Here is a 57,671-nt window from a genome sequence, read left to right on the forward strand (position 1 = left end):
ATAAGTACTTTTTCCATAACCATGTTGTTTAGTACTTGTTTACCAGCTTGTGTCTTCATTTGATTGTAGAACTCGTCTTTTGTAATGTCACCAGCTTTAGATGTAACGATTTTGTCTGATGATGATCCTGTTCCACATGCTGATAATGCGATTACACTTGTTGCGGCTAAGGCAAGCATAGCTTTCTTCATTCAATAAACACTCCTACTATTATGTATTTTTAATTTATCCTACACCAATGAATTTTAGTTCATAAGAGCCCGATTAAGTCTCACTGATACTTTTGCTTTTTTGGTTGGTAAAGCGCGCTTAACAGGGCTTACCGAGGCTGAGGATAAAGTTAAGATGCGTGTCATTTATTTCATAGTATAAGCAATATGTACAAAATTTAATATATCATATTTCGACTCGATTTCATATTGATAAAGAAAATTTAACCAGTATGTGTCAGATTTTGAAGGTGTTCCGTATTGGGCGCATGCCGCATATATAGAAAAGAGGAGGGGATGGGGATGAATTCTCAACTTATTTTATTACTTGTACTGTTTATTTTATTGGTTATAGTAGGTATAATTTGCTTATAGAGGAAAAAAGTGAGGAAGGGGCTTCCTTCCTCACTTTCCATGAAATATAATTTCTATATAACTAGAAATTAATAAAATTGTTATACATACATTAATAACCCGAAAGACACCGGGTTGGCGGCTCGCAGCTATTTGTTTTCGTTCACACAGTGTATGTGTCATGAAATTCGTGTAAAATATAACAAGAAGTGCGAATGCGACAAAAACAACTGTTATAAGTGTCATGAGGCGAGACCTCCTTTTGGCTAAAATACATATACTTTATATATTGTATCATACGATATTTTGTTCGTGTTATAAAATTCAGAAATAGAAGACTTTGTGTTAGAAAGAGAGGGAGAAAATGGACGTTGTTAGAAGATTAGAACAAGCTGAATACTACGTAGACCTACTATTTAAAATGATTGATGAAGAAAAGTGTCCATTTTATTCTTTGATCATAAAGAAAAAAGCTCGTAAAAAAGATATTGAACGTATACTACATCTTTGTGAAATACTGAACGAGCAATATGTAGTGGAGAAAGCAGAAGGGCTTCTTTTGTTCGATGCGCTGTTAGATCAATTTGAAAAAGCGCTTCCACATCAGCTCGAAGTACACGAAACTGCGGAAGCGCTAGCAAAACAAGGTTTATTTAACCCGCTTATGAATGAATTCTTAAGCATGATTGCGAAAAAATAAATAGATTACTTCTTAACTAACTTCTGATCGGATTCTGTAAAGTTCTCTTCAATATCTTCTAACGATTTCTCAAAAATATCGATGAAGTCTTGTCCGTAAATGTTGCGCAAGATAGCGATAAGTTCGATATTTTCTGGGAACTTACCGTAAAAATTACGAAGTGCAAGAGCCCCATTAAACACTGAATTATTTTCAGGATCATACTCCTCCATTAAGCGAAGTAGTAATTCTTCCCCTTTGTCTGTAATCTCAATGTACGTATTTCGTTTATCATCTTCTTTTTTCGAGAATACAAGATAGCCGCGTTCTTCCAGCTTTTTCGAGAAGTTAAACGCCGTTGATACGTGCATAACTCCAAACTTAGCAATCTCAGAAATAGAAGCCCCTTTTAAATGATAAGCGATTGTTAAAATATGATGCTCATTAATGTTTAAATCGTAAGGCTTAATCCACATCTGCCAATCTTTCTCTACACATTTCCATAACGCTTTCGATAATTGAGCAATGCGTTGGCTGAAAATCATCGCTTCTTTTACCGAGTAATCTTTTTCTCCACTTTTCATTTACTCACCCACTTTAACATTCTTTTTCATTACTATCTATTATGCCAGTAAAATAAAAATTAATAAAGTCTTTTTGTGAGAATTGTGAAAATTTTTCGGAAAAATGACATTCTATACAAATCATGCATAACTATGGAAGCGTTTTATGAGTCGTGAATACATGTGTTGTCCTTACATGTTAAGTGATAACATATATTGTAAATGCATAAAAACACGGCATATCTGTGTGATATGCCGTGTTAAGGTCAATTTATATAAAAAATATTTGTTATATGCAAAAAACTAAGCAGGAATTTGTTTACGCTTTTTCCGGAACAGCTTCTTGTAGTTTCTCAATTGATTTTTGAATGTCCAAAATCTCTCTCTCAATATGGCGCTTGTTTTGAGAAATATCTTGCTTCCAGTTCGAAAGCGTGTCTTGCATATCGTCTTTTAATTCTTGAAACACTTCTTTACCTTCTGAAGCAGTTTCAACGATTTGACGTTTTAATAATTTTGTATCAGCTGTAATATCAGCTAAAGTCTTTTTAATATCAGTTCCTTTTTCTTTCAGCTTACCACGCATAGCTTTACCAGAAGAAGGAGTAGAGAAAAGAACAGCTAATCCAGCAACTGCTCCGCCGCAAATAACACCTGTAATAAAGGATTTAGCTTTTGACATAAAAGGAAACCTCCTTATTTTTTGTTCGTATTCATGATGTGAAGAAATATGCATATCTTTAAGACAAGGGAAAGAAAAGTGCACAGTCCCCGGCATCTTGAATGGAGAAACAAGCCGTGCAATATGTAATTACTTTAGGGAACTGGCTTGTTATGTATTACTTCTTATTATAGTGTCATTATTTCACACTATTTGCAATTATACTTGCGATGTTTTGTAAATTTTCCATTGTGTATTCATTTTGATGTGATTTCCAAACAGCACCGAAACCATCGTTTTCACCGTAGCGTGGAATTAAATGAAGGTGGAAGTGGAACACAGTTTGTCCAGCTTTTTCACCGTTATTGTTAAGTAGGTTAAAGCCAACTGGATTAAACTCTGCTTTAATCGCATTTGCGATTTTCGGAACGACAGAAAAAATGTGTGATGCGATTTCTGGCGTTAACGCAAAAATGTCTTGTTTGTGAACTTTTGGAATAACAAGAGTATGTCCTTTTGTTACTTGACTAATATCTAAAAATGCAAGCACATGTTCATCTTCGTATACTTTTGAGCAAGGGATTTGCCCGTCAATAATTTTACAAAAAATACAATTGTCCGCTGTATGGTTCATTGATCTCATCCTTTCAAGTAGCCTTAGCCGTATTTTACCATAATTATATAAGAGAACAAACACGAAAAACAGGAAGCTGACTCAGCTTCCTGTTTTCTGAAGAGGGATTGAAAAAGCATTATCGTAATTTACGTTTCGCAGACACCTCATTTATTTAAGAAATGCACGGTAAATCGGCTAAAGTTTCTGCCGTAGACACCCCATTTTCAAGTGAAATGAATTGCAATCTTTATAAAAGGAAATTGTTTATTTTTTAAAACAGTATATGCTCTTTCGGAGACACCCCGTTTCTAAAATGAAACAAATGATCTGGTTATGTGTAAATTTCTTTGTCCAACATGGACACCCCATTTCATGATGACTTCACTATGTTGTTGTACTCATCAATTGGTGGTTGCTTTTTCAATGTGTTCCTTCTTCACTAATTATGATGTCCGCTTTCGTAAAAATATATGCTAACAAATTTAAATTTTTTTTGAGAGCATCGATACTATGTAGTACAGCGCTATTTTTGGTAAGATGAATATAGAATGAATACTAATGAAGAAAGTGGTGTCGTATGAGCGAGTTATTGCGTGTAGAAAATGTTACAGGAGGATATACGAAACGACCTGTACTAAAAGATGTTTCGTTCTCTGTGAATAAAGGCGAACTTGTCGGCTTAATCGGTTTAAATGGAGCCGGGAAAAGTACGACAATTAAACATATTATCGGTTTAATGGAACCGAAAAAAGGAACTGTCACAATTAATGGGAAAACAATTCGTGATGATATGACAGCGTACCGTTCTAGTTTTTCGTTCATCCCAGAAACACCAGTATTATATGACGAGCTAACGTTAGAAGAACATTTGAAATTAACAGCGATGGCGTATGGTGTCGATGAACAACAATATGAAGAACGTGTAGGACAACTATTACAAGAATTTCGCATGAAAAATCGTTTAAAATGGTTTCCGTCTCATTTCTCAAAAGGGATGAAACAAAAAGTAATGATTATGAGTGCGTTTTTAGTGGAACCATCTCTGTACATCGTGGACGAACCTTTCGTTGGGCTTGATCCGTTAGCGATTCAATCCCTACTTCAAATGATGGATCAAATGAAAAAGAGCGGTGCAGGAATCTTAATGAGTACACATATTTTAGCGACGGCAGAGCGTTATTGTGATTCGTTTATTATTTTGCATCAAGGTGAAGTAAGAGCGAAGGGAACATTATCTGAACTGCAATCCGATTTTAATATGCCAGGTGCAACGCTAGATGATATTTATATTGCATTAACGAAGGAAGAAGATTATGAATAGCACAGCATTATGGAAAGAACGATTTCGTCACTTTCTAAAAGAAGTTCGTACATATAGTAAATACGTATTTAATGATCATTTGAAATTTATTTTCGTATTCATCATCGGCGCAGGGGCGTATTATTACCAGCAATGGTTACAAACGTTAACACCTTCGTTTCCGACAGCGCTCGTTATGGCAGTGTTGCTCGGTCTCGTATTAACGGCCGGATCCATTCAAACGTTATTAAAAGAAGCGGATCTCGTTTACTTACTGCCAGTTGAAGAAAAGTTAAAACCTTACTTTACAAAGGCATTTCTCTTTACGTTTATGATTCAGTTATACATAATCGCAATCGTAGCGGCAGCGCTTGCTCCGTTATACTTCCAGCAAATGAAGCAAACAGGAGCGGCTTACATATGGATTGTACTCGCGTTTGTCATTGTAAAAGCGTGGAACTTATTCGTAGCATGGGAAAAATCATTTTTAACAGATCAAAATATACAAAGAGCTGATTGGTTCATTCGTTTTATTTTAAACGGCTTATTTGTGTACTTCCTTGTAGAGCGTACTTCCGTTATTTTTGTTGGCGGAATCGTCCTTCTCATGATGTTATACCTCGTAGTACTGCATCAAATGGTGAAGGGAAAGCCGCTAAACTGGGAGTATTTAATTTCTGAAGAAGGTAAGAAAATGATGCTGTTGTACCGCATCGCGAATATGTTCATTGATGTACCAGCATTAAAAGAAAGAGTAGCACGTAGAAAATGGCTTGATTTCATTCTTTCGATGATTGGTGAAAAGCGTACATATTTATACTTATATACGAGAACGTTTTTACGATCTGGTAACTATTTCGGTTTATATGTGCGCCTGCTCGCTCTTGGAGGAGTTATTCTTTACTTCATTCCGTTCTTATATGGACGATTTATCGTAAGCCTTATTTTCCTATACTTAATCGGTTATCAGCTATTAACTTTATGGAAGCATCACCGCATGAAGATTTGGCTTGATTTGTATCCCGTCGGGGGAGAAGAGAAGAAGAAAGATTTTCTTGTATTATTAAATGCAATCCTTATTATCGGCAGCGTGATATTTACAGTTATATTCGCCCTTGCGACGAAAGATTTCATGATGACGGGAATTTTATTAGTCGTAAGCATAGTATTTAGTATCGGTTTCGTTTATCAATACGGGGCGAAACGTATTGAGCGTTTAAATTGAAGGGAATGAACCTATGATTACATACGAAGAGAAGGTTATAAAAGAATTGGAGCAGTGGAAAGCTACATTCATGAAAGATTCTTCTATGATGACACGGTTCTCTAAGAAAGTGCAGACGAAAGTACAACAGCTTATTCCGGCGAAAGTGCAAAAAGTATTAACGGAAACGATTCGGATGATGGTGCAAACGATTAGTGCTGGATCAAACTTTATAAAGCCGAAATTAAAAGAGACGAACTGGTCATTGCAAAGACGGGACGACGAAGTGCGTAAAAAAATGGATGAGTACAAAAAAATAGCAGCGGCAGAAGGAGCAGGGACGGGAGCTGGCGGTATTCTTCTTGGCCTTGCTGACTTTCCGCTTTTACTCGGCATTAAAATTAAATTTTTATTCGATGCAGCAACGTTGTACGGATTTGATACGAGCAACAAAGAAGAGCGCCTTTTTATCCTTCACGTTTTCCAACTTGCCTTTTCAAGTGACGACCATCGAAAAGAAATATGGAAAGCAATCGAAACGTGGGATACAGAAGAAGAAAATCATATGGACTGGGAAAAGTTCCAAACAGAGTACCGAGACTATATCGATTTAGCAAAAATGCTTCAGCTCGTACCAATAATCGGTGCCCCAGTCGGCGCATATGCGAACTATCAATTACTGCAAAGACTCGGAGAGGTGACGATGAATTGTTATCGTATGCGATTGCTGAATAGAAATTAAAAAGAAAGCACCCTACATGTGTAATGTAGGGTGCTTTTTGTTATTTTTATTCATATTTTTCATCTTTTTACCAATAATATACAAATAGAGTTACTTGAGATTACTTTACTGTATTTAGGGGTGCAAATATGAAAGTATCAATTTTTATCACTTGTGTGGCAGATGTTTTTTATCCAGAGGTCGGAAGTGATGTCGTCGAAATTCTTGAAGATTTAGGGTGTGAAGTTGATTTTCCTAAAAGCCAAACTTGCTGCGGCCAACCTGCTTATAATAGCGGGTATTTGAAAGAAACGAAAACAGCGGCAAAACATATGATTGAAACCTTTGCTAGTTCAGAATATGTTGTGGCACCATCGGGTTCGTGCGCGATGATGGTTCACGAGTTTTCTACCTTATTTTCTGACAGTGAAATGGAGTGGAAGAAAAAAGCGAATGAACTTGCGAAGAAAACGTATGAATTTACACAATTTCTCGTTGAAGTATTAGGGAAAGAAGACTTAGGTGCGGAGCTTCATAAAAAAGCTACGGTTCATACCTCTTGTCATATGAGCCGATTAATGGGAATTAAAGAACCACCGCAAAAATTATTAAAATGTGTCAAGGGACTGGAAGTAGTTTCGCTGCCGCATAATTATGATTGCTGCGGATTTGGAGGGACATTTTCAGTGAAGATGCCAGAAATCTCTGAACAAATGGTTGAGGAGAAAGTAAAGCATATTATGGAAACCGGTGCGGACTTATTAATTGGGATGGATTGTAGCTGCTTAATGAATATAAAAGGACGTTTAACACGAAATGGCTATCCAATTGATGTAAAACATATTGCTCAAGTATTAAATGAGGACCGAAAATAAGAGGGGGATATAAAGATGGGAATGAGAATTGGGAACGATCCCTTTCATAAGCGTACTGCAACCGGTATTGGCGATCAATTTATGCGACAGGCTGTTAGGAAAGCACAAGATGGTCTTAGGGGCAAGAAATTAAAAGCGACTGAGAGTCTTGGGAATTGGGAAGAATGGCGAGCTTTAGGAGAAGAAATTCGAAAGCATACATTAGAAAATCTTGATTATTATTTATATGAGCTAAGTGAAAAGATTGAGAAAAACGGTGGCTTTGTTTATTTTGCAAAGACGGCAGAAGACGCAAGGGAATACGTAAAAGAAATTGTAAAAAAGAAAAACGCGAAAAAAATTGTGAAATCAAAATCGATGGTAACGGAAGAAATTAGTTTGAATGAGGCGATTGAAGAAGCTGGAGCGGAAGTGCTAGAAACAGATCTTGCTGAATTTATTCTACAAGTGAACGACCACGATCCGCCGTCACATATTGTTGTTCCATGCCTTCACAAAGATAAAGAACATATTTGTGAAATATTTAAAACAAAGTTACATTACACTGGAACATCTGACCCTACGGAAATGGCGAGGTTTGTAAGAAGCTATTTACGTGATGATTTCTTTGCAGCAGATATAGGAGTGACTGGATGTAACTTTGCGGTTGCAGAGTCCGGGTCCATTTCTATCGTAGCAAATGAAGGAAATGCAAGGCTTACTACGACACTGCCGAAAACGCTAATTACAGTTATGGGGATGGAGCGTATTGTTCCGACATGGGAAGAGCTTGATGTGTTAGTAACACTTCTATGTCGAAGTTCTGTAGGACAAAAGTTAACGAGTTATATTACGGGATTAACGGAGCCTGGCGGGACAGATGGACCTGAGGAATTTCATCTAGTCATCGTGGATAATGGTCGTTCCGATATTGTAGGAACAGAATTTCAAAGTGTTCTGCAGTGTATTCGCTGCGCAGCATGTATTAATGTGTGTCCTGTATACAGACATATTGGCGGACATGCATATGGCTCTATTTATCCAGGACCAATTGGAGCTGTGTTAACACCGCTTTTAGGGGGATATGATGAATATAAGGATTTACCTTATGCATCTAGCCTTTGTGGTGCTTGTACAGAAGCGTGTCCAGTGAAAATCCCGTTACACGACTTATTAATTAAACATCGCAGCCGCATAGTAGAAGAAAAACGATCACCTGTAGCTTGGAACGCGGCGATGAAAGGTTTCGAAAAAGTAGTGAAGAGTCCTAGCTTATTTTCTTTTGCTGCGAAGAGCGCTCCGTATGCATTAAAACCTCTCGCGAAAGGTGATAAAATCGAGCGCGGCATTGGGCCGTTAAAAGCGTGGACGGATGCGAGAGATTTCCCAGTTCCGAAAAAACAACCGTTTCGAAAGTGGTTTGAAAAACACGTAAAGGAGAACGATGATGGCCATCCAAAATCGTGAGGAATTTTTACTCCAATTATCAGAAAAGCTTGGTAGAAAACGTCCTGAAGCAGTGGAAAAGCCGAAATGGTCTTTTGCCCCGCAGTGGACTGTTTTTGATGGACTTGCGCAAGACGAACTTGTATTACAATTAATAGAGCACTGCGAAGTCATTCATACAGAAGTAAAGCGAACAACGAAAGAAAATCTTGTTGAAACATTGGGGTCTTTACTAAAAGAATGGAATATTACATCTGCTATGTGTGCGAATGATGAGCGCTTTAATGAGTATGGCCTTACTCCATTTTTCAAAACTGAAGGTACAACACAGTTTCGTACGTGGGGATTAGATCATAAAGAAGAGGATATAAAATTTGCGAAAGCTGCTGACCTAGGCATTACGTTCAGCGATATGACTTTAGCAGAATCAGGAACCGTTGTGCTATTTAATGACGGCTTAAAGGGGAGGCATGTTAGTCTTCTTCCGGAGTCGTACATTGCAATCGTTCCTAAAAGTACGATCGTACCAAGATTAACTCAAGCTACAAAACGAATCCATGATCAAAATACATCAGGAAAAAAACTGCCCGCTTGTGTAAATTTCGTTTCTGGTCCATCAAATAGCGCGGATATTGAAATGAACCTTGTCGTAGGTGTACATGGGCCGATCCGAACAGCGTATATTATAGTGGATGATCAATAATGAAACACATAAAATAGAAAGCACTGGCCGCTAATACAGCCAGTGCTTTCTATTTTATGTACCCTTACTAGTGAAAGTTAAAGACCAAGTCCACTATAGCTGACTCCAACTACGATTAATACGATAAAGAGCACAATGAGTAATATATACCCGCTACTAACGCTCTTACCATCTTGTCCAGCTTCACCGCCGCCAGTGCCACCACTACCGCCTTTACCGCCAAGTCCCATAGGAATGTCCTCCTTATTGTTATATGTTGCTTTTACTTTATACTTTTCTGTATTTACCAATAAATTCCTTCCGCAGCGTTAACTAACTTGCAAATCATTTCGTTTCATTTTATAATTTATTTACCGACCGGTAAGTAAAAATAAGTGAGGTACAGTATGACAAAGAATTTACAAACATCGCAAAACATTGTCGAGGCATCATTTAAACTCATGGCAGAGCACGGCATTGAGAAGATGAGCCTTTCCATGATCGCGAAAGAGGTAGGTATTTCAAAACCGGCTATTTACTATCATTTTTCTTCTAAAGAAGCGTTAGTTGATTTTTTATTTGAAGAAATTTTTTCTGGGTATCATTTCGTGAGTTATTTCGATAAAGAACAATATACGAAAGAAAACTTTGCAGAAAAATTAATTGCCGATGGTTTACATATGCTCTCTGAGTATGAAGGACAAGAAGGAATACTACGCGTCATAAATGAATTCATCGTAACTGCATCGCGAAATGAAAAGTATCAGAAACGCTTATTTGAAATACAAGAAGATTTCTTAAATGGTTTCCACGATTTATTGAAGAAAGGTGTAGAACTTGACGTTGTGTCACAACATGCAACGGAAGAAAATGCTCATACGTTAGCGCTCGTAATCGATAATATGAGTAATTACATGCTCATGGGATTCGAGTTAAAGTATAAAGAAATTTGGATTCGAAATGTGAAAAACGTAATGAAGGAGGAATAAAAGTGAAAATGCAAAAAAACTGGTGGCTCGGTTTTCTTGGATTCATTGGGATTTATAAAATACCAGGTATGATTGAAGCTTTTCAAGCGGATGGAAGTTGGCTGAAGTTAATCGGTTTCATTTGGTTACTTTGGTTCGGATATTTTATTCCTGAGAAGAAAGATAATTGAATTACAATTTTCTGTAAAGTTATGTAAAATATAGATTGAGAGTATTCATATATTAGATTACTAGATTTGGAGTGGTTACATGGATCCATTGAAAAATGAAATTCACCCTGACATGGTCAAGGTGTGGAAAGTTCGTGCTGTAATTGAAGAAGGGATCGGTATTCTTGTCATTTTAGCTTATCTTTTCCTCATGATAAAGTTTGATTGGTGGGCGTGGATTTTGTATGTGATGGTTGGGTTAACAGTTGCGCTAGCACCATTTTCATACTTCGTATTCCCGAAACTGCGTCAGCGTTATTACAGCTACCAACTAAATGAAGAAGAACTTGAAATTCAGCACGGTCTTTTCGTCGTAAAGCGCGTATTAGTACCGATGATTCGTGTACAGCACGTTACGATTGAACAAGGGCCGATTATGAGAAAATATGGATTAGCACAATTACACATTTCAACAGCGGCAACTTCTCACAGCATCCCAGGCTTAACGATGTATGAAGCAGAAATGTTGAAAACGAAAATCGCAGAATTAGCGAAAGTGAGTGATGAGGATGTATAAGAGGCAGCATCCAATCACGATGTTATTAGAATTAAAAATAACAGATTTTATACCACTCATTATTTTCATGTTTAGTTTAAACGGAAAGTTCCCGTTTTGGTATTTAATTCCTGCTGGATTCGGTTTACTCACCGTCTTTTCAGCGTTTGAAAAGTGGTATTACACAACATATTGGGTTGAAAATAACGTATTACATGTGAAACAAGGGCTCTTTGTGAAGAAGGAGAGCTATTTAAATAAAGAACGTGTGCAAACGATTCATACAAGTTCTAACGTGTTATATCAAATGCTTGGCTTAAAGAAAATTCAAATCGAAACAGCTGGCGGAGGCGACGATGCAGAAGTAAGCTTAGCTGGAATTACAGTAGAAGAAGCAACAGAGCTTATTGCAATGCTAAATGAGCCAACTCCAGAAGTGAAAGCAGAAGAAACGTTAGGCGAAGCAACGGAAAATGCAGTAGAAAAAGAAATTGTAACAGAGGAAAAGCAAGCGACTGAATATAAATTAACTTGGAAAGAAATTTTGCTAGCGTCTGTTACATCTGGTCAGTTTGGACTATTATTCTCATTAATCTTTTTTGTGTATCACCAAGTAGATGAGTACATTCCGAAATGGATAGAGAATGGCGTAAAGTCTTATGTAATGGAACATGATATATATGGCTGGATTTTTATGATAGCTATTTTGCTCGTCCTTTCGTGGGTTATATCGACAATTGGTTACGCGTTAAAACATGGAGATTTCACAGTGAATCGAAGAAATGATGAAGTCCGCATTTCGCAAGGATTACTTGAAAAAAAAGAACTCGTACTAAAATTGCATCGTATTCAAGGTATTACGATAAAAGAAAGTATTTTACGTCAGCCATTCGGTTATTGTGCTGTGCAAGTAGAAGTCATTCAAAGTAAAGGACTGGGTGACGAGAAAGAAAAAGTTACACTGCATCCTATCATTCGAAAAGATCGCGTACAACAGTTACTCGCGCATTTACAATTACCATACGAACTGAATACAAACATTATTTCATTACCAAAAGCAGCATTACGCCGCTATCTCATTGATAGTTTCATCTTTTTCGCAATGCTAGCAATCCCGCTTATTGGAATAAGTATATACTCTGAAAAGCACTTTATCATGTGGGCATTAATTCCGCTCGCGATTCTCATCTTTACACTTGGATACGCAACATTTAAAACAAATGGTTATGGTGTAAACGGGGAGCAAATTACGCTTGTATATCGCAGCGTCGGCAAATATACAGGACTTGTTAGAAGAAGACACGTCCAATCAATGGAAAAGACACAATCATATTTCCAGCGCCGTGCAAATTTATGTACGTATAAGTTCTCTAACGCATCATCGAATTATAAATTAGAGCATACGAGAGTAGAAGATGCGGAGAGAATGCAGGATTGGTATAAGAAGAAATTAAGTGAGAATTAAATAGAATGGCTCGTCTTTTGCGGAAGGCGGGCTATTTTTTTATGTAAAAATAATGAATAATATATGTGGAAGGAAAAGCGAGGTGAATGAGAGTGAGCAAATTTTTAATACCGTATTCATTTTCTATATTAAGTTTCTTTATTTCAGCAACGGCACTTGATTTATTTGATAGGGTGGGAAGAAATGATGAGATGACTTCACCGAACATAATTGGTAAGATAATTCAATCTACTGCGCAAATGGGAGTCCTTACATTGTATTTCGGAGTACCTATTATTTTAGGCGGCTGTCTACTTGGTGAGCTATTGTTTAGATTTATCATTTTACGATTTAAACTAAGCTATATTATATCTTTATTATTATATTTACTTTTAGCTTTTACTATTGTTTTCGTAACGGTTGGAATTCCAACTACATATGAAGCTTCTAATATTTTTTTCATGGGAATAACTATGATTTGCGCTGTTACATTCTTTGTGGGCCGGAATATATGGGAGAAAAAAGAAATGAATAATGGAGTGACAGAATGAAATACACATGTCCATGCTGCGGGTATAAAACATTAGAAGAAGAACCACCAGGTACATATGAAATTTGTAATATATGTTATTGGGAAGATGATGAGGTTCAGTTTAACGATCCTGACTTTGAAGGCGGGGCAAATGAAGTTTCGTTAAGACAAGCACAGAAAAACTTCATTGCATTTGGTGCTTGCGAGGAAGCTTTTGTGAAATCAGTTAGAAAGCCGATTAGTGAAGATGTGAAGGATGCTAGTTGGAAGCAAGTTTGTTAAATAGCTTAAAATAAAAATGTTATTAATCAATGTAACAGGAGTAATAACATTTTTTTATGCAATGATGAAAGAATTAACGCCGTCTTATAAGATAAAACAGTAAAGATGATACAGTAATAGGAAGGCCAGTATTCAGAAAGGTTTCTAAAGTAAAGGATAGAAAATCTCTGTCGTTAAACCACATAAAGAATACATGATTGTAGGAAATACCTAACAATATAAATAAAGGAATCCCAATTTTTAATTCGTGACTTTTTTTATTTTTCTATAACAAAATTCACCAAATAAACAACCGATAAGAACAGGGATGCTTCCAAGAATTGAAAACATAATAATAGATACCCAAATCGGTCCCCAGGAGTCAGCATAATTTGGAACTAGTGTATACTGTAAAACGTTCACAATGATAGAAAAAACCAGTAAGCATATTAAATAACTAATAGAAAATTTTTTCAATGGAATCATCCTTATAAAATTTCACTTTATTTTTATGAAAATATAAACCTCTTTAAATTATAAATTAGACATATAAGGATAATCAATTTTATACATTTCGTGTTTATGGATATATTTTCAATGAATATAAAAGTATAGATGTATAGTCAACTTTGAGTATTTAATGTTATCATATTGAATGATATGGAAATTTTTAATAGAAGAAGCAACGAACAATTCAAAGGTAATGAAGCTTTTGTTGTATAAAGAAAATATTTATTATTACTCAGCGATATTAAAAATAAGATACATATTTATATAAATTTAGTAGAAATGGGGGTTTTAAAAAGGAATGAGTATAAGTATAACAAGGAAAAAGATTTTAGCAGCCGCTTCTCAAATTGTGCAATGTAAAGGGGTTGCTAAGTTAACTTTAGAAGCGGTAGCAAAAGAGGCGGGGATAAGTAAAGGTGGATTGTTGTATCACTTTTCAACTAAAGAAGCTTTAATAGAGGGCATGATACTCAAAGGGACGGAGGAGTATCAAGACGCTATTCACAATAAGGTTGCGGAAGACTTAGAGAAGAAAGGAAGGTGGGTACGTTCTTTTGTAGAGGAAAGATTAAGTAATGAGAGAAGAGTAGAAGAGCTGGGTAGTAGTATGATGGCAGCATTAATGTTAAAACCTGAATTACTTGAACCGTTACAACAATCATTTCAGCAACTGCAAAATAAAATAGAAAATGATGAGATAGATTCAGTTTGTGCCACAATTATTAGATTAGCGGCAGATGGATTATGGTATTCGGAATATTTAGGGGTTGGAAGACTAAGCCCCGAATTAAGAGAAAAAGTAATTCAAGCTCTTATTTGTAATTCATATAAATAGAATATACGAACTATATAATGTAAAATAATTCACCATTGCTTATTTAATGCACTGGTGAATTATTTTTTTTATTAGAAAAATAGAACAATTTTATAGAGTATTGAATTATAACCGTCCAGACGGTATAGTAATATTTGGATTAAGAGGAAAATGAAACAAAAAAAGAATAAAAAATATTTTTAGCACACTATTCGAAAGGATAGGCCGCAAAGCTTAGAGTCTACGGTAATACATATTGGTTACTAAGATCGTCTGGTTGCACATTTTTGATGCAACCAGACGGTCTTTTTTTGTTATATAAATATAAAAATTTAGGAGGGAACTATGCAAATGAAAAGTACTAAAAGGCACATTTCAATGGTTTCATTAGTTTTTCTAGTATTATTTTCAGTGCTGAATGTGTGGGCTCCAGTTATTCAAGCTGCTGTGATGAAAAGTCCAGTGGACGAAATTAATATTTCCCGTACTGATGGCACGACATCTGAACCGTATCAAGCCTCAGATGGAATGAAAGTAGAAGTGAAGTGGTCAGCTAAAGAAAAAATAAAAAGTGGAGATCAATTCACAATTGATATGCCAAAAGAGTTTCGAAAAGACCTTATGAATATGAGTTTTCCTTTAAAAGATGCTGAAGGAAAAACAGTTGGTACATGTGAGATGAAAAAGGGTCTATTGACGTGTACTATGGGTGATTACGTAGAAGGAAAGAATAACATTAAAGGTTCTTTATTCGTAGAATTCTACTTTGGTCTAGAAGCATATGATGGTGTTAAAGAAATTCCATTAGAATTTAACGTTGATGGTCAAATCGTAAATAAAGAAGTAAATGTAAGTAATACGACAGAGAGACCGAAGCCACAGCCCAATACAGATAATCTATTGAAATGGGGTTCTTATAATCAAGAAAATCCGTCCATTGCTGATTGGCTTGTATATGTAAATGCAACTGGAACAGAAATGCAAGATCTTAAATTAACAGATACATTAGGACCGGGGCATGAGTTAATTACCGACAGTGTAGTATTAGAAGAGGCTGTATTTGAAGATGGTTATGCACCAACAAATGTTAAGCCAGCAGATTTATCTAACATTAAAATAAATGCAACAAAGGCTGGATTTACAATTGAATTTCCAGACAGTTCAAAAGGCTATATTTTAAGATATAAAACAAAGGTGACAAATCCCGCTGCAAAGCCTCATAAAAATACAGTGAAATTAGAAGGGAAAAATATTAAAACTGAAGAAAAAGTAGGACAAGTATTTGTAAGTGGTGGGGGAGGATCCGGTTCAGGTGACGATAATCCACCTAGCATTGAAAAAAATATAGTTGATGAGAATGGCAAGCTTGTAGAGAATGAGCAGTTAACACAAATGGATCAAGTTATTCAATACCAAGTTGGTACACATATACCGAACGATCCTCCTAAATACACATCTATGGTAATTAGTGATGATTTAGAAGATGTTTTAGAAGTATTAGAGGCAAAAGTGTATGATCAAAATGGCCAAGATATTACTTCTAAAGGAACGTTAAATATAGATAAACAAAGAAGTGAAGTAACATTTACGTTTGGTGAGAGTTTTGACTATAAGTCATATGAAGACCAGATAATTAATCTCAGTATCAAGGCGAAAATCAAAAATAATGCAGACTTATCTTCTTACGTAGATAAGAAGATTCCTAATAAAGCGGAATTACATTTTGATGATAAAACATTAACATCAAAAGAAGTAACTATTACGCCGCCTGAAGCTCCAAAAGATGGTACAGTATCGCTTCATAAAACAGATTCTGAGAATCCAAATAAAGGGTTAAAAGGTGCCGAATTTGAAGTTCGAAATAGTGCAAATGAAGTTGTTGCAAAACTGAAAACGGACGAAAAAGGCTTTTCAGTACCTCAAACTTTAGCTCCTGGGACGTATAAAGTTTATGAAACAGTAGCACCAGAAGGATATCAAAAATTAACAAGCCCAGTAGAGGTTACACTTCAAGCTGGAGAAACAAAAACAATTGAAATTAAAAATACTATGCAAAAGGGTCAAATTGAAGTAAAGAAAATTGATTCGGAAAATGGTGAAAAACCATTAGCAAATGCAGAGTTTGATATAGTAAAAGACGGTGTAGTAGTCGAACATATTGTTACAGATAAAGATGGTAAGGCAATCTCTAAACCGTTAGCACCAGGGAAATATATTTTAAAAGAAACGAAAGCACCTGAAGGCTATCAATTAAAAGAAACAGAGTTCGAAGTAAATGTAACAGGGGACGGCATATTCCCAATACAAGTGGAAAATGCAATGGTTGACAAAGGTAATATAGAAATCACAAAAGTGGACAAAGAAAACGGGGCAGTATTAGCGGGTGTCGAATTTGAAGTCCAAGATGAGAAAGATGAAGTAGTAAGAAAAGTAGTAACAGATAAAGATGGAAAAGCAAACGTTTCAGATCTATCAGTAGGAAAGTACAAATTAGTAGAGACGAAAAGCTTACCGGGTTATAAAAAGCTAACAGAACCAGTACCATTTGAAATAAAAAAAGGTATGACAAAAGCTTTAGCAATAAAAGTAGAAAATGAGCAGTTAGACAAAGGCTCAGTAGAAATTACAAAAATAGATAAAGATAGTCAAAAAGTATTAGAAGGCGTAGTCTTCGAAGTGCAAGATGAGCAAGGCAAAGTAGTAACAGAAGTAAAAACAGATAAAGATGGTAAAGCAAAAATCTCTGATTTATCAGTAGGGAAGTACAAATTAGTAGAGACGAAAAGTTTACCAGGCTACAAAAAGCTAACAGATCCAGTATTATTCGAAATTACAAAAGGTATGACAACAGTCCTATCATTGAAAGTAGAAAATGAACAGTTAGATAAAGGTTCAGTAGAAATTACAAAAGTAGATAAAGACAGCAAAAAAGCATTAAAAGGCGTAGTCTTTGAAGTGCAAGATGAAGTTGGAACAGTAGTAAAGGAAGTAACGACAGATAAAGAAGGAAAAGCAACCGTTTCAGATCTATCAGTAGGAAAGTACAAATTAGTAGAGACGAAAAGCTTACCAGGTTATAAGAAATTAATAGAGCCGATATCGTTTGAAATTACAAAAGGCATGACCGAAGTCTTATCATTAAAAATAGAAAATGAAATGGTAGATACGGGGAATGTAGAGATAACAAAGGTAGACAAAGATAATAAAGCACCGTTAGCGGGAGTAACGTTCGTTGTCCAAGACGAGAAAGGTAACGAAGTTAAAAAAGTAACAACAGATAAAGATGGAAAAGCAAATGTTTCAGATTTACCTGTAGGCAAGTATGGATTGGTAGAGGTAGAAAGTTTACCAGGTTACAAAAAACTAACAGAACCCGTATCATTTGAAATAAAAAAAGGTATGACCGAGATTCTATCATTAAAAGTAGAAAATGAAATGATGGATACAGGGAATGTAGAGATAACAAAAATAGATAAAGATAGTAAAGCACCGTTAAAAGATGTTGTATTTGAAGTACGTGATTCAAAAGGAAAAGTAGTAACGAAAGTAACAACAGATAAAGATGGAAAAGCAAACGTTTCAGATTTATCTATTGGGAAGTATGAGTTGGTGGAGGTAGAAACACCAGCAGGATACAAACCACTTGAAAAACCAATTTCATTCGAAATTGAAAAGGGTAGAGTAACAGCGTTAAAGCTAACAGTCGAAAATGAATTAGTGGATACAGGAAATGTAGAAATTACAAAAGTAGACAAAGAAAATAAAGATGTTTTAGCTGATGCAGTATTTGACATTCAAGATGAAGCCGGACAAGTAGTGGCTAAAATGACGACAGATAAAAAAGGACAAGCACAAGTTACTAATTTATCAGTTGGAGCATATAAGTTAGTAGAAGTGAAAGCACCAAAAGGATATAAGCAATTAGTAGATCCAATTACTTTCCAAATTGAAAAAGGTATGACAAAATCTCTTGCTTTAACAGTCAAAAATGAAATGTTAGACAAGGGTAATGTAGAAATCACAAAAGTAGATAAAGACAGTCAGAAAGCATTAGAAGGCGTAGTCTTCGAAGTGCAAGATGAAAAAGGCAAAGTAGTAACGAAAGTAACAACAGATAAAGAAGGAAAAGCAAACATTTCAGATCTATCTGTAGGAAGTTACAAATTAGTAGAGGTAGAAAGTTTACCAGGTTATAAAAAGCTAGAAAAACCAGTATTATTTGAAATCAAAAAGGGTATGACAGAAGTTTTATCACTAAAAGTAGAGAATGAACAGTTAGATAAAGGTTCAGTAGAAATTACAAAAGTAGATAAAGACAGTCAGAAAGCATTAGAAGGCGTGGTCTTCGAAGTGCAAGATGAAAAAGGCAAAGTAGTAACGAAAGTAACAACAGATAAAGAAGGAAAAGCAAACATTTCAGATCTATCTGTAGGAAGTTACAAATTAGTAGAGGTAGAAAGTTTACCAGGTTATAAAAAGCTAGAAAAACCAGTATTATTTGAAATCAAAAAGGGTATGACAGAAGTTTTATCACTAAAAGTAGAGAATGAACAGTTAGATAAAGGTTCAGTAGAAATTACAAAAGTAGATAAAGACAGTCAGAAAGCATTAGAAGGCGTGGTCTTCGAAGTGCAAGATGAAAAAGGCAAAGTAGTAACGAAAGTAACAACAGATAAAGAAGGAAAAGCAAACATTTCAGACCTATCTGTAGGGAGTTACAAATTAGTAGAGGTAGAAAGTTTACCAGGTTATAAAAAGCTAGAAAAACCAGTATTATTTGAAATCAAAAAGGGTATGACAGAAGTTTTATCGTTGAAAGTAGAAAACGAACTAGTAGATAAAGGTTTAGTAGAGATTACAAAAGTGGACAAAGACAGTCAGAAGACATTGGCAGGTGTAGTCTTTGAAATCCAAGATGAAGCAGGCAAAGTAGTAACGAAAGTAACGACAGATAAAGAAGGAAAAGCGAAAGTTTCAGATCTATCAGTAGGAAAATACAAATTAGTAGAGACGGAAAGCTTACCAGGCTACAAAAAACTAATAGAGCCAGTATCATTCGAAATCAAAAAAGGTATGACAGAAGTTTTATTATTAAAAGTAGAGAATGAACAGTTAGATAAAGGTTCAGTAGAAATCACAAAAGTAGATAAAGACAGTCAGAAAGCATTAGAAGGCGTGGTCTTCGAAGTGCAAGATGAAAAAGGAAAAGTAGTAACGAAAGTAACAACAGATAAAGAAGGAAAAGCGAAAGTTTCAGATCTATCAGTAGGAAAATACAAATTAGTAGAGACGGAAAGCTTACCAGGCTACAAAAAACTAACAGAGCCAGTATCATTCGAAATCAAAAAAGGTATGACAGAAGTTTTATCACTAAAAGTAGAGAATGAACAGTTAGATAAAGGTTCAGTAGAAATTACAAAAGTAGATAAAGACAGTCAGAAAGTATTAGAAGGCGTAGTCTTCGAAGTGCAAGATGAAAAAGGCAAAGTAGTAACGAAAGTAACAACAGATAAAGAAGGAAAAGCGAAAGTTTCAGATCTATCAGTAGGAAAATACAAATTAGTAGAGACGGAAAGCTTACCAGGCTACAAAAAACTAACAGAGCCAGTATCATTCGAAATCAAAAAAGGTATGACAGAAGTTTTATCACTAAAAGTAGAGAATGAACAGTTAGACAAAGGTTCATTAGAAATTACAAAAATGGCTGCTGAAAGTAAGAATGTATTATCAGGGGCAGTGTTTGAAGTTCATGACGAAAAAGGCAAAGTAGTAACGAAAGTAACAACAGATAAAGAAGGAAAAGCGAAAGTCTCAGACTTATCTGTAGGTCACTACACACTTGTAGAAGTAGAAGCACCAAAGGGTTATGAAAAATTAACTAATCCAATTCCATTTGAAATTACAAAAGGAATGATAAGTCCAGTTCAATTAGAAGTATTAAACAAATTGACTTCTTTAGCACCACCAGGCCCAGAGAAACCAGAAACAACGGATCCAGAGAAACCAGAAACAACGGATCCAGAGAAACCAGAAACAACGGATCCAGAGAAACCAGAAACAACGGATCCAGAGAAACCAGAAACAACGGATCCAGAGAAACCAGAAACAACGGATCCAGAGAAACCAGAAACAACGGATCCAGAGAAACCAGAAACAACGGATCCAGAGAAACCAGAAACAACGGATCCAGAGAAACCAGAAACAACGGATCCAGAGAAGCCTGGAACAACGGGTCCAGAGAAGCCTGGAACAACGGATTCAGAGGAACCTGGAACAATGAATCCAGAGAAGCTTGAAAAAGAATTACCGAAGACAGGACAGAAAATGCCTGTGGAACCATATATGGGAGCACTTCTTATCATGATGAGTTTTGGATTGCTCGTATTAGGTAGAAAACAGCAGAGATAATAAAAGTGAAAAGGTATCCTCAAAGTATCGGAGGATACCTTTTTTATTTGACATAAAAAAGGTATTTAGCAAAAGAACTCGATACAAATAAAAACAAAAAGGAGACAAAGTTCGTCCTATTTTCTTAATGCGGTTATATCAAAAAAGTTAGCTATATATTTAATGTGAAAGTAAAAGGTTAAAGGCCTTCGTAATGTTTGGATGAAAAAAGAGTTATCTTTGTAATTAATTTGAGTACTTAAGGAAAGAAGTCTATTTCCTTAAGTACTCAAAGGATGATAGTCCAATAGCAGGTGGGAGATGGAACTCGTTTTAGCATTGTATTAGCACCTTAAAATGTAGATAGGGGAAAATAATGTAAAAAAACTATTGTATATTCAAAACCCTTATGTTACATTTGTGTTACATAAAAGTTACAAACGGTAACTTATGTTACGGTTTGTTTTCTTTTGTTTATCGGTATGTTACAAAAAGAAAAGTAAAGCTGAAAAAATAGCAATCTAAAAATAGTTTTTCTATGTGTATAAGAGTGTGTGTAGTAAAGAGCCTGTTGAGAGCTTTACGCACATTATTAAAATTCCTTTCTGTCTTAAAAGAAGAAAATCAACTACCAACTATTTAGGAGTTTTAAGTAATGATAGTAAATGAAATGTACTTCCTTTCCCACACACAAAGTACATCTTTACTTTCAGTCTAATTACTACACAGACTTTTATACATATGCTGTTATTGTTTTAGGAACACATAGGGGGAGAAAGAATGAGGAAGTTATTAACGGTAATTGGAATTACATTTTTAATGTTAGCCGGATGTAGTAATGGGAATTTTGAAAAAGAAATGGATGCAGGGAAGACCGCGTTAACGAATAAAGAATATAAAAATGCCTTATCATCATTTGAAAAAGCGCTAGATGAGAAACGAGACGATTCAGATGTAATGGTGCTTGTAGAACAAACGAAAATAATGATTGAAGCAGTGAAGTTAAAAGAAGAAACCAAGGTAGAAGAATCAATTAAGTCATTTGAAAAAGTAGAGAACATGAAGGATGGGAATAATACACTTATAAAGCAGGCAAAGGAAGAACGAACAGCATTACTAGCTGTGTTAGAACAAAAAAAGAAGTATAGTGAGCAACTGACGAAAAGTGAAGAGTTAATAAGTAAGAAAAATTATGCAAAAGCGAAAGAGATGTTAAATAAGTTAGTTGCAGAAACAAAAGATAATAAGAACCTTGAAGAATATAATAAAAAAGCGGTAGGATTAGTTACGAAAATTGGTGAAGAAGAAAAAACTGCAAAGAATGTAACGGCAGCGACAAAGGCACAAAAAACTGATGCAGGAACGAACCAAAAGGTAGCAACAGAGAAGACTCAAAAAACAGAGGCAGAAAAAAATCAAAAGGTAGCGACAGAGAGTAATAAAAAGGTAGAAGCAGACAAGACTCAAAAAGTAGCGACAGAAAATAATAAAAAGGTAGAAACAGGAAAGACTCAAGATACATTTACTTTTGAGAAAGCGAAAGAATATATTAAAAATGAATATAAAGAAGACTATGATTACACGCTAGAGAATACGCAAGTAGAGAATGGAAAGAAATATTATCAAATTAGAGTGCGTACGACATATAAAATAGAAGGCGCAGCTGGAGCAGGATTTACTGGCGTATTTAAAGTATTCGAAGATGGTACAATTATTGAAATGCACTAAATTGATGAAAAAGGTATCCTCAAAGTATATGAGGGTACCTTTTTAGCATAAAAAAAGGCATCTAGCAAAAGTACTAGATGCAAATAAAAACACAAGGGAAGACAAAATTCTTCCCGTTTCCCGTATGTAATTATATCAAAAAATATATAAAAAACTAGCTTTATTTTTTATATATTTGATGTGTAAAGCTATGAAAGTATAAGATTACACTGTTTTCATAGTGTTTTATTAAAAAAGGAGCTGCGTATATGATTAATTTTAAACCAGAAAATTTGAACCAACTATTAAAAGTGATGTTAATTAGTGCGAATAAGTCTTATGATGCGATTAAAGACTATGAATTTACAGGAGAAGCAGTAGTATTCCGTGTAGATTTCGAATATATTGACGTTTCTTTAATGATTGTAGATATATTAGGAAGATCTGCTTCTAAATTTAGCATTTTGCCATATGCCCGTCCGAATACGAATGAAATAGATTACATTCAGTTTCAAGTGTATTCGATTAATGAAGGGAATTTTAAAGAGATGCTCGATACGATGTGCTAACTATAATTTTACAAAATTGTATATAAAATCTTAATTTCTGCTAATATATAATTAATAAATTCATATAATTGGAGTGATGAGATGCAGCCGTTAGAAAGGGAGATTCATTCTAATATGCTGAAAGTGTGGCGAATCCACGCTTTAATTGGGGCGGCAGTTATACTAGCAGTCGTAATTGCGTATTTCTTTTTTATGATCAATTTTAACTGGTGGGGCTGGTTGTTTGGTTTGTTAGTAACAGGAGCTATTACATTTATCCCGCTTGATTATTTTGTGTTTCCAAATTTACGTCAACGTTATTATAGTTACAGATTAAATGAAGAAGAGATTGAGATTCAAAAGGGAATGTTCGTTGTAAAACGCGTACTCATTCCGATGATCCGTGTGCAGCACGTAACGATTGAACAGGGCCCGATTATGAGAAAGTATAATTTAGCAGAATTACATATTTCAACAGCGGCAACTTCTCATAGTATTCCAGGCTTAACGAAGGAAGAAGCAGAGCAGCTGAAAAGACAAATTGGAGAACTTGCGAAAGTGAGTGAGGAGGATGTATAAGAGGCAACATCCGATCACGATTTTATTAGGTATTCGAATTGCGGGTTTATTGCCTTTTATTTTTCTAGTTTTATTTCAATCAGATGGTCAAGTAAAACCTTGGTATCTCTTACATCTTGTTCTTTTATTTGTATTATTCATTATGGCAATTTTCTCAGCTATAAAATGGTATTTCAAAGTGTACTGGGTTGAAAATAATATTGTACATATAAAGCACGGTGTGTTCGTTAAGAAAGAAAGTTACTTAAATAAAGAACGTGTGCAAAACATTAGTACGTCTTCTAACATCATTTATCAAGTGCTTGGACTGACGAAGTTAAACATAGAAGTAGCGGGCGGTGGTAGTGAGCCAGAAGTGATGTTAGCTGGCATTAGAGAAGAGGAAGCGAAGGAACTGATTGCTTTATTAAATAAAAAAAGAAGCGCTGCGAGTGAAGAAGTACCCATGGCAGAAGAAAGTAAGACGATTTATCAGTTAACGATGAAAGAGATTTTAGCAGCTTCCATTACGTCTGGTAGATTCGGATTAGTGTTTTCAGGATTACTTCTTATTTACACAGAGTTTAATCAATTTCTTCCAGAATGGCTCATAAATAAAGTGGAAGCGTATGTGATGGATAACGGTGTATATGAATTAATCGTTATGGCCGCGATTTTAATGGCGGTTTCGTGGGTCGTTTCGACAGCTGGTTATGCTTTAAAATATGCGAACTTTAAAATTGAGCGAAACGGAAATGAAGTTCGCATCGTGCAGGGATTATTTGATAAGAAAGAGTTTGTGTTAAAATTACACCGCATTCAAGCGATTACAGTGAAAGAAGGCATTCTCCGTCAACCTTTCGGATATTGCTCTGTCGAAGTGGAAGTTATTCAAAGTATAGAAGCGGCTGGAAATGAAGTAATGCTACATCCCTTTATGAAAAAGAAAGATGTCCAGCAGTTACTTACGTATTTGCAGTTGCCATATGAAATGGAAGAGGAAATCGTTCATTTACCGAAATCGGCATTACGCCGTTACGTAATAATGGGCTGGATTACAAGTGCTGTGCTCGCTGTGCCGATTACCGGTGCGAGTATATATTTTAAACAACATATCGCATTGTTCACTTTAATACCATTATTTATTATATTTACGTTACTTGCATACGCTCGGTATACAAGTAGTGGTTATATGATACGAGACAATCAGCTAGTCACGGTATACCGAGGTCTTGCGAAATATACAGGGATCATGCGGAGAAGGCATGTGCAAGCAGTAGGATATAATCAATCGTATTTTCAAAAGAAAGACGAGCTATGGACAGCTGTTGTATCAGTGGCGGGGCAAGGTTATGAAGTGAAGCATATGCGTAAAGAAGATGCACTTCGTATATATAATTGGTATAAAGAAAAAGGAAACACCGGTGTGTAATGGTGTTTCCTTTTTTTGTGTCGTGATTAGTCGATAAGTCGATATATTAGGAAAATCGCTGATATATTTCAAGTTGCGCCGATATAATTTCACATACCGTGGTTTCCAAACTCTGAACTCCAAAAACTAAACTAACACATCGAAAGTAGTCACAAATGACGGACGAGAGAAAATACTTTTCTGCTGCTCTGCATGTGGATGCGCCTGAGCCTGTGCTTGTCCTTGTCCTTGTCCTTGTCCTTCTGCTTGTGCAGGGCGTTTTTTATGAGCGTTTTCGAATGAACGTGATTCTGTCCAATCTTTAAAGTTTTGCTCCGTTTCCCACATCGTTAAGATGACATATGTATCGTTACTTAATGGGCGTAGAACGCGGATCGCTTGGAATCCTGGTTCGTTTTCGATAAGGCCTGCGCGGTTTTTAAAACGGTTTTCAAATACTGGGCGACCTTCGTCTGTTACAGAAATGTTGTTACAAACGATGTAGCCAGGTTGTCCTTTAAATTCGCCAACAGCGTCTAGTACGTCATACTGAAGAGAACCTTCTACAGATTCTTCTGTATTTTCTTTATAAAACATATCTTTTTCATTATTTTTTGCAGTGAAATGTGCTTGTTCTAGAGGTGTTTCGTATGAAATAATAGCCTTCATTTTAATGCCCCCTTTAATTGTTTGTTTCTATTATATCAACTCTCGTAAAAAACTTCGAAGATTATATACATAAAGATACTTCTTTTTCAAATAATAAATGTACCATCATTTGGAAAGAAGGCCGATGTATGAAGAAAGTAAAGTGGACTTTATTAGGTGGATTATCAACGCTCGTATTAGCGATTGTACTTTATAAACTTATTGTGTTAGCTGGTGGCTATATGATGGATGAAAAGCAGCTCGTTTTCCACTCTTCATCACGTATCGTTGACCAGAAAGGGAAAGAAATTACGAAATTATACGTAGAAAATAGAGATCTCGTACCAATCGAGCAAATTCCGAAATACGTGCAGCAGTCATTTATTGCGGTGGAAGATTCTCGTTTTTATGAGCATCAAGGAATTGATTATCCGTCTATATTCCGGGCTCTTTATAAAGATACGTTAGCTGGAGAAAAGGTAGAGGGCGGTAGTACGATCACGCAGCAGCTCGCTAAAAACGTTTTTTTAACTCGTGAAAAAACAGTTACGCGTAAATTGAAGGATGTCGCAATTTCCCTTCAATTAGAGCAAAAATATACGAAGCAACAAATTCTTGAAATGTATATGAATCATATTTATTTTGGCCATGGAGCTTACGGTATTCAAGCAGCAGCAAAGTTGTATTTTAATAAAAATGTAGAAGATTTAACAGTAGAAGAAGGAGCAATGCTTGCAGGTCTTCCGAAGTCACCAAACGGATATTCACCTTATTTCTCTCCAGATAAGAGTAAGGAGCGCCGTGATCTCGTATTGTCACTGATGCATAAACAAGGCTATTTGACTGCCGAAGAGAGCGTACGTTATCAAGGAAAGACCATTGCTCTTTACAAAAACTTAGATGAGAATGAACTCGCATATATGCCGTATATTGATATGGTTATAGATGAAGCAGCTCGTTTATACGGATTGTCTCATCAAGAAGTACTTCGCGGAGGATATACGTTTGTCGTTCCGATGGATGAAAAAGTTCAAAAGGTAGCGTATAACCAGTTTCAAGATGCGAGGAATTTCCCTGGTAAAGAAGAGGGGGCGCAAGGTGCTTTTTTATTAATGGATAATCGTACGGGCGGAATTAAAGCAGCGATTGGCGGAAGAAAGTATGTCCCGAGAGGCTTTAATCGTGTTTTTGCAAAAAGACAGCCGGGATCTGTGCTAAAACCACTTATTGTCTATGCACCAGCACTCGAAACGAAAAAATATAATCCGTATTCTTTATTAACGAATGAAAAAACTTCTTTTGAAGGTTATGAACCTCGAAATTACAATCGTCAATATACGAAAGAAATGACGATGTATGATGCGATTTTAGAGTCAGCAAATGTACCGGCAGTTTCTTTATTAAATGAGTTAGGGGTAGAAGAAGGAAAGCAATATTTAGAGAAAGGAAATGTTCCTATTGCCGATGCTGGGTTAAGTACAGCACTTGGCGGGCTGAAAAATGGTGTTTCAACATTTGATCTTGTGAAAATGTATCGTGCATTTTTAGCAAATGGCGCTATTATTGAGCCGCACGTGATTGATAAAGTGTTAAATAGACACGGCGCAGTCATTGGAGAATCGCCAAAAGTAGAAACGAAAATTTTCTCGAAACAAACGGCATGGTATATGACGAAAATGTTAGAAGGGGTTGTGAAGGAAGGGACAGCGAAAGCAGGCATATATAGCGGTGCATTAGCTGGGAAAACAGGTACAACTTCCTTACCAAATGACGATAATGGAGCTAGAGATATGTGGTTCGTTGGCTATACGCCAAATTTAGTAGGTGCTGTTTGGATTGGTTATGACCGTACGGATAAAGAGCATCAGTTGCAAGGAGAAAGTGCGTCAGCAACGAAATTGTTTAAGAAAATTTTAACGAAGGCAAATGTAGAACAGAAAGAGCAGTTTATGAAACCAGAAGGTGTGGAAACAATCGGTGCTCCGATTCGTTTGCGCAAGATTGAAGATGTGAAAGTGAAATTAGCATTTAGCCCTTTCGGTTTATTTAAAGCAAAATTAAGCTGGACACCACTTCCAGATGAAAGAATTATGTATCGCATCTATAGAGTGGAAAACGGAACCCATACGCATGTAGGTACTGTAAATGGTGTCGGGGAATATGAGGAAAAGTTCGTTAACATCTTTTCAAAACCGAGTTTTTACGTTGTACCATATAACACACAAACGAATCGCGAAGGAGAAAAGTCAAAAGTAGCTAAACCATAGTTTTTCTCTGTGCTATAATAAGAATGTTGTGAAAATAGTAAGCGGTTTTACGAATGTTTGTGTCAATTTCATGAACAACGTACATAATGTTATGCATTTTGTTTTTACAAGCTGTATAGTAAAAAAAGATAAATATCGGAATAGAACGTATTTAGAGCAAAAGCATTGGCAAGGAAGGGAGCAAGGGTCTTGGTAAGAACTATAAATGAGACATTTTTAAAAGCATGTAGGGGGGAACGTACTGATTATGTACCAGCATGGTATATGCGTCAAGCAGGTCGTTCGCAGCCGGAATATAGAAAGATAAAAGAAAAGTATTCTTTATTTGAAATTACACATAATCCAGAGTTATGTGCTTATGTTACAAAGTTGCCGGTTGATCAATATAACGTAGACGCAGCAATTCTTTATAAAGATATTATGTCACCACTACCTGCAATTGGTGTGGATGTAGAAATTAAATCAGGTATTGGCCCAGTTATTGATAATCCAATCCGTTCTTTACAAGACGTAGAAAAACTAGGGGAAATCAATCCAGAAGATGACGTACCGTACATATTAGATACGATTCGTTTATTAACGACAGAAATGTTAGACGTACCGTTAATCGGTTTTTCAGGGGCTCCATTTACATTAGCAAGCTATATGATTGAAGGCGGTCCATCTCGTAATTATCATAATACGAAAGCGTTCATGTATGCAGAGCCGAAAGCTTGGTTCGCTTTAATGGATAAGCTAGCAGATATGGTTATTACATATTTAAAAGCGCAAATTAACGCAGGAGCAAAAGCTGTTCAAATTTTCGATTCTTGGGTTGGAACAGTAAATGTAGCAGATTACCGCGTATTTATTAAACCAGCAATGGAGCGTATTTTTGCAGAAGTTCGTAAGGTGGGTGTACCGATGATTATGCACGGCGTAGGAGCTGCACACTTAGTAAATGAATGGCACGACTTACCGCTTGATGTAGTAGGCTTAGATTGGCGCTTACCGATCGAAGAGGCACGCGCACGCGGCGTTCATAAGGCGGTACAAGGAAATATGGACCCTTCATTCTTACTTGCACCATGGTCTGTTATTGAAGAACATGTAAAAGGTATTTTAGATCAAGGGATGAAAGAGCCTGGTTATATCTTTAACTTAGGACACGGTGTATTCCCAGAAGTAAATCCAGATACATTAAAACGTTTAACTACATTTATTCATGAATACTCTAAAGGGCAGTTAGCGAAGTAAAGGAGAATTGCTGTATGAAAAAGAAAATTGGTTTGCTTGTAATGGCATACGGAACGCCATATAAAGAAGAAGATATTGAACGTTACTATACACATATTCGCAGAGGAAGAAAGCCAAGTCCTGAAATGCTAGAAGATTTAACAGAGCGTTACCGTGCAATTGGTGGTATTTCTCCTTTAGCTACTATTACATTAGAGCAAGCTAAAAAGTTAGAACAGCGTTTAAATGCAGTACAAGATGAAGTAGAGTACCATATGTATCTTGGCTTAAAACATATCGAACCGTTCATTGAAGATGCAGTGAAAGATATGCATAACGACGGCATACAAGATGCAATCGCACTTGTTCTTGCGCCGCACTATTCTACATTTAGCGTGAAATCGTATGTAGGACGAGCACAAGAAGAAGCTGAGAAACTTGGAAACTTAACAATTCACGGCATTGATAGCTGGTATAAAGAACCGAAATTCATCCAGTACTGGGTTGATGCAGTGAAAGGTATATATAATGGTATGTCAGAAGCAGAACGTGAAAAAGCAGTATTAATCGTATCTGCACATAGCTTACCAGAAAAAATTATCGCACTTGGCGATCCATATCCAGATCAATTAAATGAAACAGCTGACTATATTGCAAGAGGTGCTGAAGTAGCAAACTATGCAGTAGGTTGGCAAAGTGCAGGAAACACGCCAGATCCTTGGATTGGTCCAGATGTACAAGATTTAACGAGAGAACTAAATGAAAAGTACGGATACAGTTCATTCGTATACGCACCAGTTGGATTTGTTGCGGAACATTTAGAAGTTTTATATGACAATGACTTTGAGTGTAAAGTTGTGACAGATGAAATTGGCGCAAAATATTATCGTCCAGAAATGCCAAATGCATCGGACGCATTTATTGATTGCTTAACAGATGTTGTATTAAAGAAAAAAGAATCTGTATTATAAAAAAAAGGGGGAGCATGCTTGAGGAAAAAGGTTGTAATCATCGGCGGTGGCATCACAGGATTAACAACAATGTATAACTTGCAAAAAGAAATTCATGACAAGAACTTGCCGATCGATACATTACTGATAGAAGCATCGGGTAAACTTGGCGGGAAAATTCAAACCGTTCGAAAAGATGGATTTACAATTGAACGCGGACCGGATTCTTTCTTAGCACGAAAAGAAAGTGCAGCTAGATTGGCGCAAGAATTAGGTCTTGGCGATGAACTTGTAAATAATAAGGCCGGTCAATCATTTATCCTCGTAAACAATCGGTTACATAAAATGCCGAGCGGATCGATGATGGGAATTCCAACGCAAATTACGCCGTTTCTATTTTCCAGGCTGTTCTCCCCAATTGGTAAACTAAGAGCTGGTTTTGATCTGTTAATGCCGAGATCAAAGCCAGTATCTGACCAATCACTTGGGCATTTTTTCAGACATCGCCTCGGAAACGAAGTGGTAGAAAATTTAATAGAACCATTACTATCGGGTATTTATGCAGGGGATATTGATGAAATGAGCTTAATGTCAACATTCCCGCAAATGTATCAAATTGAGCAGAAGCATCGCAGTATTTCACTCGGTATGCGTACACTTGCCCCGAAAAAAGAGACATCTGAACCGAAAAAAGGAATCTTCCAAACAGTGAAAACAGGTTTAGAATCTATCGTAGAATCTCTCGAAGTGAAGATGCATGAAGGTACGATAATAAAGGGCACACGCATTGAAAAAATTGCAAAACTTGGTGATGGTTATACGATTACTCTTAGTAACGGAAAAGAAATAGAAGCGGACGGGGTCGTAGTGGCAACATCACATAAAGTATTGCCATCTATGTTCGCGCAGTACAAGCAGTTTCGTTTCTTCCGCAACATTCCGTCCACATCAGTTGCGAATGTCGCAATGGCTTTCCCGAAATCAGCCATTCAGCGCGATATTGATGGTACAGGATTTGTCGTATCTCGAAATAGCGACTACACAATTACAGCATGTACGTGGACACATAAAAAATGGCCACATACAACGCCAGAAGGAAAAACGCTTCTTAGGTGTTACGTTGGACGACCTGGTGATGAAGCAGTTGTAGAACAAACAGAAGAGGAACTCGTGGAGCTTGTACTAGAAGACTTACGAAAGACGATGGATATTACAGAGGATCCAGAGTTTACAGTCGTAAGCCGCTGGAAAGAAGCAATGCCCCAATATACAGTAGGTCATAACGAGCGAATGAAGAAACTCACAACATTTATGGAAAAAGAGTTGCCAGGAATATACTTGGCAGGTAGTTCTTACGCTGGTTCTGGTCTTCCGGACTGTATTGATCAAGGTGAGAAAGCTGCAAAGCGTGTACTATCTCATTTGGAGAAAGTAATGGATACCGAATTAATTGCACAATAAAGTGAAACGCCTTCAATCACATTGAAGGCGTTTTGTTACTTATTCACCAATAAACATATATAAATTATTTGGCTTTATAACGGTATCCCCTGCATAAATAACCCACTCTGTTAAGTTATCAAAATCTAACTGATAACTATTTCCTTCGCTCATATCTTTTATAAAATATGGTTCATTAATGAGTATTCCTTGAATGAAATCTTCCGTAATGTTTTGCATTTCAAACCACATATGTTCACTGTTTCCTTCTTCGTAGGAAATACCAAACTTAGCGAGGAAACGAAAATCTTCATTCGATTGTTCAATGTGAAAAATGTTGCTGAAATACCCGAAAGTATTTTTTGCATTGTAAGCCATACGAGCCGTTTCGCTATTTGTTTTATAGAACATGAGCCCTGTAGCTTCCTCGTGTTCTTTGAAAAAGCTTTCAATACATTCTTCTGAAGTATCAAATTTGAACAAGAGAACAGATGGCGATTGATGGTATTCATCTCGGTCATCCATCCCGCCTAAGAATGTGTTTTGTGCATCTATTGGTTGTAGTTTCACTTCTTCATCCTCGATTGAAGATAATTGATCCATACTCGTTTTATACCCAATATAAGATAATCCTTTTTCCCATGGAACAGCTACTGTATGTATAGAACCTTGCTGACTATGCGCGATCACGATAGGCTCATTCATAGGGACTTGTCCATTCTCAACGGCATTATTAGCAAATGTTTGAAAGAAATCGCTAATGCCGTAGTAGGAAGAAATACGATTTGGAATAATTAATTCTATTTCTGTTACACCTGCTCTTAAAAGACCATGTGTATGAAACCAATATTGCGTAGGCCCACCGTCTTTATCGTCTTCATAAACAGAATGAATAACGTACAAGTCAGGAATGTCAGGTAACAATTCATTTTCAACGTGATATTCAATATAACTTCTAGATATTACTTTCATTGCTGCACTTGAATCGATTACAAATAACAAATCTGGAGCGATGTTCCATAAAAACTGTAACTGCTGGAAAAAGCAGTCCAGCACATCGCCTACAAATAGCGTACGAGTGAAAATTTCAGTGCCATAAGCAGCATCTTCAAAATTACGATCTACGATTGTAGAATCTTGTCTATTGTACATTTTATATTCTTCTGGATCGCTCGTTTCATCAATATGCAGTTCATACGGTATGATTGTTTCATCCATATGTAACTCAACAATAAGGCTTGTCTCATCACTGTAAACAATTTTTAATTCATCCACTTTAGTAGAGATAGTCTCTAGCCGCTGTTTTAACTGTTCAATCGTAATTCTAGTTGGTATAACAGCAATCATATCTGAAAAATGACGTTCTAATGTTCCATTCATAGCTGCGCGGTATGTTTCTGTTTGCACTTTCATCCAATCACTCCTATTCAAATGAATCCATTTTACATGCCAATGAAATTTCGATATTTTCTGTTTTCTCTCTCTAACATTATAGAGCGCATTCGTAGAAGGTGTAAAATTATTATTTTGTATTATAGTTTGAAAGCTTGTAAATTAAATAAATTTTTTGTAAAACTTGTCGAAATGTAGTTCTATATAACGAATCATTTGATATGATAGAAATGCTGAGAAAATATGAAATAGGGAGAGGAAAATGACTGTGAAGAAATTGTTAAGTGTCTTTTTATCATTCATACTATTGCTTTCATTTACTGGAACTTTAGTACAAGCAGAAGAAACGACTTCTATGTCAGTAGAAAAAGCAATTCAAGTATTTAAGCAGCAAGGGAAAACGAAGGGGATAGTGGAAGGATATATCGTTGGATATACGCAAAGTCCTTCTAAATACACGAAAGATCCGGCTAAGTTTGATGATACAAACGTAGCAATTGCGGATTCGCCAAATGAAACGAATCCAGACAAAATCATGCCTGTTCAGTTGCCAAAGGGTGATGTGAGAGCGGCAGTAAACGTGAAAGATCATCCTGAAAATATCGGGAAGAAAGTTAGTTTAACAGGGACGCTTGAATTATATTTTAGTAGCCCCGGTTTAAAATCGGTAACGGCTCATAAGTTTCAAGGGGAAGGACAAAACCGTGTTAGCGATGTAGTAGCTTCGCCAGGTGGCGGAGAAGTTGCGAAGGGCACAGCGGTAACATTAACAACGAATACAGAAGGAGCAACAATCTACTATACGTTAGATGGCTCTAACCCTACAAACAAGAGTGTTCGTTATAACGGACAAATTGTAGTGAATGAAAATAGTGTGATTAAAGCAATCGCAGAGAAAGAAGGGCTTACTTCTTCAGCCATTTCAACATTTTCATTTGTTATCGTAAACAATGAACAGGTTCGTATTCATGATATTCAAGGAAAATCACATATTTCTCCTTACAAAGGAAAGAAAGTATACAATGTGGAAGGCGTTGTAACAGCGCTTGATAAAAATGGCTTTTATATAGAAGATAATCAGCCAGATAATGATCCAGCTACTTCAGAAGGTATGTACGTATACAAAAAAGATGCGAATGTAGTGGTAGGAGATCTTATTCAAGTTGATGGAGAAGTAGAAGAATATGTTGGTCCTGGATATGCAGAAAGGTTTGACACAGATTTAACGACGACGGAAATTAAAGCGAGCCGCGTTGCTGTAATCGCGAAAGATCAATCTTTACCAGCACCGATTCTACTTGGAGAAAACGGTGTGAAAATCCCTGATCAAATTATCGATAATGATGCATTCGGTTTATTTGATCCAAATGAAGATGCAATCGACTTTTATGAAAGTGTAGAAGGTATGCGCGTTACGATGCCAACACCAAAAATTATTGCCCCTCAGAAAAACGGCAATTTATATGTAACAGTGAAAAATGGCGGAGATAAAGTCGTAACGAAATATGGCACACCTGTATTAGATGAAAATCAATTAAATCCAGAGCGTCTTTCTGTAAAAGTCCCTCGTGATTATGTAGCAAAAGTAGGAGATACTTTTACTGGAGATATAACAGGGGTAGTCGGATATGATTACGGTTCGTTCCGCATTTCGCCAATAACAGAATTACCATCTGTAGTGGACGGTGGATTTAAGCAAGTAGGGGCAAATATTCAGCCTCGTCTTGATAAGTTAACAGTTGCTACATATAACATTGAAAACTTCTCGGCGAATAAAAAAGAAACAACAGATGAAAAAGTAAAAGCGTTAGCGTATTCTATTAAATACAATTTAAAAATGCCAGATATTATCGGTGTAGAGGAAATGCAAGATAATAACGGAACGATTAATGACGGTACAACAGATGCTTCATTAAGCGCAAAACGTATCATTGATGCAGTTCTAGAAATTCGTGGACCAAAGTATGAGTATGTAGAAATTGCTCCGAACAATAATCTAGACGGAGGAGCACCAGGAGCGAATATTCGCGTCGGTTTCTTCTACAACCCATCACGCGTGAAATTAGCAGCAGTACCGAAGTTACTTGATAAAAATGTCGTTCGCATTGGAGACGAAAATCCATTATTTGAAAGTACACGTAAACCGCTTGCAGCAGAATTTACGTTCCAAGGACAAAACGTTGTTGTCGTTGCAAATCACTTAAACTCAAAAATAGGAGATGCAACGCCATTTGGAAAAGTGCAGCCGCTCGTATTAAAGAGTGAAGAAAAACGAATTCAGTTAGCACAAGAAGTAAATCACTTCGTACAAGGAATTCAGAAAAAGAACACGAATGCACCAGTTGTTGTGTTAGGGGATATGAACGATTTTGAGTTCGCTAAACCACTAAAAACATTAGAAGGAACAAACTTAAAGAATATGTTAAACACAGTGCCGAAAGAGAACCGCTACACGTATATTCATGAAGGAAATGCACAAGTGTTAGATCATATTTTAGTAACAAACAACATCGCACCACACACAATTGTAGATCCAGTACACTTAAACTCGAACATTATGAAAGAACATGGACGTGTAAGTGACCACGACCCAGTACTTGCTCAAATTGATTTGAAGAAAGCTTCTTAAATAGTCATGAAAGAACGCTTAGAGATATACTGAGCGTTCTTTTTCTGTAAAAATCATGTTAAAATTAACTAAAAATTCAGCTTTTTATAAAAAGGAGGTTAAAGATGCAAGCGTGGTTAAATGGAAAGTTAATGAATCAGCTTGCAATTTTTTTTAGTACAATCGTCATGCTTCAGTTTGTAGCTGATGTAACAGGACTTACTCAAAATTTGGATATTACATATAACTTAATACATACAGCATCGTCCTATGTAACGTTTAGTTTGGCAGTTATTTTTACTCTAATAGGCGCAAGAAGAGAATTAAGTACATATGCAATTATTTTATTATGTTCAGTTGTAGGTATTAAAGTGATTTATTTTGCGGCGGTCATTATTTTATGGGGATTAGCAGGTACGCCGTAAAGGGGAGATGATTATAAGATTGATAAATGTAAATGATAATAAGAGCGTAATTCTCTAAGCTAACTTAGGGAATTACGCTCTTATTCGTTCAATGATTTAGTCCGAAATTGCTTGAAACGCTTTTCTACACCGATCTCTTTTTTGCAGTCTTCTTCTATATTTTTTTCTATCCCGCTTTACGCCTTGTATATACATAAATAAGCTAACGAGAAGGAAGAAAGTACATTGCAACGTTAAAATGTACGGTGACATGCCTTGCAATGGTTGTTTCGGATCATATAAATGAATAGGTGCTCCGCCTATTGAAGGAAATATTGTATTTAGCAGGACGTAAGGAATGGAGGCAACTGCAAATGGAAAGAGAATTGCCATATAGTCCTTTTGTGACCATACAGATGCAGCAAGTCCTAAAAGAGCCATTAAACCTGCAAATAAAAAATTAATTCCGATATATACAGTAATGTAAGTGAGAGGCGCATCGAAATATAGGTTTGCGAACATTCCATCAGCATTTATGATGCCTGAACCAATCGTAGGTGTTCCGTCTGGAATGGTTAATTTGCAAAATAATAACGATAAGATGAATGGAAATGTATAAAGAAATCCTCCGCAAAAAAACGTAACGATATATTTCATTACTGAATAAGGAAATATAGAAATCCCCTTACTCACAAACGGTTTAAAACCATCTGACTTATCCGAATTGTAACTTGTACTAAAGGGGAAACTCGCAATAACTGGCATTAATAATAAATAAACATCCATTTCATTGTCGCGAAATCCGATCCATTTTATATCTGTTGAAATAGGTCCACTCGCAGCGTCTCCTAAATAACGAATGACATAGTAATAGTGATAAATACAAATAAGAACGAATCCACTAAACATAATAATTAAAGAAATACGACTACCAAAAGCTTGCTTTATATTTAAACGAAGCGCACGCATCATGACTGAAAAAGCCTCCACTATTTTGATAAACTTGTCTATTTTCTATATTACTATTAAATGTAAAGATTTTCTTGTTTTTTTATTTGATTATTTGAAAAAAGGGAAATTTGTTGTTTGTAAGTAAGGTTTAGCTGAAATTATATTTTTCTAAAATATGGTTGACAATTAAGTATTACATTTGTAATCTTAATTATAGATTACAAATGTAATACAAAGGAGTGAAACATACTATGACAAATCAATTACCTAAAATATCTGAAGCTGAATTAGAAATTATGAAAGTGCTTTGGTCTAACTCTCCACAAACAGCGAATGAAATTATAGAAGAACTAGAAGATGCAATGGACTGGAAACCGAAAACCATCCGTACATTAATTAATCGGTTAGTACAAAAGGAAGCTGTTTCTTACCATCAAGATAAAGGGCGCATGTATGCTTATTATCCGTTAGTATCACAAGATAATTATTTGCAAGTTGAAACAAAATCTTTGCTAAAGCGTTTTTGTGGCGCAGCGTTCAAGCCATTACTTGTTAATTTTTTAAAAGAGGAAAAATTGTCTTCAGAAGATATTAATGAACTGAAACGCATTTTAGATGAGAAGACAGAGGAGAACAAGAGGAAGGATAGATAACAATGATAGACATGCTTATAAATGTATACCTTCCTCTTTTTTTTGATTGGCTTATAGAAACGTCACTTATGGCTAGCGTATTAGTTGGATTTATTTTATGTATAAAAGTACTATTTAGAAATAAATTAACGCCCCGATGGCAATATATGCTGTGGATCGTACTAATGATAAGACTCCTTTTACCTTGGTCACCAGATAGCTCTTATAGCATTTATTCATTACTTTCTTATAGTTCTAGTGTGTCGGAAGTTATTCAGAAAAATACATCTTCACCTGAGAATACAGTGAATAACGAGATGAAGCAGACAATGGACTTAGAACCAAATTCAGAAACTGTGACAAAAAATAGTGGACCTGAAGTAAAAGCGGGTGCGGAACAACAGACTACATTTTCTTTATACAAAATTGCTTTGTATGTGTGGCTAGCTGGGGTCATCGTATTAGCAGTTATTACGTTTCTTACAAATAGACGGTTATATTCGTACATAAAGAAACAACCGGATATTACGGATGAACAGGTCGTTACAGTGTTTAATCGCTGTAAGCAGTCTATGAAAATAAAGAAGGCAGTTTCATTACGTTTAGCAGGAAAGATTGCGAGCCCAACTGTTTTTAGTTTCTTTCGCCCGAAAGTATTACTATCAAAAAAACATATGAAAGTATTAAATGAGCAACAATTACAATATGTTTATTACCATGAGTTAGCTCATATTAAGAGAAACGACATAGCTGTAAATTGGATTATGTACAGTGTAATCCTATTAAATTGGTTCAATCCGATTCTTTGGTACGCCTATTTCTGTATGCGAGAAGATCAAGAGTTAGCCTGTGATGCATATGCACTTACTTTTATAGATAAAGAGGAGAAAATTGCATACGGTCATACAATTATTACCCTTTTAGAACATTATTCCTATCAAGCACCAAGCCTAGCAAATTTAAGTAGGAATAAACGAACACTAAAAAGGAGAATCATTATGATTAAAAATTTCCAAAAGAAATCGTATCGTCTTTCTTTACTTGGAGTTATTGCTATAGCAGCTATAGCAGGCGGATTTTTATTAAATGCAAGGATAACTGAGGGAGATGAAAGACAGAAAGAAAAAGTTGTAGAAAAAAAGCAATCTAAAGCGGCATTTGAAAAAGCGATAGAAACAGTATTAGGTACACCGGAGAATGCAAGTAGAGAATGGGGGATGTCAATAACGTCATATAAAAAGAATACAGATTTTTTGTATTTGGCAGAAAAGAATTTTACAAAAGAAGAATTTGAGCAGTATGTTCGATTATTTAAGGAAGCGCAAGAAATTCATAAAAAAGCAATGGTTAAGAAAAATGTGCCTGAGAATTATGATGGAGATACAAAGGAATATAAACCTGAACGCTTGAAGAAAACTGATCAAGAAAGACTAGCTACTATTGAGAAGACATTAAAACCGCTTGGAGATAAGCTGGAGAAGTCTTTAACATATACTATAGAAGAAGCAAAAGAACATGTACCGTATCAAATTAAGCAGCCGACTTATATACCTGAAGGTTATGAGTTAAAGAGAGAATGGGCTGACTCATATTTTGGAAGAGATGTAGAATTAGTTATTAAATCAGAATATACAAAAGGAAAATATGGTTTTACGATTTATCAGTCAAGGATGTATATGGATGGTAATGGTACTAAGGATCCGCTACACTATATGATGCCTGGAGTAGAGAATCTAGAAAGTTATAGTTTAGATGGGAAAGGAATGGTATATAATAAAGCTTCTCATGGAGAGGGGAAGTTAAGAGGCCTTAAAATGTTTGTACCAGCACAAGGTAAGAATAGTGAGTATCAAATTGTCATAGTGAATGATATTTTTACAAGAGATACAAAGATATACGAAGAGATAATCGATGATGAGCTAACTAAGAAAGAAATGGAGAAAATATTACTTTCTATGTCAAAATAAAAGACAGTGTTCTTAAACTTTTAGTTTTAAGAACACTGTCTATTTTATTAAATTTCTAGTGTGATTTAGCCAGCAATTATTATGAATATATTCTAGCTTTCCATACAAGTATATTTTTTGATACACTATGGACAGTATGGTATACACTGACTGGAATTTTTTATGTTGGAAATAATAAAAAAGAGAGCTTGTATAGAATGTAAGCGTGTGGTAATATCAAAGATGTACTGATTGACTATATTATCCAATTGGTCATTTTTGGAGGTGACGATGTGGCGATAGATCGAAAACGTTCTATTATTGAAGCTGCAACAAAGTCTTTTTCAGCGTTCGGTTATAAAGCAACAACGATGGATCAAGTAGCGAAGTTAGCGAATGTAGGAAAAGGGACGATTTATACTTTTTTCAAAAATAAAGAAGAGCTATTTGGTGAAATTATTTCTAATTTAATTACAGAAATGAAGCAAGTTGCAGAAAATGCAATTCGTTCAGATGTTTCATTTTTTGAAAATGTACATAGAGCATTATATAGCATATTAGAATTCAGAAAAGAACATCAGCTCATGATTAAGTTAATTCAAGAAGAGCGTGATATGGGAACGAAAGAAGTACAAGAAGTGATGCAACAAGTAGATGTGGAAATCGTTTCTGTCATTCAATCGTATTTAAAGATTGCGATTGAAAAAGGTGAAATTAGCAAATGTGATCCGGAAATTACAGCATTTATTATGCTTCGCTTATACGTATCGCTTATTTTTGATTGGGAAAAAAATCATGAACCGCTAGAAAAAGAAAAAATTGCAGAATTATTTGAACTTTATTTATTAAAAGGATTGTCAAATTAAGATAATCCTTTTATTATTATAAAAAATGACCAAATGACCAAATGACCAAATGAATAAATTGGTCATATCTTTAATTTAAGGAGGGAAAATAGAAATAGTAATTTCATATTGAGTAAAAGTTGCATAGTATAAATTCGGGGATAAGGCATATGTATGAATAGGTATAGCCTTTTTATTTGGGAGAAAATGACCGAATGAACAATTTGGTCATTTAGAAAAGGGGGAGAAATGATGAAATGGAATCAGTTGCTTCGTAAAGAGTTTACTGAAATTATAAAAAGTAAAAAAATATTAATTCCAATTATCGCGGTATTATTCGTACCAATTTTATATGCAGGTATGTTTTTATGGGCCTTTTGGGATCCGTATAAACAGTTAGATGATTTACCAGTTGCGGTAGTCAATTTAGATAAAGGTGCAGTATTTGATGGGAAACCAATTGAGGTCGGAAAAGGTCTCGTTGATAACTTAAAAGATAATACAAGTTTCAAATGGGAATTTGTAAGTGAAAAAGAAGCGAAAAAAGGAATGGAAGGTAGAAAGTATTACATGCTAGTACGCATTCCAAATGACTTCTCAAGTAACGCTACAACGTTATTAAAAGATGATCCCAAACCATTAAACTTAGAATACATTCCAAACGAAAGCTTAAACTTCTTATCTTCACAAATTGGCGGAACAGCCATTGAAAAAATTAAAGGTGAAGTATCAAGTACGTTAACGAAAACATATGCAGAGAAAATGTTTGATTCCATTCAAGACGTCTCAAAAGGATTAGCAGATGGGGCAGAAGGAGCAAATAAACTACACGACGGATCAAGTGAACTGCATGATGGTTCAAGTAAAGTGACGGATGGCCTTCATACACTTCAAGGGAAGTCTGGAGAGATGAAGGATGGAGTTGGTAGGTTAGTAGATGGATCTGGAAAAGTGACAGATGGCCTTTATACGTTGCAAGGAAAATCAGGGGAAATGACAGTTGGTATTAATAAGCTGTTAGATGGATCTGGTCAGGTAACAGCTGGTTCAAGTAAAGTAACAAATGGTTTAAATATGTTAAACAGTAAAACGGGAGAAATGCAGATTGGAATTAATGAACTATTAAATGGAGCAGGGCAACTTTATGGTGGTTCTAGTCAAGTTAATAGTGGTTTAAATGTGCTAGTTAATAAATCGGGTGAGTTACAAAAAGGGATAGGAAATCTTTCTGATGGCTCAGTTCAATTGTATGGTGGCTTAAAAGAATTAGAGGGTAAATCTATTGAATTAAATAATGGATTGAAAAGTGCTTCTGTAGGTACTAATAAATTACAAAAGGGCACAGGTGAACTTTCAAGTGGTTTAGAGAAACTAGATGGTGCAAAAGATCAACTAGAAGAAGGGGCACAAAAAATTCAGCAAGGTTTACAAGATTTAAACAATCAAGTACAAAGTGTTGTAACTAGTCAAGCAAATGAACAAAAATCGTCTAATACAACACAACAAGTAAACGTAGAGATAAATAAAACAGCGGCAAGCGTAGAGCAACTAAAAGAAAGTTCTCTATCTAATGCAGAGAGTGCAAATGAAACAACAAAAGATGTTGCAGCTTTGAAAGAACAAATTGCAAGTTTACCACAAGAATATCAAGATAAGTTAGAACCATTTATAGCAAATGTTAAGAAAAGTACAGATACAGTTCAAAAGAAATCGACAGAATTTGTCGGTACAACAAATATAGTAAATAAAAATGTATCACAGTTAAAAAGTGTAATGAATGAGGGGAGAGAGGGAGCGCAAATAAAGGTATCAACTGCAGGAAATCTAAATGGTTTAGTAGCTGGTATCGAAAAATTAGCAACAGAGCAAAATAAATTTTTGGTTAATTTCCAAGGATTTGGTCAAGGGCTAGGGGTAGCAAAACTTGGAGCAAATAATGTAGCAGAAGGAAGTAAAGAATTAAATGTTGGTGTTAGTCAGTTGGCTGAAAATGGTCCGAAGCTTGTAAATGGAGTTAATGAGTTGAAAAATGGAGCGGGTAAGCTTAGTGGTGGTTTAGGTGAATTATCTTCAGGATCAAATCAATTAATTACAGGTGTAAATCAATTGGCAGACGGATCAGGAAAAGTGACAAGTGGTTTAGGGAAATTAAATGGTGGCTTAGGTGAATTATCTAGTGGCGCCAATCAAATGGTTGGAGGAATAAATCAGTTAGCGGGGGGATCTAGCCAAGTCACAGACGGTTCCGGTCAAGTAACAACAGGATTGGGCACATTATCAGGAGGAACAGGTCAATTAGTTGATGGAGTAAACAAGTTAGCAAATGGCTCTGGCCAAGTAACAACAGGATTAAGTACATTATCAACAGGCTCAACCCAGCTAATCGACGGCGTAAATAAATTAGCAGACGGCTCTGGAAAAGTAACAGATGGCCTCGTAAAAGTAAACGACGGTTCAGGTGAACTAGCTGAGAAACTTGGCGAAGGAGCAGAGAAAACTGGTGAAGTGAAAGGGACGGATAAAACGTATGATATGTTTGCAAGTCCTGTAAAAGTGAAGACGGAGAAAATGGCGGAAGTTCCTAACTACGGAACTGGATTTACACCGTATTTCTTATCGCTCGGTTTATTTGTTGGGGCATTGCTATTATCAATCGTATATCCATTACGTGATACAGTTGGCGTTCCAAAATCAGGATTTAGTTGGTTTATTAGTAAGTTCGGTGTTTTACTATCAGTCGGTATTATTCAAGCGATAGTAGCAGATATTATATTACTATTCGGATTAGGTGTAGAAGTACAAAGTATTCCGTATTTCATACTCTTTAGCATCGTTACAAGTTTAGCGTTTATCGCATTAATTCAATGTTTAGTAACAGCATTCGGTGATGCAGGTCGTTTCATTGCCATCATCACATTAATTATTCAGCTTACAACGAGTGCTGGAACATTCCCACTAGAATTGATTCCGAAGTTTTTACAACCATTCAACGCTTGGTTACCGATGACATATTCTGTATCAGGATTGAAAGCAGTCGTATCAAGTGGAGACTTTAACTTCATGTGGCAAAACGTAGGGATACTCATGATTTTCATCGTGGTATTATCACTTGGAACGATTGCATCATTAACTTGGATGCACAAACGACAATTTAGAAATATTGCTGAAAATCAATCGGTTGAAGCGTAGAAAAAAGCACCTTTTCGGTGCTTTTTTATTTTAGTTCTTAATTCCATGCCTATCCTTTTTAATGCTAATTCAGCTATTCTAGGCACTCAATCAATTTGTCCTTGGAGCTCTTGCTTGTAATTTCTGATTGCAGTCTAAACGAAAGAAAAGGAATTACAACAATTTACAGAGAAACATAAAATAGAGGGGCTGATATGATGAAAGGAAATCTTACTTACTATTTTATCTTATATCCACTAATTTTCTTTCTTGTTTTCACTCTTTCACCTATCTCGTTTCATAAAGAGGAATATACAAGTATAAAAGATACATTAGGAATACTTTTATTCTACTATGTGCTAATTAGCGGGTATTACTTTATGAATGTTGTAAGTGAAAGAATGAAGAAGAATAGTAAGGACAAATAATAAAGTTTCATTGCATAAAAACCGATGGAGGACAACAAAATGACTGAAAGTGAAATAAAATTCAGAGATACGACGATTCGTAACTTTTTCGATAAAGAGGACCGCCTAAAATCGATTCCAGGTCAAAAGAAGAAAAAATTAGTATGATTAGAGTATTTAATCAGCAAATTAAACGCTGAAAATCAATATACGGAAAAAGAAATTAATACATTCATAAAGCAATATCACGATGATTTTTGTACGATTAGACGTGAGTTTATTGTGCACGGGTTTATGGATCGAGAGGATAATATGTAGCATATAAACGGGAGAGAAGTTTGGACAAAGTGGGAGGAGTTAAAATAATGAATTAGCGGGGAATCCTCACGTTACTATTCTTCTTTGGAGTTTTTAGAAAAAGGTAAGAGGTGATTTAGTGATACGATTAGCAAAAGAGATTGATGCGGAAGCAATTATAGATATTAGAAAAGAAATTATATTATCGGAAACTACTACAAAGTTTTTTATAGTGTCTCCAAGTGAATTACCAAATGATATTGATGCAGAAAAAGAAAAGATACGGAAAAGCAATGAAAAAGGGAATCTTTATATAGTTTATGAAGTAGATAGTAAGGTAGTTGGCTTTTTACTTTTCAACCGCTACGAACTAGAACGTCTACGACATGCAGGTACAATGGGAATGGGGATTAGAGAGGCGTACTGTAATCAAGGAATTGGTACGAAACTAATTGAATTTCTTATTAGTTGGGCTAAAGGGCAGGAAGGTTTAGAGAAAATTTGCTTAGGCGTAGTTTCTATTAATGATAGGGCGATTAAGGTGTATAAACGTATGGGGTTTGTAGAAGAAGGAAGACAAAGAAAGCAAATTAAATATGAAGATGGAACATATGGAGATGACGTATTGATGGGGCTTTATATTGAATAAAGGGTTAGTAAGAAGATGTATATACGTTATGCTATGTTCATCTTTTTTAGTCTAAAAGCAGTATCAATCCCCCGCCAATTAACAGACTTTTCCCTATGTATAATATTAATATAGTAAAATCATAACAACCCATATTGCAGTTTCCAATAATATACTATATAATCAATTTAAGAAAACGTTTTCATGCAAAGGGGGAGAATTTCGTGTCGACTATAGAGGACGTGGCGAAATTAGCGGGGTTATCAAGGACAACGGTTTCTAGGGTGATTAATAATCATCCATATGTTTCAGATGAGAAGAAAAAAAGGGTTCAATTAGCAATGAAGCATTTAGGTTTCGTTCCTAATTCTGCGGCGAGAAGGCTTCGTAAACAAAAGACGGAAACAATTGCGGTGCTAGTTCCAAGGATTACAAATCCTTTCTTCAGTAGATTTATTGAAGCAATTGAAATTGCTGCTTCTGAACATAAATATAAACTGATTATTTGTCAAACAAGATATTTACCGGAAAAAGAGATGGAGTATTTACAATTATTATCTACGAAACAAGTAGATGGGATTATTCTATGTTCACTAGAAAATCCGTGGGAAGATGTAGAGCCATACTTACAGCACGGTCCAATCGTGTTATGTAATGAATATATTGAGGAAGCAAATGTTCCAACAGTGAAGTTTGATCATGCGCAAGGAGCATACATAGCTGCTAAGCATGTGTTAGAACAAGGATATCGTAATCTTATTTTTTGCCGTGGAAACGAAACCAAAGTGGTTAGCCAGCAGCGAAAAATGGGCTTTTTACGTGCCATAACAGAGAAGAGCCGCCAAGTAGAAGCGATCGATTTTCTTGAAAACGCTTTCTCTTGGGATGATGGAAAGAGAATATTCCATGAAGTATTAAAGGACAAAAAAAATCCTACCGCGATTTTGGCAGGAGGCGACGAGGTTGCAGCTGGAATCATTTCAGAGGCAAAACACCATGACTGGAGCATTCCAGATGATCTCGCTGTTATCGGTTTTGATAATCAAATATTATCACAGATTACTGAGCCAGGTATTACGACAATTGAACAGCCAATCGATGAGATGGCCCGAAAAGTTGTCGACCTGATGATGGATAAAATCCATACGAAAAATTATCGACAAAAAGAATTGTATGAGTTTGAACTGGAGCTCTTGGTGAAAGGTTCAACGATGAAGAAGGATACGATGTTATTAGCCTAGTAGACTATGTCTGCTAGGTTTTTTTATGTTCATAAACTACTATTCTTCGTGAACGCAGTCATCACATTTGTTATGGTATGCTTCGTGCTGCTCATCAATTTCTTTCCCACAGTGCGCACAAGTTTTCGTTGGTAAATTTCTGAAAAACTCCATTGGTTGATCGATCATGTCAATCCCTCCATTTCCATTTCTTACTATTATTGTATTAGTACAAAAAACAAAAGTCAACAACTGTTTTATAACAAAGTTGAAAAATAATGAAAAAGTTTAGGAAATGGATTATAGTTAACAATGTAGAATGTAAGTGAAACATGCATTCCTACTCGGTTTTAGAAAGGATGGATACATATGAAAATGACTGTTGTCGGCTTTTGGGGCGGCTTTCCAGAAGCGGGAGAAGCAACGTCGGGGTATTTGTTTGAACACGATGGTTTTCGTTTACTTGTCGACTGTGGTAGTGGTGTACTAGCACAGCTTCAAAAATATATAACACCATCTGATATAGATGCAGTTGTACTATCACATTATCATCATGATCATGTTGCAGACATTGGGGTATTGCAATATGCGAGACTAATTACGAGTGCGACAACAAGGCAACTACCGGAATTACCAATATACGGTCATACGTTTGACGAGAATGGATTCCATTCTTTAACACATGAACCGCATACGAAAGGAATCGCGTACAATCCAGAAGGAACACTTCAAGTTGGACCGTTCTCGATTTCATTCTTAAAAACTGTTCATCCTGTTACATGTTTTGCGATGCGTATTACAGCTGGTAGTGACGCTGTAGTATATAGCGCTGATTCCAGTTATATTCCTGAATTTATTCCATTCACAAAAGATGCTGATCTTTTCATTTGTGAGTGTAATATGTATGCACATCAAGAGGCTGCAAAAGCTGGGCATATGAATAGTACAGAAGTAGCAAGTATTGCGAAAGATGCAAATGTAAAAGAACTTTTATTAACGCATTTACCGCATACAGGCAACCCATCTGATTTAGTAACAGAAGCAAAACAAATTTTCAGTGGCCACATTACGCTAGCGCATAGTGGCTACGTATGGAACTCATGAGGTGATATGATGTTATTTATTGATAATAAAGGGATTACAGATCCTAGAATAAACTTAGCAATTGAAGAATATTGTGTGAAGAATTTAGATATTAACGAAACATATTTACTGTTCTACATTAACAAACCTTCGATTATCATTGGTAAAAACCAAAACACAGTAGAAGAAATTAATGCAGATTATGTAAAAGAAAAAGGTATTCATGTCGTTCGTCGTCTATCAGGCGGAGGCGCAGTATATCACGATTTAGGAAACTTAAACTTCAGCTTTATTACGAAAGATGACGGAGACAGTTTCAGCAACTTCAAAAAATTCACAGAGCCTGTAACGAAAGCGCTTGGTAAATTAGGCGTAAATGCAGAACTAAGTGGCCGTAACGACATTTTAGCTGAAGGCAGAAAAATTTCAGGTAACGCGCAGTTCTCAACGAAAGGTCGTATGTTCAGTCACGGTACGTTACTATTTGACTCTGAAATCGATCACGTCGTATCAGCGTTAAAAGTAAAAATGGATAAGATTCAATCAAAAGGTATTAAATCAATCCGTAGCCGCGTTGCGAACATTACAGAATTCTTAAAAGAAAAAATGACGACAGAAGAGTTTAGACAACTTCTTCTAGAAACAATTTTCGAAGGGGAAACAGAAATTCCAACGTACGAATTAACAGAAAATGATTGGAAAGAGATCCATAAACTTTCTGAAGAACGCTACCAAAATTGGGATTGGAACTACGGGAAATCTCCGAAGTTCAACTTACAACATTCACACCGCTTCCCCGTTGGACAAGTTGACGTTCGTCTTGAAGTGAAAAAAGGAACAGTAACAGAATGTAAAATTTACGGTGACTTCTTCGGATCGCTAGATGTGCATGACATTGAAGAGCGTCTAACAGGCGTACAGTTTGATAAAGATGCATTCACTGTAGCTTTAGAAGATGTAGATATCAAACGCTACTTCGGTAATATTACAACAGAAGATTTCTTACATTTATTCTTCTAAAAATAAGGGAGGCTGCCGTAACGGGCAGCCTCTTTTTTTGCGTAGATTGTCACGTTTTATCGATAAGTCGATATATTTTAAAAATCGCCGATATAATTTCATTCACCATAAAATCACAGGACATTTGCCTCTTATAAAGGAATATATATATTCAAAAGGAGGCGAATTGAAATGAAAAGGGTAATGTACGTTGTATTACTGCTCAGCTTCGTCATCGGAATGACAGCTTGTAACGATGAAACTTCCTCAAGTCGCACACTTTTATCTATTGGAAAGCCAGCGAAGGATAATGTCATACATTTTACGCATACGGATAATAAACGAAAGATAGATGATATACAAACAATGTTTCAAAATAAGGAATGGAAAAGAAATGAAACGTTTAGTACGGTGAATAAAACACTAGACCTTGTCTTGTCGATAGATGAGGCCAATAATGGGTTACCGACATTATATGTTACATTGTTTTTTCATGAAAATGGAGCGGATGCATTCAACTTGTATGGGGAGCATACGAGCTTGAATAAAGAGGAACTAGAAAAACTTAGCGAAAAGATGAGTGCATATTATCCTGAAATGATTTTAGCCTTAGTTTCATAATGTGTAGGTGAATAGAATCCCCTTATCTTTCCAATGTGAATCAACAGGAGGTGATTGTTGTATATGCAGTTAATGGAATATCACTTGCTACTTTAATTTTCTTTTAATATAATTAATTTAGAATTTTTAAATATTCTAAATTTTATAAAGGTGGGGTTTGTGTGAATCTCGTTCAATCTTTGGCTGAAACGGCGAAAAAGAAGGGGGATAAACCGGCTTATATATTTATGGATCAGTCGGTCTCGTATGACCAATTAAACAAAATGGTCACAAGGTTTTCTAGCAATTTAGCAGCAATGGGCATTGGAAAAGGGGACAATGTCGCATTAGTTGTTGGAAACTCACCACATTTTTTGGTCGGTTTATACGGAACAATGAAAGCTGGAGCAACTGTTATTCCAGTTAATCCAATTTATACAGCAGACGAAATGCATTACATTTTACAAAATGGAGATGTAAAAACAATCATCGTACTCGACGTCCTTCTACCTGTTATACAATCTCTTACAACTAGACTTCCTTCACTTGAAAACATCATCATATGCGAAACCTCATCAGATTTTAACCATGTAGAAACCGAAAAAATGAAAACGTTTACGAGAATGATAGGGGCTGGAGATTTAACTTACGAAGGCCCAGAGCTAGATGAAGAAGATGTAGCGGTTATTCTATACACTTCAGGCACAACTGGAAAACCGAAAGGTGCGATGTTAACACATAAAAATTTATATAGTAATGCGAGCGATGTGGCTTCGTATTTACAATATACGGCTGATGACCGCGTCGTTGCGGCACTGCCGATGTTCCACGTATTTTGTTTAACAGTCGCAGTAAATGCACCGATTGTGAACGGCGCGACCATTTTAATGTTACCGAAATTTAGTCCGAAAGAAGTATTCCGTATTTGTCGTACGTACGAACCGACGATTTTTGCTGGTGTACCGACGATGTACAATTATTTATATTTATTCGAAGAAGCAAGCGCAGAAGATGTGAAGACGCTTCGCCTTTGTATTTCAGGTGGTGCGTCAATGCCTGTTGCTCTTCTGCAAAACTTTGAAAAACGCTTTGACGTTATTGTTTCAGAAGGATATGGTTTATCAGAAGCATCACCAGTTACTTGTTTTAACCCGCTAGATCGTCCGCGTAAACCTGGGTCGATCGGTACAAATATTTGGCATGTAGAAAATAAAATTGTAAACGAACTTGGGGAAGAAGTACCTGTTGGTGCAGTCGGTGAATTAATTGTTCGCGGACCTAACGTTATGAAAGGATATTATAACGCGCCAGAAGATACAGCAGCGACATTGAAAGATGGTTGGCTGTATACAGGTGACTTAGCGAAAATGGATGAAGAAGGTTACTTCTATATCGTTGATCGTAAAAAAGATATCGTCTTAGTTGGCGGTTATAACGTATACCCTCGTGAAGTAGAGGAAGTATTATATACACACGAATCTGTAGCAGAAGTTGTCGTAATCGGTGTTCCTGATGAAAACTTAGGAGAAGCAGTGCGAGCTTACGTCGTTTTGAAACAAGCTAACGTAACAGAAGAGGAACTTATGCATTATTGCACGTTACATTTAGCAAAATATAAAGTACCAATGAGTATCGAATTTTTAACAGATTTGCCGAAGAATACGACAGGTAAATTGTTAAGAAGAGCGTTAAAAGAGAAAGCGATGCAAGTTTAAAAATGGGGGCAACCATCTTTACGAAGGTGGTTGCCTTTATATTTTTTAGAATTGGTTAAGCTATAGCCCCATATATTTAAACCGTAATATGACTAATAAGGAGGAGATATACGTGGAGCAAAAGGAATTACGTTTGCGGCGAGTGCAATATCTTATTTGTGACATTATGGATGAAATGAACGCGGAAAGTGAGAAGAAAAACTTAGAAATTTTGCAGCAAGTCATTGATCATCTTTCAGGTGCAATAGGTGATTTAGTTGATCCATCAAGCTCATATTCTATTGATTATTTGGAAAGAAAAGTTCACACGGCGCATTATTTACTTTTTAAAAACGAGAGGAAGGCGTACTTATGTAGGAAATAGTATTATTAATTTTATTTGACATTGATAATCATTATCAATATGATAGTTATGTTGGGTATATTCATATAAAAGGAGATGTCGTATTGATAATGATTAAGAAAAAATATGTTAATGCGTTCGTTATAGCAGCAACTTTAGCAGTTCCATTCAGTGGTATTATGGCACCGATTGCGAAAGCAGAAGCGGCAGTAGAAATGAAAGTAAATAGCAAACTAGCAGATGGCACATATGACGTTATTTTAAAGACTTATAAAGATCAAACGAATGATACATCAGTTGCGTCTACATATTTAAAAAATCCAAAAGTAACCATTCAAGGTGATAAGAAAATCGTTACGTTAACAGTTCAAGATAGTAGCTATTTTCAGTACCTTAGAGTAGAAGATCCAAATAAAGCAGGAATATTCCATGATGTAAAAGTAATCTCCGAAGATAAAGTAAATAACGGTACGAAAGTTATTCAATTTGAAATTGATGAGTTTTCGAAAAAATATAATATGCAAATGCATATATTAATTCCAGCAATTAAATATGATCATAAATATCAAGTACAGTTTGAAGTTGATGCGAGTGCAATTGAACAGAAGCCTAAATTCTCTGATGTACCAACTTGGGCACAAGAGTCAGTTCAATATTTAGTAGATAAAGGAGCAGTGAACGGTAAGCCAGACGGTACATTTGCTCCGGCTGAAAATATCGATCGTAGTTCAGCTGCAAAAATATTAGCAACTGTTTTAGGGTTAGAAATTAAGAAAGATGCAAAACCATCATTCCGTGATGCACAAAATCACTGGGCAACTCCATATATCGCTGCTGTTGAAAAAGCAGGTATTGTAAAAGGTGATGAGAAGGGTAACTTTAATCCGAGCGGGTTAATTAACCGTGCATCAATGGCTTCTATGCTAGTAAATGCATATAAATTAGAAAGAAATGAAAATATAAAACTACCGAAAGAATTTGCTGACTTAAACAATCATTGGGGTGCGAAGTATGCCAATATTTTAATCCAAGAAAAGATTTCAATTGGAACAGATAATGGCTGGGCTCCAGATAAAGCGGTAAGCCGCGCAGAAGCAGCACAATTTATTGCCAAGGCAGATAAGTTAAAGAAATAAATGAAGCGGAATGAAATGAGAAATGAAGGCGCACAACGTTCACTTTGGTGGATAGATTGTGTGCTTTTTTGTTGTGGGATTTATTAATGGAATAGAGGTGGAAAAAGTATTGCCTCTTTTAATAAGGAGCTCAATAAACTGTATTTAAATCTATACCAATATAAACGAAATATTATAATATAAAATTAATCTTATGTGAATAACAATTATAATATTGTCGATGAATTGTCGGATTTTGTGCACAAAAACTTCAAAACTTCAAAACTATATTTACTTTACTTTTTCGTTTATATACATTGTGATATGTAACATTATATATGTTAAAAATATTTCAGCGAGGTGAGTTTATGGAAGCAAAGAAATGGTATAGGTACTTAATTCAACTTATCGTAGTTGCATTAATCGTTACCTCCATACCACTGAATGGATTGGCAGAAACGGCACCACCGTTTACACCATCTCCAAATTCAGAACAAAGTCCAGAAGTAGAAAAGAAAGAGGAAAAGGAGTTACCAGCTCCACATCCAGATCAGTTAAAGAAGGATAAGGCTAAAGCACAGGCAAATCCGACTGAGATTGTAGAAGAAAGAACGGAAACCGAAAAAGTTTTCGATAATAATGATGGTACATATACGAAAAAGGTATATACGGAACCGATTCATATTGAGAAAGATGGAAAGTTAGAAGAGGTTTCACCGAAATTAGTAGAAGCACCAAATGAAAAAATTGTAACAGAAAATACAACATTAGAACCAGAATTTGAAAAGTCAGCACAAGATGGAAAGTACGTTCAATTTAAAGTAAAAGATCATACTATTCAGTATAAATTAATGAGTGCAAATGGTGAAAAAGGTGAAGTGAAGCCGTCACCAGTTAATGCAACACATGAAAATAATACAGTCTGGTATAAAGGGATTTTCCCGAATATTGATTTAAAGAGTACGACGTTTAATGAAAACGTAAAAGAAGATTTTGTATTACGTGAATATACAGGACATCACATTTTTAATTTTGCATTAGAAACAGATTTAACACCGAGCTTACAGGAAGATGGTTCAATCGACTTCCAAAATGAGAAAAAAGAAAAAGTCTTCACATTACCGAAACCGTATATGAACGATTCAAATGTGGATCAACAATCAGGTGAGGCTGTAACGTCAGATGCGGTTCGTTACAATATTGAGAAAACAGATGGAAAGACATATACATTAACTGTTACTGCAGACCCGCAGTGGTTACAAGCACCAGAGCGAAAATATCCGGTATATGTAGATCCTTCTGTTGAACTAGGTAACTTTGAAAATGCATACGCTGCAAGTGCCTATCCAACTGTCAATTATTCAGGAGGAAAACTTTGGGATTCAGGTCAAAATGCTTACACGTTAAAAGTTGGGTATTATGATGGCTCATCTGGAACAAACTTTGCATTTGTTAAGCCAAATGTTTCAAATTTAAAAGGTGCAAAGATTGAAGATGCAACATTCCATGCCTATACAGTTTGGCATTATTATGCGAATCAACCAAATGGTGTTTGGTTAGATGAAGTGACAGGTAGCTGGAATGTTGGCGGAGTGAACTGGAATAATAAACCGAACTCTGCAAATATTGCGCATGCCGATGTAACAAGAGGACAATGGGCAAAATTTAACGTAACAAATACAGTAAAAGCATGGGTGGAAGGCACAAAGCAAAATAATGGCTTTAAGCTACATGCAAACGGAAATGGACAAAACCATTGGAAGAAATTTATTGCAGCTGAAAACGGAGCAAATGCACCGTACTTAGAAGTGAAATATTCTTACGCAAAACCGAATAAGCCAAGAGTACAAACTTACTCAAATGGTAGTGGTAGTGGTTCAGGTCACTTCAATATACAATGGGATGCAGTTCCAGGAGCAACAGGTTATAAAGTTGCTATTTTTAATGGGTATGATTATGAATATATTCCTGTTGGGAATGTGACTAGTTGGACGACAAAAGATAAAAAAATCTTCCCGACGCCAGCTGAAATTGCACAAGGGGAATTTGAGTTCCATACAGACGGTACAAGTAGTGGTGGAGAAGCACCAGTTAATCCAGGGCCAATTTATAAAAATGCTCATTTAGCAGGCAGCCCATATGGAGATTATAGCGCGAGACGTGGTTATTGGATTCGTATTGTTGCGACATATCCATTTGGCGATAGTCCACTTTCAGATGAAGTAGTTCCAACTATTCCATTAGAACAAGTGAAAAAGCCAGGTGGTTCAGCTTATATTAATGCGACCGATAAGGCAACTGGATATGTGACATTGAAATGGGAGCCAGTTCCTGAAGCATCTGGATATAAAGTTTGGATATTTAACGGAAAAGATTATGAGGCCTTTGATGTAGGGAATACAACCAACTGGACAACACAAAATCAAAAAATTTGGCCTACAAAAGATGAAATTGCAAAAGGTCAGTTTTTACTTCATCATGATAAAAAAGGTGTAGAACTGGCAATGGATCCATCGCCAGTATATCGAAATTCAGGTGGGCAGTATGGTGGCTTTACAAAATATTGGTTCCGTGTAACAGCGTATAATCAATCGGGGCACCCTGAAAGTGGGCTTTCGGATTCTTTTGAACCTAAATTCTCTCAAGACTTTGGATTTATGGGGATGTTTGATTACTGGGCATCAATTCCGGTATTAAATGGAAAGGTAAATGCATTTAATGGGAACTTCTTAATGGAAGAAAAGGATATGACTTTATCTGGTCGTGGTCCAGATGCTTCCTTAGCCAGAACTTATAATAGTCAATTAGGTCATATAGGTTTGTTTGGTAAAGGGTGGTACAGTAGTTTAGAAGAGAAAATTTGGCCAGATGCAGAGGGAAACTTACTGTTACATACTGCAAATGGTGCAGATATTACTTTTACTAAAACTGGTGAAAATACGTACCAAGCACCAACTGGTGTATATTTAGAAATTAAGAAAGTATCAGGTGGTTATGAAGTAAAGGATAGCGATCAAACAGTTACTTTCTATCATCATACAGATTTACGAGGGATCGGGTATGTAAAAGATAAATACGGAAATACAACAACTTATGAATATGATAATGAGTTCCGTTTATCAAAAATAAAGAATGCCTCAGGAAAAGAATTAGTACTGAAATATGATGAACACTATAAGAAAGTATCAAGTGTAATCGGCCCAGATAACAAGACGATTACATTTAAGTACGATGGTGATTTACTCGTTTCTTCTACAACACCAGAAGGAAAAGTATATAAGTATGGATATGATAATGGGGTACTGACAGCTATTTATGACCCGCAACATACAGATGCAAAACCATATAAAACATCGTATGCATACGAGAATAATAGATTAGTAAAAGTGACGGACCCATTAGGGAAAGCTACGACACTTGCATATAATACAGGTTCGAAGGAAGTTACGTTAACGAACCCTAAAGGTCGTAAAACTGTTTATACGTATAACGATGCTGGAAATCCAGTGAAAACAGTTGAAGATGTGGGACGTCTGAATTTAACGACATCGTATGAATATAATGCAAATAATTTAGTAAAAACAACAACTCCTAAAAATCAAACAGAAACAGCGACCTATGATGGTAACGGGAATGTAACTTCTGTTACTGATGAAATGGGAACTGAGAAGTTTGAGTACAATAAAGATAATGGGATTGTTAAAGCGACAGATAATGAGAATCGTGAAACAACAGTTGCTTATAAAGGAGCAAACACAGAAGTATCTGAAACAGACCAAGCAGCAAATACATCATCTTTCATGCAGTATGATCAATTTGGAAATCCAATTGAAACAACTAGAGAGTTAGGAACAGGGGAAAACCTGATTCAAAATCCAAGCTTTGAGATGGATATAACGAATGGATGGAAAGAAGAAAAAGGAAATAGTCAAGGGGCATTGAAAAAAGATGCAATCTTTGCACCTGGTGGATTGGGCGGAGCTTCATCGTTACAAATGACAGTAAAAGCGCAAAACGCTGGTTGGGGATACCATAGTGCGATTCAAGATATTGTAGTAGAACCCAATACAACATATACATTAAGTGGGATGATGAAAACATCGTTAACGCATGCTGGTGCATTCTTTAATGTTCAGTTGTTAAAAGAAGATGGAAATCCACTTGAAGGTGGAAATAATTGGTTTGATACACGTCATAACAGGATAGAGGGCGAAAAAGATTGGACGAATCGTCAAGTAACTTTTAAGACGACAGGCCAAACAAAAAAAGTTAGAGTATATCTACAAGTTGATTATAATCGAGCAGATTCAAGTGGTTCTGTTTGGTTTGATAAGATGCAATTGGAAAAAGGAGAGGTCTCTTCTAGTTTTAATCCGATTGAAAATAGTAGTGTAGAGAATATGACGGATAGAGGTTGTATCCCCGGGTGGTATAGAGGAGATGCAACAAGCTGTGATCCAAAAGATACATCACATGATAGTTTTACAGGCGATGCTTCTATTGGGATTGTACGTAATCAATATGGTGGTTCAGATGTTGGCTATAGTACAAAAATCACATTAAACCAACAAAAAGCAGAAACAATTACATTAACAGGGATGTCTAAATCTGAGAATGTAGAAAATACCGCACCAGATAAACTCTCACGAGATTACTCTATTTGGGCAGATGTTTATTATCAAGATGGTAGTGGTACGAACTATCAGGCGAAATTCCCAAGTGGTACAAATGATTGGAATCGTAGTGCGGTTGTCATTCCTGCCACGAAACCAATTAAGCGTATGGAAGTCTACCTTCTATTTAGAAGAGAGAATAAAGGAAAAGTTTGGTTCGATAATATTCGTTTACTAGAAGGTAACGCCCTTATTAAAAACGAGTACGATAACGACGGAAATGTTGTTGCTGCGTATGATGAAGAAGGACAGAAGAATACATTCACATACGATGCATCAGGAAATAAAAAGAGCGAAATAGATGAAAAAGGAAATACAAAACTATATGATTACAACAAAGATAATCTATTAACGAAGGTTACCTTAAAAAATGGTACCTCTGTAAATTATCGTTATGATCATAATGGAAATACAACAGAGAAATCTGTCATGTTTGGTGGGAAAACGCAAACACACAAATATGAATATGATGTAGATAATAAAAATACAGTGTATATCGATGCATTAAACCGTCGTATTGAAAATACGTACGATGAAAATGCAAACAAGATTAAAACACAAATGCCAAATGGCTCGATTCTAGAATCGGTATATGATACAGCAGATCGCGTCGTTGGTGAAAAGCGTAACGGAAAAGATTCATTTACATTCGAACGTGATCAAAATGGACAAGTTACGAAAGTAAAAGACAACGTCAATGGTGTAGAACGCACGAAAACATACGATAAGGCTGACCGTGTCACAAGTGCAACGGATAGCCGAGGCGGGAAAGTTGACTGGGCATATCACGACAAAGCAAACAGTAAGACAGAAAAATTAAAAGAACAAACAGTAACGCAAGGTGGATACACAAATAAAGTATCATATGACTACAACACGTTAGATCAAAACATACGTGTGACAGATGGCTCTCAAACGTATCGCTTTGATTATGACGATCAAGGAAATGTTCGTACGTATACAGCTGGTA

50 protein-coding genes, 2 pseudogenes and 1 riboswitch (2 of these 53 only partly in view) are annotated in these 57,671 nt (G+C 36.0%); of the genes and pseudogenes, 41 read left to right on the forward strand and 11 right to left on the reverse strand.

The window, feature by feature from the left end; translation table 11 throughout:
* Nucleotides 1-191 carry the 5' end (the start) of a peptidylprolyl isomerase PrsA gene (gene prsA, locus J0835_RS05515; protein WP_087979706.1) on the reverse strand. 676 nt of this gene lie to the left of the window's left edge, so the window shows 191 of its 867 coding nt (coding positions 1-191); the start codon lies at nt 189-191; its stop codon lies beyond the left edge, outside the window.
* Between the two features lie 279 nt (nt 192-470).
* Here prsA and J0835_RS05520 point away from each other — a divergent pair, with 279 nt between their 5' ends.
* Nucleotides 471-584, forward strand: a complete 114-nt coding sequence (locus tag J0835_RS05520; RefSeq protein WP_002007073.1) for a hypothetical protein — start codon at nt 471-473, stop codon at nt 582-584.
* Between the two features lie 30 nt (nt 585-614).
* Here J0835_RS05520 and J0835_RS05525 read toward each other — a convergent pair whose 3' ends face one another.
* Nucleotides 615-809, reverse strand: coding sequence for a hypothetical protein (locus tag J0835_RS05525; RefSeq protein WP_000172690.1), 195 nt, complete (start codon nt 807-809; stop codon nt 615-617).
* A 118-nt stretch (nt 810-927) separates the two neighbouring features.
* Here J0835_RS05525 and J0835_RS05530 point away from each other — a divergent pair, with 118 nt between their 5' ends.
* The gene (locus J0835_RS05530) at nt 928-1,263 is read left to right on the forward strand and encodes a DUF1878 family protein (RefSeq protein ID WP_087979707.1); all 336 of its coding nucleotides are present in this window, start codon (nt 928-930) and stop codon (nt 1,261-1,263) included.
* A gap of 5 nt (nt 1,264-1,268) precedes the next feature.
* Here J0835_RS05530 and J0835_RS05535 read toward each other — a convergent pair whose 3' ends face one another.
* The 3 genes from J0835_RS05535 to J0835_RS05545 all read right to left on the reverse strand — a co-directional run bounded on the left by J0835_RS05535 (nt 1,269) and on the right by J0835_RS05545 (nt 3,100).
* A complete protein-coding gene (locus J0835_RS05535; protein ID WP_000834918.1) occupies nt 1,269-1,826 on the reverse strand; it encodes an HTH-type transcriptional regulator Hpr in 558 nt (185 codons plus the stop codon).
* A gap of 298 nt (nt 1,827-2,124) precedes the next feature.
* Nucleotides 2,125-2,487 carry a YtxH domain-containing protein gene (locus tag J0835_RS05540; protein WP_087979708.1) on the reverse strand — a complete coding sequence of 121 codons (363 nt, stop codon included), beginning with the start codon at nt 2,485-2,487 and terminating at the stop codon, nt 2,125-2,127.
* A gap of 178 nt (nt 2,488-2,665) precedes the next feature.
* Nucleotides 2,666-3,100: an HIT family protein gene (locus tag J0835_RS05545; protein WP_333728062.1), complete on the reverse strand. Its 435-nt coding sequence runs from the start codon at nt 3,098-3,100 to the stop codon at nt 2,666-2,668.
* 559 nt (nt 3,101-3,659) lie between these two features.
* On the opposite strand from J0835_RS05545, the gene ecsA reads away from it, so the two are divergent.
* From ecsA to J0835_RS05575, 6 genes are all read left to right on the forward strand, one after another.
* Nucleotides 3,660-4,403 carry an ABC transporter ATP-binding protein EcsA gene (ecsA, locus tag J0835_RS05550; RefSeq protein WP_001292606.1) on the forward strand — a complete coding sequence of 248 codons (744 nt, stop codon included), beginning with the start codon at nt 3,660-3,662 and terminating at the stop codon, nt 4,401-4,403.
* Complete coding sequence (gene ecsB, locus J0835_RS05555) at nt 4,396-5,607, forward strand: ABC transporter permease EcsB (RefSeq protein WP_087979709.1); 1,212 nt, start codon at nt 4,396-4,398, stop codon at nt 5,605-5,607. The genes ecsA and ecsB overlap by 8 nt, the downstream gene beginning before the upstream one ends.
* 13 nt (nt 5,608-5,620) lie before the next feature.
* Complete coding sequence (gene ecsC / locus J0835_RS05560; protein ID WP_000634133.1) at nt 5,621-6,328, forward strand: ecs operon protein EcsC; 708 nt, start codon at nt 5,621-5,623, stop codon at nt 6,326-6,328.
* 128 nt (nt 6,329-6,456) lie between these two features.
* Nucleotides 6,457-7,182 carry a (Fe-S)-binding protein gene (locus J0835_RS05565; RefSeq protein ID WP_087979710.1) on the forward strand — a complete coding sequence of 242 codons (726 nt, stop codon included), beginning with the start codon at nt 6,457-6,459 and terminating at the stop codon, nt 7,180-7,182.
* A gap of 15 nt (nt 7,183-7,197) precedes the next feature.
* Nucleotides 7,198-8,628, forward strand: coding sequence for a LutB/LldF family L-lactate oxidation iron-sulfur protein (locus J0835_RS05570; RefSeq protein WP_087979711.1), 1,431 nt, complete (start codon nt 7,198-7,200; stop codon nt 8,626-8,628).
* The gene (locus tag J0835_RS05575; RefSeq protein ID WP_087979712.1) at nt 8,609-9,310 is read left to right on the forward strand and encodes a LutC/YkgG family protein; all 702 of its coding nucleotides are present in this window, start codon (nt 8,609-8,611) and stop codon (nt 9,308-9,310) included. Before J0835_RS05570 ends, J0835_RS05575 begins: the two co-directional genes overlap by 20 nt.
* A gap of 77 nt (nt 9,311-9,387) precedes the next feature.
* Here the strand turns inward: J0835_RS05575 and yjcZ are convergent, their stop codons facing one another.
* A complete protein-coding gene (gene yjcZ, locus J0835_RS05580) occupies nt 9,388-9,540 on the reverse strand; it encodes a sporulation protein YjcZ (protein WP_087979713.1) in 153 nt (50 codons plus the stop codon).
* A 156-nt stretch (nt 9,541-9,696) separates the two neighbouring features.
* Here yjcZ and J0835_RS05585 point away from each other — a divergent pair, with 156 nt between their 5' ends.
* The 6 genes from J0835_RS05585 to J0835_RS05610 all read left to right on the forward strand — a co-directional run bounded on the left by J0835_RS05585 (nt 9,697) and on the right by J0835_RS05610 (nt 13,241).
* Nucleotides 9,697-10,278 carry a TetR/AcrR family transcriptional regulator gene (locus J0835_RS05585; RefSeq protein ID WP_087979714.1) on the forward strand — a complete coding sequence of 194 codons (582 nt, stop codon included), beginning with the start codon at nt 9,697-9,699 and terminating at the stop codon, nt 10,276-10,278.
* Between the two features lie 2 nt (nt 10,279-10,280).
* On the forward strand, nt 10,281-10,448 hold the full coding sequence (locus J0835_RS05590) for a hypothetical protein (RefSeq protein ID WP_063222392.1): 168 nt from the start codon (nt 10,281-10,283) through the stop codon (nt 10,446-10,448).
* Nucleotides 10,449-10,527: 79 nt separating this feature from the next.
* Nucleotides 10,528-11,004 carry a PH domain-containing protein gene (locus J0835_RS05595; RefSeq protein ID WP_087979716.1) on the forward strand — a complete coding sequence of 159 codons (477 nt, stop codon included), beginning with the start codon at nt 10,528-10,530 and terminating at the stop codon, nt 11,002-11,004.
* A complete protein-coding gene (locus J0835_RS05600; protein ID WP_087979717.1) occupies nt 10,997-12,448 on the forward strand; it encodes a PH domain-containing protein in 1,452 nt (483 codons plus the stop codon). Before J0835_RS05595 ends, J0835_RS05600 begins: the two co-directional genes overlap by 8 nt.
* Before the next feature lie 92 nt (nt 12,449-12,540).
* Nucleotides 12,541-12,978 carry a hypothetical protein gene (locus tag J0835_RS05605; protein ID WP_140386692.1) on the forward strand — a complete coding sequence of 146 codons (438 nt, stop codon included), beginning with the start codon at nt 12,541-12,543 and terminating at the stop codon, nt 12,976-12,978.
* The gene (locus tag J0835_RS05610; RefSeq protein WP_087979719.1) at nt 12,975-13,241 is read left to right on the forward strand and encodes a CPCC family cysteine-rich protein; all 267 of its coding nucleotides are present in this window, start codon (nt 12,975-12,977) and stop codon (nt 13,239-13,241) included. The genes J0835_RS05605 and J0835_RS05610 overlap by 4 nt, the downstream gene beginning before the upstream one ends.
* Before the next feature lie 73 nt (nt 13,242-13,314).
* Here the strand turns inward: J0835_RS05610 and J0835_RS05615 are convergent.
* Nucleotides 13,315-13,697, reverse strand: a pseudogene (locus tag J0835_RS05615) (hypothetical protein).
* A 331-nt stretch (nt 13,698-14,028) separates the two neighbouring features.
* Here J0835_RS05615 and J0835_RS05620 point away from each other — a divergent pair.
* From J0835_RS05620 to J0835_RS05645, 6 genes are all read left to right on the forward strand, one after another.
* Nucleotides 14,029-14,565 carry a TetR/AcrR family transcriptional regulator gene (locus J0835_RS05620; protein WP_087979720.1) on the forward strand — a complete coding sequence of 179 codons (537 nt, stop codon included), beginning with the start codon at nt 14,029-14,031 and terminating at the stop codon, nt 14,563-14,565.
* A gap of 171 nt (nt 14,566-14,736) precedes the next feature.
* Nucleotides 14,737-14,829: riboswitch (cyclic di-GMP riboswitch) on the forward strand.
* Nucleotides 14,830-14,889: 60 nt separating this feature from the next.
* The gene (locus J0835_RS05625) at nt 14,890-20,952 is read left to right on the forward strand and encodes a SpaA isopeptide-forming pilin-related protein (RefSeq protein ID WP_333728071.1); all 6,063 of its coding nucleotides are present in this window, start codon (nt 14,890-14,892) and stop codon (nt 20,950-20,952) included.
* Nucleotides 20,953-21,711: 759 nt separating this feature from the next.
* The gene (locus J0835_RS05630) at nt 21,712-22,659 is read left to right on the forward strand and encodes a hypothetical protein (protein ID WP_087979721.1); all 948 of its coding nucleotides are present in this window, start codon (nt 21,712-21,714) and stop codon (nt 22,657-22,659) included.
* Between the two features lie 248 nt (nt 22,660-22,907).
* Nucleotides 22,908-23,207 carry a protoporphyrinogen oxidase gene (locus J0835_RS05635; protein WP_087979722.1) on the forward strand — a complete coding sequence of 100 codons (300 nt, stop codon included), beginning with the start codon at nt 22,908-22,910 and terminating at the stop codon, nt 23,205-23,207.
* A gap of 81 nt (nt 23,208-23,288) precedes the next feature.
* On the forward strand, nt 23,289-23,765 hold the full coding sequence (locus J0835_RS05640; protein ID WP_087979723.1) for a PH domain-containing protein: 477 nt from the start codon (nt 23,289-23,291) through the stop codon (nt 23,763-23,765).
* Nucleotides 23,758-25,176 carry a PH domain-containing protein gene (locus tag J0835_RS05645; protein ID WP_087979724.1) on the forward strand — a complete coding sequence of 473 codons (1,419 nt, stop codon included), beginning with the start codon at nt 23,758-23,760 and terminating at the stop codon, nt 25,174-25,176. Before J0835_RS05640 ends, J0835_RS05645 begins: the two co-directional genes overlap by 8 nt.
* Before the next feature lie 126 nt (nt 25,177-25,302).
* Here J0835_RS05645 and hmoB read toward each other — a convergent pair whose 3' ends face one another.
* Nucleotides 25,303-25,824, reverse strand: a complete 522-nt coding sequence (hmoB, locus tag J0835_RS05650) for a heme-degrading monooxygenase HmoB (RefSeq protein WP_087979725.1) — start codon at nt 25,822-25,824, stop codon at nt 25,303-25,305.
* Between the two features lie 128 nt (nt 25,825-25,952).
* Here hmoB and J0835_RS05655 point away from each other — a divergent pair, with 128 nt between their 5' ends.
* From J0835_RS05655 to hemY, 4 genes are all read left to right on the forward strand, one after another.
* Nucleotides 25,953-28,070, forward strand: a complete 2,118-nt coding sequence (locus J0835_RS05655) for a transglycosylase domain-containing protein (protein ID WP_087979726.1) — start codon at nt 25,953-25,955, stop codon at nt 28,068-28,070.
* Between the two features lie 189 nt (nt 28,071-28,259).
* The gene (hemE, locus tag J0835_RS05660; RefSeq protein WP_000252607.1) at nt 28,260-29,306 is read left to right on the forward strand and encodes a uroporphyrinogen decarboxylase; all 1,047 of its coding nucleotides are present in this window, start codon (nt 28,260-28,262) and stop codon (nt 29,304-29,306) included.
* A gap of 14 nt (nt 29,307-29,320) precedes the next feature.
* Complete coding sequence (gene hemH, locus J0835_RS05665) at nt 29,321-30,256, forward strand: ferrochelatase (protein WP_087979727.1); 936 nt, start codon at nt 29,321-29,323, stop codon at nt 30,254-30,256.
* Between the two features lie 18 nt (nt 30,257-30,274).
* Nucleotides 30,275-31,696, forward strand: a complete 1,422-nt coding sequence (gene hemY, locus J0835_RS05670) for a protoporphyrinogen oxidase (protein WP_087979728.1) — start codon at nt 30,275-30,277, stop codon at nt 31,694-31,696.
* 39 nt (nt 31,697-31,735) lie between these two features.
* Here the strand turns inward: hemY and J0835_RS05675 are convergent, their stop codons facing one another.
* Entirely contained in the window at nt 31,736-33,088 is a 1,353-nt protein-coding gene (locus tag J0835_RS05675; RefSeq protein WP_087979729.1) for a DUF4026 domain-containing protein, read from the reverse strand.
* Nucleotides 33,089-33,329: 241 nt separating this feature from the next.
* Here J0835_RS05675 and J0835_RS05680 point away from each other — a divergent pair, with 241 nt between their 5' ends.
* Together J0835_RS05680 and J0835_RS05685 are read left to right on the forward strand one after the other, a co-directional pair.
* Nucleotides 33,330-35,696, forward strand: a complete 2,367-nt coding sequence (locus J0835_RS05680) for a DUF6359 domain-containing protein (protein ID WP_087979730.1) — start codon at nt 33,330-33,332, stop codon at nt 35,694-35,696.
* A gap of 104 nt (nt 35,697-35,800) precedes the next feature.
* Entirely contained in the window at nt 35,801-36,100 is a 300-nt protein-coding gene (locus J0835_RS05685; protein WP_140386695.1) for a hypothetical protein, read from the forward strand.
* A 96-nt stretch (nt 36,101-36,196) separates the two neighbouring features.
* Here the strand turns inward: J0835_RS05685 and J0835_RS05690 are convergent, their stop codons facing one another.
* Nucleotides 36,197-37,051, reverse strand: coding sequence for a hypothetical protein (locus J0835_RS05690; RefSeq protein WP_087979731.1), 855 nt, complete (start codon nt 37,049-37,051; stop codon nt 36,197-36,199).
* A gap of 230 nt (nt 37,052-37,281) precedes the next feature.
* Between J0835_RS05690 and J0835_RS05695 the strand changes: the two genes are divergently transcribed.
* From J0835_RS05695 to J0835_RS05730, 8 genes and pseudogenes are all read left to right on the forward strand, one after another.
* Entirely contained in the window at nt 37,282-37,683 is a 402-nt protein-coding gene (locus J0835_RS05695; protein WP_000184503.1) for a BlaI/MecI/CopY family transcriptional regulator, read from the forward strand.
* A 2-nt stretch (nt 37,684-37,685) separates the two neighbouring features.
* On the forward strand, nt 37,686-39,629 hold the full coding sequence (locus J0835_RS05700) for a M56 family metallopeptidase (RefSeq protein WP_087979732.1): 1,944 nt from the start codon (nt 37,686-37,688) through the stop codon (nt 39,627-39,629).
* Between the two features lie 272 nt (nt 39,630-39,901).
* Nucleotides 39,902-40,474, forward strand: coding sequence for a TetR/AcrR family transcriptional regulator (locus tag J0835_RS05705; RefSeq protein WP_000963378.1), 573 nt, complete (start codon nt 39,902-39,904; stop codon nt 40,472-40,474).
* A 231-nt stretch (nt 40,475-40,705) separates the two neighbouring features.
* Nucleotides 40,706-43,642, forward strand: a complete 2,937-nt coding sequence (locus J0835_RS05710) for a YhgE/Pip domain-containing protein (RefSeq protein WP_087979733.1) — start codon at nt 40,706-40,708, stop codon at nt 43,640-43,642.
* Between the two features lie 194 nt (nt 43,643-43,836).
* Entirely contained in the window at nt 43,837-44,049 is a 213-nt protein-coding gene (locus J0835_RS05715; RefSeq protein ID WP_087979734.1) for a hypothetical protein, read from the forward strand.
* Nucleotides 44,050-44,088: 39 nt separating this feature from the next.
* Nucleotides 44,089-44,346, forward strand: a pseudogene (locus J0835_RS05720) (DUF2087 domain-containing protein).
* Nucleotides 44,347-44,464: 118 nt separating this feature from the next.
* Complete coding sequence (locus J0835_RS05725; protein ID WP_087979735.1) at nt 44,465-44,974, forward strand: GNAT family N-acetyltransferase; 510 nt, start codon at nt 44,465-44,467, stop codon at nt 44,972-44,974.
* Nucleotides 44,975-45,177: 203 nt separating this feature from the next.
* Nucleotides 45,178-46,194, forward strand: coding sequence for a LacI family DNA-binding transcriptional regulator (locus J0835_RS05730; RefSeq protein ID WP_087979736.1), 1,017 nt, complete (start codon nt 45,178-45,180; stop codon nt 46,192-46,194).
* A gap of 39 nt (nt 46,195-46,233) precedes the next feature.
* Here J0835_RS05730 and yhfH read toward each other — a convergent pair whose 3' ends face one another.
* On the reverse strand, nt 46,234-46,362 hold the full coding sequence (yhfH, locus tag J0835_RS05735) for a protein YhfH (protein ID WP_000567010.1): 129 nt from the start codon (nt 46,360-46,362) through the stop codon (nt 46,234-46,236).
* Nucleotides 46,363-46,542: 180 nt separating this feature from the next.
* Between yhfH and J0835_RS05740 the strand changes: the two genes are divergently transcribed.
* The 7 genes from J0835_RS05740 to J0835_RS05770 all read left to right on the forward strand — a co-directional run.
* The gene (locus tag J0835_RS05740; RefSeq protein WP_087979737.1) at nt 46,543-47,277 is read left to right on the forward strand and encodes an MBL fold metallo-hydrolase; all 735 of its coding nucleotides are present in this window, start codon (nt 46,543-46,545) and stop codon (nt 47,275-47,277) included.
* 9 nt (nt 47,278-47,286) lie between these two features.
* Nucleotides 47,287-48,276, forward strand: a complete 990-nt coding sequence (locus J0835_RS05745; protein WP_087979738.1) for a lipoate--protein ligase — start codon at nt 47,287-47,289, stop codon at nt 48,274-48,276.
* A gap of 171 nt (nt 48,277-48,447) precedes the next feature.
* Nucleotides 48,448-48,876: a hypothetical protein gene (locus J0835_RS05750; protein WP_087979739.1), complete on the forward strand. Its 429-nt coding sequence runs from the start codon at nt 48,448-48,450 to the stop codon at nt 48,874-48,876.
* Nucleotides 48,877-49,037: 161 nt separating this feature from the next.
* Complete coding sequence (locus J0835_RS05755; protein WP_087979740.1) at nt 49,038-50,570, forward strand: fatty acid--CoA ligase family protein; 1,533 nt, start codon at nt 49,038-49,040, stop codon at nt 50,568-50,570.
* Nucleotides 50,571-50,682: 112 nt separating this feature from the next.
* Complete coding sequence (locus tag J0835_RS05760; protein WP_000435468.1) at nt 50,683-50,934, forward strand: hypothetical protein; 252 nt, start codon at nt 50,683-50,685, stop codon at nt 50,932-50,934.
* 89 nt (nt 50,935-51,023) lie between these two features.
* Nucleotides 51,024-52,049: an S-layer homology domain-containing protein gene (locus tag J0835_RS05765; protein WP_087979741.1), complete on the forward strand. Its 1,026-nt coding sequence runs from the start codon at nt 51,024-51,026 to the stop codon at nt 52,047-52,049.
* Between the two features lie 347 nt (nt 52,050-52,396).
* Nucleotides 52,397-57,671, forward strand: partial view of a DNRLRE domain-containing protein gene (locus J0835_RS05770; RefSeq protein WP_140386696.1) — the 5' portion only. The gene runs 1,436 nt beyond the window's last position; 5,275 of the gene's 6,711 nt are visible here — the first part of the coding sequence; the start codon lies at nt 52,397-52,399; its stop codon lies off the right edge, out of view.

Origin of the sequence: Bacillus cereus group sp. Sample62 (genome assembly GCF_036851315.1) — a bacterium.
GTDB lineage: Bacteria > Bacillota > Bacilli > Bacillales > Bacillaceae_G > Bacillus_A > Bacillus_A wiedmannii.

Excerpts from the sequence above, each read along its gene's own strand:
- J0835_RS05610 (WP_087979719.1), top strand. The coding sequence starts at position 12,975 with ATGAAATACACATGTCCATGCTGCGGGTATAAAACATTAGAAGAAGAA.
- J0835_RS05685 (WP_140386695.1), top strand. The coding sequence starts at position 35,801 with ATGCAAGCGTGGTTAAATGGAAAGTTAATGAATCAGCTTGCAATTTTT.
- J0835_RS05625 (WP_333728071.1), top strand. The coding sequence starts at position 14,890 with ATGCAAATGAAAAGTACTAAAAGGCACATTTCAATGGTTTCATTAGTT.
- J0835_RS05750 (WP_087979739.1), top strand. The coding sequence starts at position 48,448 with ATGAAAAGGGTAATGTACGTTGTATTACTGCTCAGCTTCGTCATCGGA.
- J0835_RS05695 (WP_000184503.1), top strand. The coding sequence starts at position 37,282 with ATGACAAATCAATTACCTAAAATATCTGAAGCTGAATTAGAAATTATG.
- J0835_RS05525 (WP_000172690.1), bottom strand. The coding sequence starts at position 809 with ATGACACTTATAACAGTTGTTTTTGTCGCATTCGCACTTCTTGTTATA.
- J0835_RS05595 (WP_087979716.1), top strand. The coding sequence starts at position 10,528 with ATGGATCCATTGAAAAATGAAATTCACCCTGACATGGTCAAGGTGTGG.
- J0835_RS05700 (WP_087979732.1), top strand. The coding sequence starts at position 37,686 with ATGATAGACATGCTTATAAATGTATACCTTCCTCTTTTTTTTGATTGG.
- J0835_RS05620 (WP_087979720.1), top strand. The coding sequence starts at position 14,029 with ATGAGTATAAGTATAACAAGGAAAAAGATTTTAGCAGCCGCTTCTCAA.
- ecsC (WP_000634133.1), top strand. The coding sequence starts at position 5,621 with ATGATTACATACGAAGAGAAGGTTATAAAAGAATTGGAGCAGTGGAAA.
- J0835_RS05630 (WP_087979721.1), top strand. The coding sequence starts at position 21,712 with ATGAGGAAGTTATTAACGGTAATTGGAATTACATTTTTAATGTTAGCC.
- J0835_RS05530 (WP_087979707.1), top strand. The coding sequence starts at position 928 with ATGGACGTTGTTAGAAGATTAGAACAAGCTGAATACTACGTAGACCTA.
- ecsB (WP_087979709.1), top strand. The coding sequence starts at position 4,396 with ATGAATAGCACAGCATTATGGAAAGAACGATTTCGTCACTTTCTAAAA.
- J0835_RS05710 (WP_087979733.1), top strand. The coding sequence starts at position 40,706 with ATGAAATGGAATCAGTTGCTTCGTAAAGAGTTTACTGAAATTATAAAA.
- J0835_RS05675 (WP_087979729.1), bottom strand. The coding sequence starts at position 33,088 with ATGAAAGTGCAAACAGAAACATACCGCGCAGCTATGAATGGAACATTA.
- J0835_RS05690 (WP_087979731.1), bottom strand. The coding sequence starts at position 37,051 with ATGATGCGTGCGCTTCGTTTAAATATAAAGCAAGCTTTTGGTAGTCGT.
- J0835_RS05655 (WP_087979726.1), top strand. The coding sequence starts at position 25,953 with ATGAAGAAAGTAAAGTGGACTTTATTAGGTGGATTATCAACGCTCGTA.
- J0835_RS05540 (WP_087979708.1), bottom strand. The coding sequence starts at position 2,487 with ATGTCAAAAGCTAAATCCTTTATTACAGGTGTTATTTGCGGCGGAGCA.
- J0835_RS05740 (WP_087979737.1), top strand. The coding sequence starts at position 46,543 with ATGAAAATGACTGTTGTCGGCTTTTGGGGCGGCTTTCCAGAAGCGGGA.
- J0835_RS05535 (WP_000834918.1), bottom strand. The coding sequence starts at position 1,826 with ATGAAAAGTGGAGAAAAAGATTACTCGGTAAAAGAAGCGATGATTTTC.
- ecsA (WP_001292606.1), top strand. The coding sequence starts at position 3,660 with ATGAGCGAGTTATTGCGTGTAGAAAATGTTACAGGAGGATATACGAAA.
- J0835_RS05765 (WP_087979741.1), top strand. The coding sequence starts at position 51,024 with ATGATTAAGAAAAAATATGTTAATGCGTTCGTTATAGCAGCAACTTTA.
- J0835_RS05645 (WP_087979724.1), top strand. The coding sequence starts at position 23,758 with ATGTATAAGAGGCAACATCCGATCACGATTTTATTAGGTATTCGAATT.
- J0835_RS05715 (WP_087979734.1), top strand. The coding sequence starts at position 43,837 with ATGATGAAAGGAAATCTTACTTACTATTTTATCTTATATCCACTAATT.
- yhfH (WP_000567010.1), bottom strand. The coding sequence starts at position 46,362 with ATGATCGATCAACCAATGGAGTTTTTCAGAAATTTACCAACGAAAACT.
- hmoB (WP_087979725.1), bottom strand. The coding sequence starts at position 25,824 with ATGAAGGCTATTATTTCATACGAAACACCTCTAGAACAAGCACATTTC.
- yjcZ (WP_087979713.1), bottom strand. The coding sequence starts at position 9,540 with ATGGGACTTGGCGGTAAAGGCGGTAGTGGTGGCACTGGCGGCGGTGAA.
- hemH (WP_087979727.1), top strand. The coding sequence starts at position 29,321 with ATGAAAAAGAAAATTGGTTTGCTTGTAATGGCATACGGAACGCCATAT.
- J0835_RS05640 (WP_087979723.1), top strand. The coding sequence starts at position 23,289 with ATGCAGCCGTTAGAAAGGGAGATTCATTCTAATATGCTGAAAGTGTGG.
- J0835_RS05545 (WP_333728062.1), bottom strand. The coding sequence starts at position 3,100 with ATGAACCATACAGCGGACAATTGTATTTTTTGTAAAATTATTGACGGG.
- J0835_RS05680 (WP_087979730.1), top strand. The coding sequence starts at position 33,330 with ATGACTGTGAAGAAATTGTTAAGTGTCTTTTTATCATTCATACTATTG.
- J0835_RS05745 (WP_087979738.1), top strand. The coding sequence starts at position 47,287 with ATGTTATTTATTGATAATAAAGGGATTACAGATCCTAGAATAAACTTA.
- J0835_RS05565 (WP_087979710.1), top strand. The coding sequence starts at position 6,457 with ATGAAAGTATCAATTTTTATCACTTGTGTGGCAGATGTTTTTTATCCA.
- J0835_RS05600 (WP_087979717.1), top strand. The coding sequence starts at position 10,997 with ATGTATAAGAGGCAGCATCCAATCACGATGTTATTAGAATTAAAAATA.
- J0835_RS05570 (WP_087979711.1), top strand. The coding sequence starts at position 7,198 with ATGGGAATGAGAATTGGGAACGATCCCTTTCATAAGCGTACTGCAACC.
- J0835_RS05575 (WP_087979712.1), top strand. The coding sequence starts at position 8,609 with ATGGCCATCCAAAATCGTGAGGAATTTTTACTCCAATTATCAGAAAAG.
- J0835_RS05635 (WP_087979722.1), top strand. The coding sequence starts at position 22,908 with ATGATTAATTTTAAACCAGAAAATTTGAACCAACTATTAAAAGTGATG.
- J0835_RS05585 (WP_087979714.1), top strand. The coding sequence starts at position 9,697 with ATGACAAAGAATTTACAAACATCGCAAAACATTGTCGAGGCATCATTT.